The following is a 42597-nucleotide window of genomic DNA, read 5'->3' as shown; positions in this document are numbered from 1 at the left end:
GATCTCGGCGATCTACTCGATCGACGACCGTCCGATCAAGGGCGGCATCGCGAAGTTCCTGATCACGGGTCAGCGCGCGCAGTTCGCCGCGTTCAACCTGCACAACCTGCTGCGGGGCCGCAACATGGCGGTGCTCGGCGGCCAGTTCTCGATCTTCTCGACGCAGGCGCTGCGCGAGGTCATGAAGGGCAACCACCAGTCCACTCCGTGGGTCAAGGACTCCGAGGTCGAGGACTCGCTGCTGTCGCTCCAGATCAAGAGCGCGGGCTACCTCACCAAGATCAGCCCGTTCGCGCGCGCCGACGTCGGCGGGATGACCACGCTGCGGGCGCTCGACGCACAGCAGGTCAAGTGGACCTACGGCGCGATCGAACTGATGTGGCCCGGTCAGCGCGGCGACACCAAGGGGCAGCCGTTCCACCCCAACCTTCGGGTGCGGTGGCTCGAGAACTTCGGCATGCTGACGAACCTGTTCGTGCGCGCGGCGTTCGTGCTGCTGCTGGCGGGGTCGCTGTCGATCGGCGCGTTCGTCTTCTCGCCGTGGTGGCTGCTGCCTCCGGCCGTCGCGATCGCGCTGAACACGCGCATGGCGCTGACCATGGGCAACCGCAACGCGCGCGACATCCTCTTCGCCGTCACGCTCGTGCCCGCCGAGATCTACATGTGGCTGCGCCTGAGCTACTTCGCCCGGTCGTGGACGCGGTTCCTGTCGCGCAAGAAGGTCGACAACTGGGCCATGCAGGCCAAGGCGGAGCGCGGTGCCGGTATCGGCCACTGGACGCCGTTGATCGTCGTGGTCGCTGTGGTGATCGCCACGGCCGTGATCTGGTCGATGCTCGGCCCGATGGTGCAGTCCACCATCCTGTGGATCGGCTGGCCGATCGTGGGTGTCGTGACAGTGCTGCAGACGCTGTCCATGTTCTTCAAGCTCATCCGTCGACAGCACGGATACAAGGTCTGACCCGTACCCGAAACGGGTCGGAACTGGGGAAAGGCGCCGTGGGTCTGGGGACCTCGGCGTCGGGGGAGGAAAGCGGGGGTGACCGTCTGGGGAGGCGGCCACCCCCGGGGCCGCCGGTGAGGCGTCCGCTCGTGTGGGGCGGGCGGGCGCCTCTCGGCGCGGTGGCCCGTCAGGCCGATTCGGCCGTGAGGCGGTATCCGACGCCGCGCACGGTCTCGATGTACCGCGGGTTCGCGGCGCTCTCGCCCAGCTTGCGGCGCAGATTCGTCATGTGCGCCTCGACGGCGCGCTTGTCGGCATCTCCGACGTAGTAGCTCGTGACGTACGACTCGCCGCGGAGGACCAGCGTGAGGTCGGCCTTGCTGCGCACCCGGCGCTTGGACTCGAGCAGGGTCGCGAGCAGATCGAACTCGGTGCGCGTCAGCTCGAGCTCGTCGTCGCCGATGAGGGCGACGCGGTTCTCCGGATGCAGCCGCAGATCCCTGTGGCCGAGCCATCCGCCGTCGGCGTCGCCGTCGAACGCCGCGATCTCCGAGCCGGTCTGGCCCTCGGGGGCGAGCGAGACGGCTGCACCCTCGACGACGGGCACGAGCGGGGCCGCGGCGGCGGCGCGTGCCGCAGGGAAGGAAGGTCCCACGTCGCCCTGCGACGCCTGGGGCGGGGCGGCCGTCGCCGGTACGCCGCGTGACCGCCGCAGCAGCGCCTCGACACGCGCCCGCAGTTCGCGCGGCCGGAACGGCTTGAGCAGATAGTCGTCGGCGCCGGCGCCGAGCCCCGCGATCACGTCGGCCTCGTCGCTCAGGCCGGTCAGCATGATGATGAACGTGTCGGACTGTGCGCGGATGCGCTTGGCCGCCTCGATGCCGTCGATTCCCGGCATCGTGACGTCGATCGTCGTGAGCAGCGGCTTGTACGTGAGGACGGCGCGCACGCCGTCGATGCCGTTGCCCACCGAAACGGTCGAGAAGCCTGAGGACTCGAGCACCTCGGCGAGGATGTGGCGGATCTCGGGATCGTCCTCGATGATGACCGCGGTCTTCAACTCGTCGGCAGGGGTGCTCATGCGTTCTCTTTCAGGCGAAGGCCACGGCTGCGCCGATTGCCGACCCCAGCCGCGGCCCCCGACGCATGCGCAAAGTACTCCCGATGCTACACACCGGTACGAAACGACCGGACGGAATCAGCCCCCGACGGCGTCTTTCGTGAGCTCGATCGCCGCTTCCGGCCACCACTGCCCGGCCGGGGGGCCGCCGTTGCACTCGCCGTCGCTCTCGCCCGGCGGCTTCACCCACAGGTTGGTGTCGACGACGTCATCGCCGAGCGTACCGCCGGGTTCGCCGACGCGGCGTCCGGGCGGATTGCACCACTCGCCGTTCGAGCCTGCCCCGTTGCGCGAGGTGTCGATGATCGCGTGCATGCCGTCCAGCTCGGCGGCGACGTCGTGGGCGTACGCGACCTCGTCGGCGGTCGCCATGAAGTTCGACACGTTCGTGACGAACCCGCGGATGCCGCGGCCTCCCTCTGCCCGTGACGCCTGGTCGACCTCACCGATCAGTGCCGCCATCCGGTCGGCGGGCAGCCAGTCCGAGTGCCCGCCGTCGACGTAGATCCAGGTCCTGTCCGATGCGATCGCCCCCACCGCGTCCGAGAGCTGAGCGATACGCTCCGACTCGTTGCCGCACTCGGGGGCGAGAGCCAGGCTGTCGGGCTCCAGCAGCACGATCGGCGACGTGTCGGCGGCATCCCGCAGCGCATCCCCGATCGCCCGCGTCCAGTCGGAGTACCCGTCCGGGTCGAGACCGCCCGCCGAATGTCCCCCGCAGTCGCGGCCCGGCAGACCGTAGACGACCACCGCGACGCGTGCGGACTGCGCTCTCGCCTCAGCCGCGAGCCCTGCGATGCGGTCGCCGACCGCGTCGACCGGGTCGGCCTCGGGTGTCAGCCACACGGCGGTCGGCTGCGCACCGAGGTACCGGGCCGCCTCGAGCTCGGCGCTCCCGGCCGGGGCATCGGCGGCGGCGGCGCGCGCCTTCGAGCTCTCGGAAGCCACGACCTTGGTGCCGCGGGCAGGGGGATGCGGCCCCTGCGTGGCGCCCACGAGGATGACGGTCACCACGACGATCACGACGGCGAACCCGGCCACGGCCAGGAGCGTCAGGGTTCGGCGTGAGAGGGCCATGCAGCCGACTCTACGAGAGCGGCTCCGCCTCAGGCCGTGCGCGGCCGCGTGGCGCCCAGACGAGCCGGCGCCGTGCGGCGCGCCGGGCGCCCGCGTCCGCCGGTGCGCGCCGTCTGCGAGCCGATCAGCTCCAGCAGCGCGGCGGCCAGCGGGCTCGCGGACGAGGCCTCGGTCTCGAACGCGTCGGCGACGACCGTGGCGGCCCGCTCGAACTCATGCGCCGTGTCGAGGGCGGCCTGCCGGTCAGCGACCGCACGCGCCGCGGCGGCGTACTCGCCGCGCAGACGAGCGCGCTCGGCCTCGTCGACGCCGGCGCGGCGCGCGGTGCGCTCCAGCGCATCGGCGGCGCGCGACCGAACGGCGACGGCCAGGCGCAGCGCGCGCTCAGCCTCTTCGCGGGACGTCCGGCTCGCGCCGACCGCCTCGGCGAGGTCGGTGCGCACGTCGCTCACGGACGGCGGAGTGGATGCTGCCGACATGGGATCCTCCAGGTTCGATGTGACGAACACCTAGAGACGCGGCATCCACTTTTCGTACATGGAATCCACACCCCACGGAAAGGCGTTCGGCATAGGCTGGCAGCGACATGAAGGTCATCTCGTACAACCTGCGCAAGCATCGCGCGGCGGGGGAGCTCGTCCACCTCGTCGAGCGCTACGGAGCGGACGCCCTGTGCCTGCAAGAAGCCGACACCAGTGACATCCCCGACGAGATCGCAGGGCTGCGGCTCGCCGATTCCACGCAGCGCAACCGCCTCGGTCTCGCCGTGTACTACCGCGAGAACACCTATCGGGCGGTCGACGTCAGGGCCCTGGCGCTGAAGAAGTCGCTCCACGACCGCGTGCTGAAACCCGCCGAGGAACGCCTGCTCGGAGTGCGGCTGCACGACATCGACGAGAACCACGACGTGATCATCGCGTCGTTCCACGCCGCCCCGCTCACCGCCCTCAACTCGCTGCGGCGGCACCAGATCCGCACTGCGCTCGCCGAGCTGCAGCAGCTGGGCGACGGCGTGCCCGCCATCATGGTCGGCGACTACAACTACCCGGTCTTCAAAGAGCGGCTGGGCCAGCACGTCCGCGATCAGGGATACGAGCTGAACCTTAGCGACTCCCGCACCTACACGCGCTACCGCTTCTTCCGCGGGCACTACGACTTCGCCACCTCGGTGGGCTTCGAGATCGACCGCGTCCGCACCCTGCCGCAGGGACTCAGCGACCACCTTCCGATCCTCGTGACCGCGCGCCCGGCCCCGGGCGTCCAGCGGACCGTGGAGATCGCCGAGGCCGAGACGGGTGCCGCATAGGCGCCGGCGTGGTGGTGGTCCGGTTCAGCCCGCGATGATCGAGGGGTCGGGGTCCGACCACTTCTCGACGCCCTGCACGACCCAGAACGCGAAGAACAGGGCGAGCGCCGCGGTCTCGACGATGAGGACGACCGGGATGCCGGAGGCATCCGTCTGCGGCAGCAGCACCGCGTACGCCACGAGCAGCACGATGAGTCCCGCCGCGATCACGCCGTAGAGAACCCGGAACACCGGCGACGGCGCCGGTCCCCGCCGCGGGAACGCATTGCGCACCGCGGCCGCCGCGAACAGCCCGAAGAAGGCTGTGGTCGCCACGACGTGCGCGTGCTGCAGGAACGCATCGCGCGCGAGGGCCCAGGTCAGCGTGACCGCGGCGAGCACGACCACCGCGATCAGGAGCGACGGCCACACCCGGGCGAGCGACACCTGCCTCAGCGCCGCCAGCACGAGGGCGACGAGCACGACCAGCCCGCCGAGCGCGAGGTAGACGAACACTCCGTTCGCGGCATCCGCCTCGAACTGCGGCGGAAAGCAGCGAGCCGTCCCGGAGCACTCGACCGCGATGCCCGGCACGGATCCCGGCGCGATCGTCGTCGGCACGAACGCGATCAGCGGCGCGAAGAGGGCCGCTGCGTCGAACAGCGCGCGCTCGACACCGCGCCCCGACAGGGCGAAGAGAGCCAGGGATGCCGCAACCAGCGCACCCACGAACACGTTCCGTGCGGGGGTGTAGAAGTAGTCGCTGATCGAGGTGAGCCAGCCGTACGCGGTCGCCGCCTGGGCGACCGCGAGCAGGATCGCCACGACCGTGCCGGCGACGCCGATGCGCAGGTACCGGTAAGTGCGTTCCAGGGAGGTGGTGCGGCTCGGTGCAGTCACGCCCGTCACGATATCCGGCGTAGACTCACGGGTGCATTGCGCGGCACCGGCGCGGCGCCCCACTGAGGGAAAGGCCGTCATATGTCCGCTTCTCGGAGGCTGGTGACGACCATCCCGCTGCTTGCGGTCTATGGGGTCGTGCTCGCACTCATCGCCTTCTGGCCGGTCCCGGTCGACCGAGGGGCGACGGGCATGCTGCGTGGCCTCGCGAGGTTCGTGCCGGTGCTCACGTACGACCGCGTCGAGTTCGGTGCCAACGTGTTGCTCTTCGTGCCGCTCGGTGTCCTGCTCGCGGTGGCGATGCCCCGGCGGAGGGTGTTCCTCGTGCCGTTCGCCCTCTTGTTGAGCGGAGCGATCGAAGCCGGGCAGGCGATCTTCCTGGACGAGCGCACGGCGACGTTCCGAGACATCGTCGCGAACACCATCGGGGCCACCATCGGACTCGTGATCGTCCTGGTCGCCGAGCGGGTCTCGTCAGGCGCCGTAGTAGTAGCGGACCGAACTCCGCGAGCCGATGACGGCGAGGGCGTAGAAGGCGAGAGGTAGGCAGACGGCCACAACCAGGGTGGCGAGGGCGATGGTCATACAGGCACGCAGCAAGGGGATCACGTTCGGGGAGGTGACGCGGGGCCCCTCAAGCCTAAGAGCCGGGCACCTCCGGTTCCACGGCATCTTGTCCCCTCTTCGGGGGACAAAGCGCCGTGCTCGGGTGGGGCGGCCCCGCAGAGAAGTCGCGGTGATCTCTCAAGAACCGCCCGCTAGCATGGCACCGTGCAACCCGAAGATGCGCCGGCAGGCCGCGAGAACTCGCCGCGTCGTCGTGCCCGTGAGGCCACGGCTCAGGCGGAGGGCCCGCTGGTGGCATCCGACCGGCCGCGAGACCCGGGAGAACCGGCGCCCGCCCCGGGCCCGCCGCGACGCCGGAAGCGCCGCGTGTGGCCGTGGGTCGTGCTCGGCATCATCGTGCTGCTGCTGATCGTGGGTGCGATCGCCGGCGTGCTGGCGATGCAGTTCTTCGCCGAGGCGAAGGTCGCACGGTCGGCGCTGGAGAAGGCGAAGACCGGGATCTCGTCTCTGAACGCGCAGTTGGGGTCGGACGATCCGGCCAAGCTGCAGGCGACCGCTGACGACATCACCGCCAACGTCAAGCTCGCCGCCGACACGGTCGACGGTCCGCTCTGGGACTTCGCTGCCCGCGTCCCCTTCGTCGGTCAGAACGTCGACGCCGTGCAGCGGGTGACGCGGGCGGTCGACGTGCTCGTCGTGCGGGCGCTCCCGCCCGGGATGCAGTTCATGTCGACGGTCGACCTCGACAAGCTCACCGTCGAGGGCGGGGGCATTAACCTCGAGCCCTTCCGTCAGGTGCAGGGTTCGATCCCCGAGATCGCGGGGGCCTTCGCCGACGCCGAGGCTCTCGTTGCGCCGATCGACCGCACGTCGCTGCTGCCCGAGGTGGCCGAGCCCATCGCCGACATCCTCGACGTCATCGACGATGCCGCACCGGCGCTCGCCGTCGCGGACAAGTACCTGCCGACCCTGCTCGACATCGCGGGGTCCGGCGGGACCAAGACGTACCTCCTGGTGTTCCAGAACAACGCCGAGATACGGGCCACCGGCGGCAACCCCGCCTCGACGATGATCGTCACCATGACGGACGGGAAGCTCGGCTATGCGGACCAGGCGACGTCCGCGACGTTCTACGAGGCGGGCACGCAGGGCAACGAGTACATCTCGCTGCCGCCCGAGACCACCGGGCTCTACCTGCCGACACTGACGCGGCACAACCAGGACTACAACTTCACGCCCGACTTCCCGACGACGGCACAGCTCTTCCAGGCGATCTTCGCCGACACCACGGGGGCCCACTTCGACGGCGTGATCTCGATCGACCCCGTTGTGCTCGCCAACATGCTGGCGGTGGCGGGTCCCCTGACGCTCAACACAGGGCAGCAGCTGACCGCTGAGAACGCCGTGAAGGTGCTGCTGAGCGACTCGTACGAGATCTACCCCAACGGTGCGGAATCGGATGCCTTCTTCACCGACACCGCCAAGCGGGTCTTCGACCACCTCACGACGTCGTCGTGGGACCCGCTCAAGATGCTCGACGCACTGAAGCTGTCGGCGCAGGAGCAGCGGGTCTATCTCTCGTTCACTGACCCCGCAGCGCAGGCACTCGCGACCGAATTCGGCGTCGACGGAGCGCTCCAGGCCGACAACAGCGCTCGGACGCAGATCGGCATGTACCTCAACGACTCGTCGGTCGGCAAGCTCGAATACCACCTCACGTCGGCCGTCTCGGCGACGTGTGATGCCGGCGCGCGCACGGTCACCACGACGATGACGCTCCACAACGGCATCACCGACGACATCAAGAGTGAATACACGCTGGGCTTGCGCAACGGCAGCTACGGCATTCCGAACACGACGATGATGCTCGACGTGCTGTATTTCGCCCCTCCCGGTGCGCAGATCACTTCGACCACCCCGTCGCGCGGCGAGGTGAGGAACTGGGAGCGCACCGGCACCGAGAAGAACAACACCGCGGTGAGTCACACCGTGTTCGTGCCGAAGGACAAGACCGTCACCGTCTCGTACACCGTCGCGCTGCCCCAGGGTGATCTCGGTCCACTCGATCTGCGGTTCACGCCGACGGCGAATGCCACGCCGGTCACCATCGATTCGAGCTGCGACGCGCTGTTCCCCCCGACCGCTGATGGTCAGGCGGCCTCCGCGGCTTCACACGGCTGAGGCGCCCTCCGCGCGACGCTACAGTGAGTGCGTGCCTCGCAACCTGACGGTAGCCGCACTGGGGGACGTCGTGCGGATCGATCTCTCACGACTCACGGAGGACGACGCTCGCGCGGTGGAGGAGGCCTGGCGCGATGCGCTCGCTCCTGACGTCGACGCGGCGGGATCCGACCGCCCTTCCGTGACGGCGCTCACAGATGTCTCCCGCGAGGTGATGCTCTCGGATCTGTCGCAACGGGTGACGCTCGCTGCCATCGAGAATGCCCGCGGACGGCTGTGGATGCTCCACGCCGCCGGTGTGGCCCTCGATGACGGGCGCGTCGTCGTGCTCGTAGGCCCCTCGGGCCGTGGCAAGACGACGGCGTCGCGCGTGCTGGGCCGTCACTACGGGTACGTCTCGGACGAGACCATCGCGATCGGGCCTGGTGGCAGCATCCGTCCCTATCGCAAGCCTCTCTCGGTGATCGAACGGCAGGACGCCCCCAAGACGCAGCTCGCGCCGAGCGGGTTGTCGCTCAGGTCGCTCCCCGACGTCCCGCTGCGGCTTGCCGCGATCGTCCTGCTCGACCGCCGACCGGATGCCGTCGACGATGCGATCGTCGAGCCGGTCGACCTCGGCGACGGGCTCAGCGAGATCGTCGCCCAGACGAGCTATCTTCCTGCGCTGCCCGAGCCACTGCGCACCATTGCTGCACACATCGCCGCGGTGGGCGGCATCCGACGCGTGATCTATCGAGAAGCAGACTCGCTGGTGCCGCTGATCCCCGCCATCGCCGACGCGGCCGCACCCGAGCCGGCACCTCGCGAGGCCGCGACCGCGGATCGGCGGTCGACGAGCCTTCGCGGCGGGGTGTACACGCGTACAGCGAGCGACGACGCGATCGACCTCGAGGATCCCGAGCGCATAGCGCTGCTCCACGTCGACGCCGAAGGGCAGGGTACGGTCCGGGTCATCGCCGGCATCGCGCCGGCGCTCTGGCGTGCCGCCGGCGCGTCCACGATCGAACAGTTGACGGATGCCGCGGTGCAGGCATACGGGGCACCCGAGTCCGGCGACGCCGCCGCCGCCGTCGCCGCCGCGGCCGGCGACCTGGTCGTCGAGGGGGTGCTGTCATTCGCCGAAGATCCTCGATGGGGGATCTCGGATGCCGTCGCCTGGGTCGACAGCGGTGACCGCGCCATGGTGCTCGATCTGAAGGATGCGAGGGGAGTCCCTGAGGCGCTGGAAGGGTCGGCGGCGCTCATCTGGTTTGCCGTGGCCGAAGGCGGCGCTGATGGAACCGGCCTGACCGCGGGTGGGATCGTGGCGCAGGTCGCGGCCGAGGCCGGGGTCGACGCCGGGACGGTCGAGCCCGACGTGCTCGCGTTCCTCGGCGAGCTGCTCGACCGCGGCTGGGTGGCCCCGCGGGTCCTCGGCAGCTGAGCTCGTCGACGTGCTTCGGGCGCACCTGCGCGGGCCCGTGCCTCAGAGGCCTGTCCAGCGGTTCACGGGCCAGAGGATGACAGCCGCTTTGCCGATGATCCCGGCGTCGGTGGCCCAGCGCCAGCAATCTTCGGCCGCAGTCGCGCTGCGGCACCGAGCGGCGGAGTCCGACGACTCGGTGCGGTTGTCGCCGAGCACCAGGTAGGACCCTTCAGGCACGGTGACCTCGTCGAAGCACCTCGGCGACCGCGCCGGCGTGGTGCAGTCCATCACCCCGGGCTGGAAGGGGAAGTCGTTGGACACGTAGGGCTCATCGAGGGGTTCGCCGTCGACGAGGACGGCACCGTCATCGGAGCAGCACTTCACCGTCTGGCCGGGCGCGCCGATGACGCGCTTGACCAGTGTGTGAGGGCCGGACGGGCCGAACCCGCTGACCTCCCCCAGCCACCGCAGGGCCGCTTTCAGAGGATTCTCCGCCGCGACGGTCTCTTGGTCCCACGCTGCGTCGGCGTCGAAGACCACGACGTCGCCGGTGGCTGGTTCGGAGCCGACGTACGCGAGCCGGTTGACGAGAATGCGGTCGCCGGGCTGGAGGGTGTTCTCCATGGAGCCGGACGGCACCCAGTACGGTTTCGCGACGAAGGTCAGCAGCATGCCGAAGACCACGAATGCCGCGATGAGGTGGAACCATGTGCTGCCGGTGATCCGTCTCCACCACGCGCGTGAGGGCGGGGTGGCAGACGGAGCAGGTGGCGTCACAGGAACACCCTATGCGTGGGAGACGATCCTTTGTTCCGAGGTCGCGGTGTACTCGCCGGTGTACTGGTAGCCGTAATAGCCGGCCTGGCCACCCGTGCGCGGGACCTTGTTGAGAACCACGCCGAGAGGTCGTGCGCGCGCCCTGCCGAGATTCTCGAGCGATCTGCTCATCATGTCGAAGGTCGTCTTGCCCGCGGAGACGACGAGCACGGCTCCGTCGGCGTTGTTGGCGAGCACCGCCGCGTCGGTCACAGGCAGCACCGGCGGCGAGTCGATGATGACGAACGCCTGCTTCGACAACTGCTCGATGAGCTCGCGCATCTTGCGGGAGCCCAGCACCTCGCTCGGATTCGGAGGCGTGCGGCCTGCGGCGAGGACGACGAGGTTTCGCGTGGCATCCGCGATCTGCGCCACGTCCGCGACAGTCGCCCTGCCCGTCAGCACGTCCGTCAGTCCAGCGCCCTCGGGGAGGTTGAACAGCGATGCCACCATCGGTCGACGCAGGTCGGCGTCGATGAGCACCACCTGCTCGCCCGACGCGGCGATGCTGAGAGCGAGGTTGGCGGCGATCGTGGACTTGCCGTCACCGGGGATCGGGCTGGTCACCACGATCGCGCGAGGCGGGTCGTCGATGTCGATGAAGCGCAGGTTCGTCCGGAGCTCCCGCGTCGCCTCGGCGAGCGGGCTCGACGCCTCGGCCCGGCCGCTGAACGTGAGCACCTTGCGGTGACCCGAGAGCTCTCTGACGGCCGGAAGCGTGCCGATCACCGACACCCCCGACGCCCGTTCGATGTCGCGCGGATGCCGGACACGCAGGTCGAGGACGTGCCGCAGCACCGCATAGCCGATGCCGAGCGCGAAGCCGACGAGAGCGCCGACCGCCAGGGCGAGCTTGGTGTTCGGCGACGACGGCGCCGTCGGAAGGCGTGCCGAGTCCCCGGGCACGACGGTGACTGCGGCCTGACCCTCGCTCGTCTCGAGCTGCCGGATCTCAGAGATCATGCCTCGCAGCCACGACTCGGCGAGGTCGCGCGCTTCGGGTGGGGATGCCGCGTCCGCCGCGACCTTGATCACGACCGTGTCGGCGGGATTGGTGACATCCACCCTGCCGACCAATGACTCTGGAGCCGTCGCGAGACCGAGGTCGTCGATGGCGTACTCCGCGACGGACCGCCAGGCGCCGATCTCGAGATACGACTTCACGACGCTCTGCGCCAGCTGGTCGCCGATCAGCCGTTCACCCGCGTCGCTCGCGCCGTTGGCGGCGTTGACGATCCCGGTGGTCGTCGCCGTGTAGACGCGCGGCTGAGTGAGGATCCATCCCCACGCGGCCACGACGCCGATGAGCGTGAGCATCAGGATGCCCAGCCAGTGCACCCGGACGATCCGAAGGTAATCCCGTAGTTCCATGAAAGCGGGTCTCTCGAGAACGCTGCGCCGTGGCTCAGATCGAGATGGCGGCGCCGTTGAGGAACGTGCCGCTTCGCTCGCCGACCGTGAACCCGGACGCCGAGCCGCCGGCCGTCAGGTGATACGTGTTCTTCCCCTGATTGCCGACCGTCACCGTGAAGACGAAGAAGCCGGTCGCGCCGGGGTCGATGGTCTGTGCGGCCGGCGAGGCCGATACGACGACAGCCGGGGAGTCGGTGGTCGACAGCGATGCGGTGAAGCTCCCGGCAACAGTCCCCGTATTCGTGATCGCGACGGTGACCGAATAGGCGTTGTGGCTGCTGCCCCTGGGTTTGGTCGGGGTATCGGCCGTGATCGATGCCACGACGGCCGTCTTCGTCGTCGGCGTCGGCACCGACGCCGACGCGGCAGGCACGGCGGCGGTCAGAGCGATCGCGGGCGCGGCCCACGCACCGGCTTTCACGAGCTGCCGCCGGCTCAAGCCTCCCGCAGCAACAGCGTTGCCGGCGTGCGCGCGCACAGAATCATCCGTCATCGGAGCCCCCAGGTCTCGTCGATGTGTCCCGGTCCCCACCGGGTTGACGGCACCCACCGCCGTCAGGTGATCGCGATATCCCCAAAGCGACCGAGCTCGACGCTAACAGCGCGGGTCGAGTCGAAATCTTCAAACCGACGGATCTGCCGGTCAGACGTCATGACACGTCGCGAATTGGAGTGGCCACGACGTATTTTGACTTTGCGCAGAGGAATTCATATTGCCTGGCGGTTTCGCACACATTGCGAGTTACGATGGGCTGAGATCGATGGCCTCACCCGACGGCCGCGGCATGTGGGATGCCTGAGGTCGGAGGCCCGAATGATGCTTCGGCATCGCTGGGAAGAAAGTGTCTGAAGAACTTTCGCGTCCGTGGGAGACGCAAACGATTGACGCCCGATTCGCAGGGTCCGAGCGGATCGGCGCACCCGTGATGGAACCGGTCGCCGCGGGTCATGTCGTCATCGACGCCAACTCCGCCGGCTTCACCGTCACCAATGAGTCGCCGACAGACCACTCCGTGCTCATCACTTTGATGGCCCGAGCGCGGGCCACGGATGCTGAGAACGCCCGCATCCGGCTCTTCACCCTGACGTCGCCGGCGTCGCACGCAGGCGTTCTGCGCGTCGCCGATGTCATGGACGATTCGGCCTATGCGCGGCTCTGGCTCGACGACGTCGAGGCGCACGAGCACCCGCGAGGGGGCACGACCGCCACACGCTCCGGCGCGGTCGTCGTGCCGATGCCCTCCGGTGCGTCGTTCCAGCTGACGCACGACCCCGCCGCGCTGCGCGAGGGCGTCGTGGTCGCGGCTGTGGCCGCCATAGGTGACGGGCTCGACGGCACGCTGTTGCCGGTCGATCGCGGGGCGGCGGCATCCATCGGCGAACGGCCCGACCCGCCCGCGTGAGATCACCGGTAGCGCGTGATCGCGCGCACGGCCTGTGGTACGGAACGGATGCCGCGTCCCCACCGTGCCAGCCGGCCGCGGAGGCGCCCGGGCACGGTGTCGGTGGTCTCGGGTCGTGACAGCAGCAGGTGCTCGCGGGTCGGCCAGACGGCTCGCCGCACGACGGCGACGCGCTCGCGTCCGTCGCCGCGACGGAAGGCATCGATCCAGAAGTATGCCCCGTGAGAGCCCGACGCCACGCGCCGGCGCCAACGGACGACTTCTTCGGCCGACCGCTCTGCATCGCTGACCGCGACTTGGACGCCGAGACGCGTGAGGACGTCCTCGAGAGTCGCGGCGCACCCCGTACGCTTCGCGAGCTCAGCCAGTCGCGCACGCTCGGGGCCGTCCAGCTCGATCTGCAGCAGCTCGTCGAGCTCGCGCCTGTGGCGTGGCTCGAGTGCTTTGCCTCGCAGCGAGTGGAGGGCGAGGATGAGCGCCGATCCCAGCCGGTCGGGAACATCGCACAGCCGATGGGCGAACGGCATCTGCACGCGATCGGCCCACAGCGCCTCGAAGACCTCCGCCGGGGGAGCGAGGAAGCCGGGATAGAAGGAATGCACGTCGAGGTCGCACGGCCATCCGTCCCGGATGAAGGTGCGCGAGTGCACGCTCGTGCGCGACGTGATGAAGTCCACCGGACGCTCGTGCCAGCCGGCGGCGACCAACGCGGCGCACAGCGTCGAGAAGCCCGGCGGGTCGACAAGCACATCCACATCCGAGGACGTCCGCTGTGAGCGCAGACCCTGTCGATGGAGTGCCGGCCCTTTCAAGAACAGGATCCTGACGGCGCTATCGCCGGCGAGCCGCTGTACGAAGGCGTGGCCCAATTCGACCGCTTCCCCCAGGCGAAGATCGACGGGCGGGATCACGGGTCCACCATAGTGCACCCCCTCGCAACCGCTGGGGACGGTCGCGAGGGGGCTCTGCTCCCCCCGATCCCGCGGAGATGCTGGGGACATCTCGTGCGGGAAGCCCGCTGCACCTCACGCGGCCGGAGGGCATGCCGCATCGGTGGATCGATCAGAGGATGCCGGCGCCTACCGGAACGGAGATCGTCGACGTCGCGACATAGCTCGTCCCGCCGATGACGAAGGTCGCCGTGACAGGGAAGGTGGCGAGCGCACTGATCGCGACACCCGTGCTGTTGCCGGCGAGGCCGAAGACGATCGGGATGTTCAGTGTGCCGTCGGAGGCGATGGTGAGCGTGATGGTGCGGCTGAACGTCGTCGCCGGGAAGCCGAACTGTCCAACGACGGGGGCGCTCTGGTACGTCGTGGTGCGCTCTCCGGACGTGCTGAGCACGCCATCGAACGAGTACACGCCGAAGCCGCGCGCACGCCCGACCGGGATGTTGATGCCGGCGGGACGACCGACCGCCACGGTCACGACCGTGGTGACGGCGGACAGAGCTCCAGGACCGTTGTCCACCGTCAGTTGTGTGGGGACGGTGACGAGCGCCGTCGCGGTGAGCGTGCCGCCACCGTCGAGAAGGTTGAGCGTGAGCAGCGCCGTCTGCGAGGCCGTGAACGCCAATGCGGCGTTGTTGACCGAGGCCGCTGCGTGCGGCAGGGCAGCGGTGGCTGCGATGACCGGGACCGACCAGGCGGCGGTCTTGATCACGGTGCGGCGGCTGACAGGCTTGGGCGACAAGCCGTCTGTACGAAGGTCGAGGTCGGTCATCGCGTCTCCTTGGCGAGGTCGGCCGAAAGGTGGTTTTGCCATGACTCTGGCGAACCATCGTGCGGCGTGACGCACTGGTGGCGCGAAACGAAAAAGAGCCGTCGCGATGTGATTTCGCGTGTCGCGATTCGCTCGGGGTGCGACGTCAGAGAGAGCGTGCGGCGTGCGGTGTCGGCGCACCGATGGCGTGGAGGCCCCGACGCATGGCCGCTGCGTTCGTGAACCCGGCGTGCGTCGCGATCTGCGACGTGGTCAGGGCGTCGTACTGAGGATCGCGCAGGAGCGAGAGGGCCAGTTCGGCGCGCAGGTTGCGCAGCTCCGCCGCGGGTGAGGTGCCCTCTTTCGCGAAGAGCCGCTGCAGGTGGCGGGTCGACACGTGCAGGTCGCGTGCGAGCTCCTGGAGCCCGTAGTCGGGATCCGCACGGTTCAGCAGCATGAGCATGCGGGCGCGGTGCATCGGGCGCACCGCATGAGATCCCGCGGCGTCCGTCTCTCGATGCTCAAGGAGCACGCCGTAAGCCATCTCGACGAGCAGCCTCTCGACGACGTAATCCGACACGCGGGTCTGGACCTCGGGGCGATGCACCAGAGATTCCGCGAACCCGTGAAGGCCCGCGGCGAGTGCAGTCCGCGGCAGCGCGACCGGATGCTGGGCCGGGGGCACACTCGTGTCGATGACGGAGTCGGTGTCGAGCCAGACCACGGTTGCGAGCGCGTCCGGCGTCCACCGGAGGAGCGCGTTGTGGTTGTTGTGCAGCAGCACGCCGGTCCGCCGTGCGGGCTGGGTCTCACCCAGCGCGAGCCCGCCTTCTGAGGCGAACATGACCGCGGTCAGTGGGCGGTCAGCACGCTGCGCGGTCCATCGCCACGCGGGGGTGCGCACGCGGTGAGCGCTGACAACAGCGGTCCGATACTCCTGCATGCTGACCAGCCCGTGGCCAGTGGCGTCGGGGCCAAGATGCGCAACCAGTGCGCCTCGCAATGCTCCGTTAGGCATATTGTCCGATCACGTCAGATGATGTGGTCGGCCGCAGCTTCATCGCGAGCAGCCTCATGGAATTCTAATGTACGCCGGTCACACCGTCCATCATGTGACGCATTGTCCCGTAAATGCAGGAAATGCGCCGTGGTGCGACGACGTCGCGACAGGTTCTGCCATGACCACCGGTCTCACACTTTGCGGAAACACAAGACACCTAATTTATGTGCACTGCGGGTTTCCAGATCGGAGGGGGTGCCCGATGGGCCGACGAACACGCGCGCGCCATCGTCGCTACGAGGACGCAAAGGAGCCGTTCCTGTTGCGCGAGTTCGGAGGAGCGCCGGTGTGGATGCTCATCGGCGCGATCGTGCTGATCGCCGGTGTGGGAATCTTCGCCCTCTACCACATGATGTGAGCGGGCACCGGGGCGTGGGTTCCGGCGCCGCGCGCCGGGACCCCACACCCCGGATCGTCAGGGGCGGCCCATGCCGTAATAGGACCAGCCCGCGGCTCGCCAGGCGCTGGCGTCGAGGCAGTTGCGGCCGTCGATCACGATGCGTCCTTCGGTGAGGTCGGATGCGTGCTCCGGCGACAGCTCACGGCGGTACTCGTCCCACTCGGTCACCACGATGACGGCATCCGCCCCGCGCAGAGCCTCGTCACGGTCCTCGACATAGTTCAGCTGAGGATGAATCCGTCGAGCGTTCTCGATCGCCGCCGGATCGGTGATCGTGACCCACGCACCGAGACCGTGCAGACGCACGGCGACATCGAGGGCGGGGGAGTCGCGGATGTCGTCACTGTGAGGCTTGAATGCGGCGCCGAGAACGGTGACGTTCCTCTTGAAGACGGAGCCGCCGAGGGCCTCTACCACGAGTTCGACTGCGCGGTCACGCCGACGAAGATTGATGGCGTCGACCTCTCGCAGGAATGCGACGGACTCGCCCCTGCCGAGCTCTTCGGCTCTGGCGGAGAATGCGCGGATGTCCTTGGGCAGACAACCGCCACCGAAGCCGATTCCCGCCCCGAGGAAGCGACGGCCGATGCGCGCGTCGTGGCCGATCGCGTCGGCGAGCTGCGTGACGTCTGCGCCGGTCACCTCGGCGATCTCGGCCATCGCATTGATGAAGGAGATCTTGGTCGCGAGGAACGCGTTCGCGGCAACCTTGACGAGCTCGGCGGTGGGACGGTCGGTGACGATGAAAGGAGTGTTCTTGGCGACCGACAAGTGGTACACCTCGCGCAGAATGTCCGCCGCGCGTTCGCCTTCGGGGCCCTCGGGCACGCCGGCGACGAGGCGGTCAGGGTCGATGGTGTCTTGAACGGCCCATCCCTCCCGCAGGAACTCGGGATTCCAGACGAGCGTGGCGCCGGTCTCTTCGATGCGAGGCGCCAGCCCGGCGCTGGTTCCGACGGGCACGGTCGACTTGCCGGCGACGATATCGCCCGCGGTCAGATACGGAAGAAGACCGTCGACTGCCGCATTCACGTACGTGAGGTCTGCGGCGTAGCCGCCCGCCTGCTGTGGCGTGCCGACGCCGATGAAGTGGACCTTCGCGCCTGCGGCGGCGGACATGTCGGTCGTGAACGTGAGCTTGCCCGACTCGATGCCTGCGGTGAGGATCTCCTGCAGCCCGGGTTCGAAGAAGGGTGCCTCGCCCTTCGAGAGAGAGTCGATCTTGCGGGAGTCGACATCGATGCCGACGACTTCGTGGCCGATCGACGCCATGGCCGCGGCATGCACCGCACCCAGGTAGCCGCAGCCGATCACAGACATGCGCATGGAAGCTCCTTGATTCGCGTCAGGACATCCCACGCCGACGGGCCCTTGGCGGCGAAGATCAATGCACCTTTCTTACCAGAGACGGCCCTAACGTTTTCGTGCCAATTTGGCGCCAAAACGCGACACTCTCGATCGTGTGATCGCGCGTGGTAGCGTGCGGGGCCTCGGGAGCGGGCAGCGGCACCCCAATGCGCGCGGTTACTGTCAGTTTGGGCAATCGACGAGCGGTACGTAGTGCGCCACCCTACGCCGGGCGAGGACCCACGACCCGCAATGCGAAACATGCTCGACTCACCGACCATCTAGGCTCTGCCGCGTGCGAGCACGTCAGGCTGTGAGTGTAGACCCCACGTCGCGATTTCGGACGGATATCCAGGGGCTCCGCGCGATCGCGGTCGGGGCTGTTGTGCTTTACCACGCCGGCGTACCTTTCTTGCCCGGCGGTTACGTCGGTGTTGACATCTTCTTCGTCATCTCTGGATTCTTGATCACAAGCCACCTACTGAGCGGGATCCAGCGGCAGGGAAGGATCCACTTCGCGAGCTTCTACGCCAAGCGCGCTCGACGCATCCTGCCCGCCTCATTCGTCGTCCTCGCACTGTCGGTGGTCGCGGCGCTGATCTGGTATCCGCCGCTCCTTATGAAGCAGGTCTGGATGGGCGCGATCGCGACAGCGCTATATGTCCCGAACTACCTCTTCGCCGCTGAGGGAACGAACTACCTGTCCGAATCGACCCCGTCACTGTTCCAGCATTACTGGTCGCTCGGAGTAGAGGAGCAGTTCTATCTACTGTGGCCCCTGCTCCTCGCGATCGGCTTCGTTCTTGTCAGACGACCTAAGGCGCTGTTCGGGCTCATCGTGTTGATCGTCGGCGCATCGTTTCTCGCTTGCGTAGTCCTCACGTTCCGAGCGCAACCGTGGGCCTTCTTCGCCCTTCCAACCCGTGCGTGGGAGCTCGGTGTCGGTGGCTTGGCGGCATTCCTGCTCACGTACCGACCGGAGTTCGTCGGTGGAGCCACCGCTGCGGTCATCGGGTGGCTCGGCCTCGCGGGGATCATCGGGTCAACGGTGGTGTTCTCGGGTACCACGCAGTTCCCGGGCTACTGGGCTGCTATTCCGGTGCTGTCGACCGCGGCGGTGATCATTGCGGGAGACAGCGCCTCAAAATACTCGCCACACGCGGCGCTGTCGGTACGTCCCATGTTGTGGGTGGGACTCATCTCGTATTCGTTGTACCTCGTCCATTGGCCGCTCCTCCAAGTGCCTCAAGCGGCGGTGGGTTTCGAGAACCCTCTCCCGTTGTGGGCCACGCTCGCCCTCGGAGCTGCGAGCGTGCCGGTCGCCTGGCTCATGTATCGCTTCATAGAGGAGCCAGGGCGCAAAGGAAGGTGGCTTGCCTCGGCTCGGCCCCGTCGTTCGTTGCTCGCGGCCGCCGGCGCCTCTCTCGCAGTGATCGTCATCGCTACGGGAAGCTACGCGTACTCGAACAGCCGACCGTTGAATTCCGGTGAGTCCGCACCCGAGACGTTGGTGGCCACCCCGCCGGAAGTTACGAACTATGTTCCGACGAACATGCATCCCACGCTGCGTGGTGTGGCGGGTGACCAACCCGTGATCTACGCGGACGGTTGCCACCTCGACTTCGCCGACACGAGGCTTGACGACTGCGTCTACGGAGATCCGAGCGCGCCACGAATCGTTCTGTTCGGCGACTCGCATGCGGCCCAATGGTTTCCTGCCCTGCGTGCGTACGCTGAGGCCAACGGTTACAGCCTTGAGAGTCGGACAAAGAGTTCGTGCCCGTCGGTTTCGGCCCCGATCCTTCGCAACCAGGTGCCGTACACGGAGTGCACGAGCTGGCGCGATGCCGTGATCGATCGCATCAACAGTGAGCGCCCCGTACTGGTCGTTCTCGCCAACTACGGGGTCGCCCCCTTGGCCGACCCCGGAGACGACTACGCCGCCGCATGGGGAGCAGCGCTGGGTGCCACGATCGATGCCATCCACACGAGGACGGTGGTTCTCGCGGACACGCCCGATCTGAGGAGCACCCCTTCCGTCTGTCTTTCCGCCAACCTGGACTATGCCGAGGAGTGCGGTCTCCCGCGCGACGAGGCGCTCGACAACCCGGCGCGCGCCGTCGAGAAAGCGACCGCGGCCGAGCACAAGACGCCGTACATCGACCTGACGGACTACATTTGCTCGCCCGACGCCTGCGATCCGATTCTCGGTAACACGCTGGTGTACCGAGACGCACATCACCTCACTGCGACCTACAGTGCGGAACTCTCGACGGAGTTGGGTTCCCGACTCGTTAGCTATCTCGGCGGCAGTTGATCGCCATTGAAGCCGGCGCGGGCCAACGCTGCATGGCTCACAATATGGGAAGCGAGAGGGGACCACCCTTGGATAGAAACGCGGGAATCGATCTTGTGCGCAGTGTCGGCGTGCTTGCGATAGTTGCCGGACATGTGTGGCTTGACGAACCCGCCCACAGCCTTCTCTTTGCGTGGCATGTCCCCGTATTCTTCTTTCTTTCAGGCTACTTGTGGAAGCGCCGGACCATACGAGCGGAGTTGGCGGCGCGATCGCGGACCCTCCTCAAGCCGTACGCGTTTTGGTTCGTGCTTCTCTTGGCCGTCTTCATTGCTGTTCGCGTCGCCCAAAGGCCTTTGACGCTCGGTGCGGTCGCCGGTCCCATTTATGGCGGCATTTACGCGACCCAGCCCTTCTCGACGTTTTGGTTCGTGTTCTCCCTTTTTGCGGCCGCCCTGTTGTGGCAGCTGCTCAACGGTTCGCCACGCTGGATTCGAGCTACCGTTCTCGTGCTCGCCGTGGCGTGTACGGTATTCGCCGGCCCGGAGTTGGCTCGCACCCCCTTGGCCATCGGGACCTCCCTACCTGCACTCGTGTTCGTCGCAGCCGGAACATGGGCGCGGGAGTTTGAAACCCGGCATCAAGTCAGACCCTGGCTTGCGGCCATCGCCCTGCTCGTCGCGGGTTCCTTGGTTGTCACACATGTATCCGCGCCGGTCGACATCAAGGCGGGGGTGTGGGGGACGCCCCTGCTGAGCGCAATCGTCGGAGTCACCATTTCTTGGAGCGCGGTCGTGCTCGCAATGGCGCTCTGCAGACGAGCGTCCCTGCCGGTCTCTGCGCTTATTACCGGATTCGCGTTGTGCGGGTTCACCATCATCCTCGCGCACCCTGCGGTGCTGTGGCTCTGCAAGGGGTCCGGAATTCCTCTGCCAGCGGTCTTTGGCTTGGCTGTCATAGTCCCAGCGGCGATCTCGCTTGCCGCGCAGCGCACGGCAGCCTCGCAATGGGTAACCGGAGTTCCTCGGAGACGAGCCTCGCCAGACATGCCAGTAACAGGGAGCCGCAGCGGGGCAGCGAGCTGACGAGAGTGGATCGCCATGGAGGGCCCTTCGACGATGTGGGGCCGAGCCGGCTGACGGGGGCCGGGGCAATTCCCGTTTGCGATTTTCGCCCACCCGCTGACATGCGGCGACAGAAGCACTCTGATCCTCGCGTGGGCGGGTACCGTGAGGACGCAACCTCGCTACTTGCAACTAGTCACACCGCGTTGCGCGGACCGCGAGGAAGGGCGAGAAAAATGCGTTCGGCGAAGTTCGGCGCCCTAGCGACACTGCTGGTCATGTCGCTGGCGACAGCAAGCATCGGGGCTGCAGACACGGCCATTGCATCCCCTACGGGCCCAACAGTCTCCGATGTAACCGCAACTCACCCCAGGATACTGGCGACGACCAGTAGATGGAGTGCTCTATCGAGTCAGGTCGAGTCTGATCCTGTTTCATCGTCGCTCAGCGCGTCTGCGATCGACGCGGCGGACGACGCACTTACGGCGCCGACTGTCACCTACGACAAGCCGGATGGGGTCAGACTGCTCGACGTAAGCCGGACGGTTCTGGATCGTACCTATTCTCTCGCATACGCGTGGCGCGCCACACAGGACACGAAGTACGCAGAGCGGCTGTGGGTGGACCTGGCGGCTGCGGCTGCCTTCCCAGACTGGAATCCCAGTCATTTTCTGGACACGGCCGAGATGACACATGCATTCGCGATCGCGTACGACTGGGGGTATTCCTACTGGAGTTCTTCCCGGCGCGCGGTGCTGCGAGATGCGATCGTCCGCCTCGGGCTAACGCCTGGCGCGGCAGCCTACGCCTCCGCGGGAGCAAGTTGGCCGACGGACGTCGACAACGTGAACCTCGTGAACAACTCAGGGATGTTGCTCGGTGCTTTGGCGATCGCCGGAGACTCGACATCGGCCCTCCCGGCCGCGGTGCTAGACGCCGCTTACGCAAGTCTCCAAAACGGTCTCGGGGCCTACCATCCAGACGGCGGGTTCCCGGAGGGGCCAACCTATTGGGAGTATGCCACGCGCTACCTTGTGACACTGGCCAGCGCTCTCTCTTCAAGTACCGGATCAACGTGGGGTCTGGCCGAGACGCCCGGAATCGCAGAGACCGCTAGGTTCATGCAGGCGCTCACAGGGCCGAGCGGCAGTACGTTCGGGTTCGCCGATAGTGCGCTGCGGCCACAGCCCGGCGCGGCATACGCTGGTCTTGGCCGCTTGCTCGGCGACGGATCACTCACGGCATTGGCCGCCGATTCTGGCTCGTCCGCTTGGCCTGTTCAGCAATTGATTTGGCGCGATGCGGCAGAGGCTTTAGCAGCCCCACCGGTTGCGCCGGTGGACGCACAGTTTGATGTCGGGATCACCACGATGCGTGGTAACCCGAGCGACTCGCAGTCGTCGTTCGCCGGCTTCCGAAGTGCCAGCGAACCAACAGGGCCGCACCAACACATCGATGGGGGCGACTTCAATTTTCAGGCACTTGGCCAGGAGTGGGCTGCGGATCTCGGTCTGGAGCCAGCTACCTATGACTTGCTAGACCCAGCACGCCCCGACAATCGATGGAAGTACTACCGAATGGCATCTGAGGGGCACAACACCCTCACCGCTTCACCATTCTCGGGTGACCACGCTCTTGCGGCTGGAACGTCGCTCATCCGGTCGGGTGCGGATCCCGAGTCGGCCTTCGCGGTTTCCAACTTGACGCCGATGTTCGCGTCCGTCACTGATTGGCGTCGTGGCGTGCAGCTTTTCGATAGTCGTACACAACTGCTTGTCCAGGATGAAATTGCGGTCCCATCTCCCACCGAGTTCATGTGGTCGATGCACACCTCTGCCGACGTATCGCTCTCGGCGGATCGGCGTTCAGCGACGCTCTACCTGAACGGGCAGCGGCTCCTTGCCCGAATCGTCTCAACCGACACGGCGGAGTTCACTCTGATGGCCGCGGAACCCTTACCGACTTCGCCGCACCTTGACGACGAACCAAATACCGGCGTGCGCAAGTTGGCCGCATTCTTTACCGTAAGCGGTGTGAGCACCTTCGCGGTGCAGCTTACGCCGCTCGCAGCTGGTGCGGCTCCTGCCGCGGTTTCCGCGCTGACGCCACTCTCTCAGTGGCGATCCGATTCGGCTCCCAGCGTGCTCGCGGGCGTCACACTCAACGGCGTCGCCCTGCCGAGCTTCGCGCCGGCGACGACGGACTATCGGATGCCAACGACAGCCTCCGCAATGCCGGTGGTGGCTGCCACGGCGACTGGCGGATCGGTAGTGGTGCAGCAGGCAACGAGTACGACTCGCGTTGCGAAAGTAACTGCGACACAGCCTGGGCGCGATGCAACGACGTACACCATATCGTTCCCGTTGTCGTCAGTTGGTACGTCAACCCTTGTCGCTTCGTCCGTCGCGTCCGGATGGGCTTCCGCAACAGTTGACGGGAAGAGCGGGACATATTGGGGGGCGACATCGGGATCCTACATTCGCTGGGAACTTGCAGAACCCACAGACCTGCGGTCTATCAGGCTCTCATGGCGCGCCCCTCTCCCGGCTGTCTCATTCCGGGTTGAGACCTCAGTCGACCGTCAGACGTGGACCAAAAGATTCGAGGGCAATTCGGGGAGTAAGGCGGTGCAGGTGCTCTCCCTCGGTAGCGTCGGCAACGTAAAGCATGTCCGATTGACGCTTCTAACGTCGGGCCAGTTGGCAGAGGCGGAGTTCTTCAACTACAACGTCGCCACCGAGACCTACACTCCGCCTCCCACGACCGCCCCGGCAAAGGCTACGATCGCGGCGCCCACGCGGCTCGACGTGGGAGAGGTGTCTCCCGCGGGACTCAAAGTGACCAGTGGAGCGGGGACGGTGGTCCAGCCCGATCTGGTGCGGTGGGTATCGAGCGATCCCGACCGGGCATCCGTTTCGACGGATGGTATGGTCACGGCGCAGGCCGGCGGGGAGGCTCGCATTGGCGCAATGGCCTGGACTAACGGGGTTGCCTTGACGGCATCTTCGGAACTGTCCGTCGTGGACTCGACGCGAGTCAGAATCTACGCAAGCGCGGATTCGTATGTGCAGAGTTCTACTCCGTCGACGAACTTCGGGACCCAATATGGGATGCTCGCCAAGCCGCCGTGGAACGGCACTCCTGATCGGGTTGCGTACGTGCGGTTCGATCTGTCGTCGCTCGCTGGTCAGACGGTCACCGCCGCAGTTCTCACTGCCCAAAGTTCGTTCAGCGAGGCAACACCTGATGTCGTGCGAATGGATGCGCACATCGCGACCGAGTCTTGGGCCGAATCCACGATTACATACTCGAACAGGCCGCTGCTGGGCAGAACTGTCGGCAGCTTTCTCGCGAACCGAACGAGCCAGTTCACTTCGGCAGATATAAGCCAGTACGTGGCCTCATTCGCGGAGGATGGAGCGGGCGAACTCACCCTTGGCCTCACTCAGGACGACGTGGGTGCGGCAGCCCGTTTGGTCACCATCGCCACGAAGGAATCCGGAAGCCCGGCATACATCGATGTAACACTGGCGCCGCAAGCCCTCGAGCTCGACCGGGCGGATGCGACTGCGGGCGCGGCGGCGGCCGCAATCGACGACGATGTGGCAACGTACTGGGATTCGAATGGGGGCACAGCGAACATTCGTCTTGTACAACGTTCGGCTTCCTACGTGGGTTCGCTTGTCATTGTTTGGCGGGGCACCGCGGATGGAGTTCCTTTCAGGGTCGAATCGTCTGAGGACGGGCTCAGTTGGGTGCCGCGATTCACGGGTGCCCGCTTGGGTACCGTGGCCGAGCAGCGCGTAGCACTAGGGGCGGCGCGCGCATCCAAGTACATACGCCTGACCTTCGATGCGCGCGCAGTTATCGCCGAGCTGGACCTGTTCGGCTACGACATCACCGCGCCGGCGGCGGTCCTGCCGCCGCGTTTGTTGAAGTCGGTGTCGGTGGCTGGGGTGCCGTCGCAACTCGAGCTGGGCGACACAGCGGACGCGGTGGTGTCGGCGCGGGACAGCTTGGGTGACGTTCTTGGTGGGGTGACGACGTCGTTCTCTTCGTCGAATCAAGCCGTCGCGACCGTGTCGTCGACCGGCCGGATCACAGCGAAGGCAGTGGGCGCTGCAACCATCAGCGTCACGACTTCGGCAAACGGGCTGACGGCGTCGACCTCTGTGCCGGTGACGGTGGTGGACTCGACGCGGGTTCGCATATATGCGACGGCGGATTCGTATGTGCAGAGTTCTACTCCGACGACGAACTTCGGGACACAGTACGGGATGCTTGTGAAACCGACCTGGAACGGGACCGCGGATCGGATCGCTTATCTCCGATTCGATCTGTCGTCACTTTCCGGAATGACCGTCACGTCAGCTGTGCTGAACGCTGAGAGCGTGTTCAGCGAGGGGACGACCCCGGACGTGGTGCGGGTGGATGCGCATGTCGCGACGGGGCCGTGGGCGGAGTCGACGCTCAACTATTCGAACAAGCCGGCGTTGGGTGCAACAGTGGCCAGCTTCCCGTCGACCCGCGTCAAGCAATACGGGGCCGCTGACATCACCAGCTATCTTGCCTCGTATGCTGCTGATGGTGCTGGGCAACTCACGTTGGGGTTGACGCAGGACGATGCCGGTGCCAACGCGCGGCTGGTGACGGTCTCAAGTCGTGAGTCCGGCCGGCCCGCATACATTGACATCACGATCGCACCCGCGCCGGCGGCAGGTCAATGAGCCGACGACGAGTCGGGAGTCGTGAGTCAAGACCGGCGCGCGATTCGGCCGACGAGCGAGGCGATAGCTGTGAGATCTGAGCGGCGGACGAGGTAGAAGTGGCGTGCCTTGATGCCGAATCGTTGACGAATTTGGAAGACGTTGAAGTTGCTCGAGATCAGGTTCCCGACGAGAGTTGCCAGAGCAGCTCCCAACGCACCCAATAGGGGGACGGCGACCAAGACCACGATGATGTTGATGGCGCACGCGATCACGAGTGAGTAACTGCGCAACTGAGGGTAGCCTCTGGCGCTTAGGCCCGACCCCGCAATGGATCCGGGCACCCCGACGACGACGGCGAACAACAGGACCAACATCGTGGGTATAGCGGCAGCGAAGTCATGGCCGAAGAGGATGGGCACCCAGAAAAAGGAACTAGCGCCCAGCCCGACGGCGATACCAAAGCAGACCAGAAACGACACCCGAGCCGCGCGAGTCAGCGCCTCGTCCGCCGTCGACCGTGCATCGGACGCGAACATCACTTCCCGGACAGCGGTGTTCACGACCAACGGGAGTTCGCTGATTGTTACCGCCACCACATAGAGTCCGAGTTCGTAAGTACTGCTCAGCGGAACCATCAGAACCTGATCCACTCGCATGAGTAGCACACCCGCGACGGAACCTATCCATACTCGCGCGCCGTAGCCGACAATCGCTCGATACTTTGTTGTGGCGTCCACCTGGCCGCGCTCGAGCTTCTTCCGAACCACGAAGTAGACCAGCCCGCCCACGACCGGCGCGAGCACGATACTCAGCGTCGCGGTCAGCACGTTCAGGTTGCCGGTGACGACCAGGGCCAAGATCGCGCCGAGACGAAGCAGCGGACCTAGAGCGCGCTCGAGTGCAATGGCAGTCCACATTCCCAGACCCGCAGCCACACCTCTCAAGAGTCCCACGAGGATGGTCGGGATAATTGCAAGTGCTGCAAGGCTGATAAGTGCCGATAGATCCGCTTGGGCACCAGCGAGGTACGGCGCGGCAACGAGGGCGATCAACGTTGCGATCGCGCCAGTCGCCAGCAGCAAGAGAAGTGCGCGACGGCGCACAGCCCTCATAGCGCGTTCGTCTCGGGCAATGAAGTAGGTCGCCGCCTCAGGAATACCTATTGTCGCGAGTGTCGAGACGAGCAGGAATGGCGCTGTAGCAGCGGCGACCTCGCCTCGTCCATCCACTCCGAGGGAATGCGCCAGGATAGGGGCGCTGGCTAAACCCGCCAGCGGGCCGACGACGTTTCCAAGTATGTTCTTGATGACGCCGCTTGAGAGCCCACTAGTAGTTGCCATCATTGCTCCTTGAGGAGAAGATCGGGCGTTCGCTTCCTCAGACGGGAATCCGCGGCGAGGCCCGCGACGGAGGAGACGCCGATGAAGAACCATGCCATCAGCCCGAACGCGCTCGTACTCAGAAAAGAGCTGTACGCGAAGCCCCAGACGATACCGATTGACCCCGGCAGAAGGTAGGTGACACCTGCCGAGCGGCCCAGCAGTACTGCCCAGACTTGCAGCGCAAGCAGAGTGACGACGAACACGGTTCCGTAATCGATCGCGGTTGCGAGATAAGCGTTCTCGAAACTCGACGAAAGATTCTCAAGGCTATAGCCGTAGGAGAAGCCGGGGCCGTTTCCCGTAAGCAAGTTGTCGGTGACGAGCTGAATTCCAACGCCGAAAGCGCCTTCCCTCGCATCGCTCGACGCCGTGCCGCGGTCGCCGAACCGATCCAGGAGCTCAGTGGCTAGCGTGCTCGTCATGAAGAGAATCGTCGTAGCACCAAGGACCGCGGCGATGAAAATACCCGTAACGGCGTTTCGGCTGTGCGTGATCAAAACCCACGCGAGAACTGCGACCGCGGCGACAATGCCTACCCGCGATCCGGACACAAAGACTCCGCCAGCAATAACGATAGAAACGATGACCGCTAGTGGTGTCCGCCGTACGGCCGCGACCAAGGGGAGTGCCATCGTCAAGAAGGCGGCAAGATCGAGTGGGCTGTCCAAGGTCCCGATAGAACGATTCAGAGCGGATGACCACCAGTAAAAGGTGGCGTAGTACTGCTCGAAGAGCAGCACCGATCCAGTCGCCTTCTGGAGCATGGCCAGGATTGCTTCGAATGTCGCCAGAAAGAGGACAAAGCTGGTCAGCTGTCGCCAAACGTGCTTGCCGACTCGAGAGACGGAGACCGTCACGGCAAAGAATGCCGCGATCGGTGCTGCATACTGCAGCAGGAACGATGACGGACTTCCCCAGACGAGCGTGATCAGAATCGTGGACACCACCACCCAGGTCACGAGTAGGACCGCGAAGGTGTGGCGACTGGTGCGACCGAGGGGTGGGGCCGTCGTTGAAAGCAAAGTCACCACAGTGCCTGCGAGGAACAACCACACTGATGGATGGAGGGTGGAGAATACGCCTGCCGAGGACAGCCATTCCCGCGTCGCGACCTTGGGAAGAATGACCATGGCTGCGGCCGCAACTGAAAGCCATACTGCCGGGCGGTGGCGGAAGACGATGGCAAGCAGGAGTGACGCGGCCACAATTGTCAGGAGGAGGGTCATATTGCGCCAGTCGTCGTCACTCAGCCGATCGCGCGGCCTGCCGAAGCATGCTGAGCGACTTTGGGTCGTACGTGTGGCCTATCTGTTGGTCGTTGGCGTTCCGGGCAGTGTTCGTTCGATGAAGGGCGACTTCCTGGGTCGACGCAATTTCAGGGAATTTAACGGGCCGACGCCGGATCTGCCGGACAAGTCGACCATGAATGACGGCTTGGTAATGGAGCCAGACGTCGTCCGCTTTGGGGGTTACGTCGATAAAACGTTCGCCAGCGTGCTGCAACTCGGCGAGGAACTCCGGCGGATAAAGCACTCCAGAGACGCCCGTCGCAAAGTTCAAGGCGGAAGGCTCAGTGCCCGACACTGGAGGCCACGAGTTGTAGGGAGCTAGCTTTGCCGGAGACTCCAACACCACCCGATGCGCTCGATAGCAAACGATCGCGTGTGGTGTCCGAGAGGCGGCCCGTTGGAGTCTTTCGAGCCAGGTGCGCGGATAGAGCGAGTCGTCGTCCGCCGTCACGAGAGGCAGTTCGGTGTCGCGGTCAGAAACGACGTACGGGAAGTACTTCGTGTGTGGCCCGAATGCGGCCGGGCTCGGCAGGATCTCCAGACCGCGAGTTCGCAAACGCTTCAGATTCTCGGGAAGGTCACCATCGGACACATCGGGATCTGTCCAGACGATAAGGCGCGCGGGGCGCGAGCTACCCCTTCCGATCGACTCGATGGTCAGGTGGACGCTCTGCAGCCGCTGACCGTAGCTTGTGAGGCTCACGACGACGGGATTGCGGGGGTCAACAAGCGGTCGCCGCGAATGCTCGGAAGAGTGTCTCAGCGATGGCGTTCGAACAGCGGCAACTACCCGCCGTGTCTCCTTCGCGGCTCTCCGTGTCAGCCGGCCTAACTGATCCCTGCTCACGCGGCCCGCCTCCCGAGCAGCGCGGCGGCCTGCGTCGCCGCTCGGCTCACCGACGCGTCTATCGTCAGAGCTGCCGCATTCTGACTGACGTGATCCGAGACCCTGCGGCGCAATTCGTCGTCGTCGATGAGCGCCCGAGCGGCCGAGGCCCATGCAAGAGGGTCGGAGTTGTTCAACACGCAGAGATTGCTGAGGAGGGGGTCGGTGAACAGCAGCGGCGCCGCGCCGTAATCGCTCGAGAGTATTACCGGGAGACCGGCGGCGGCAGCTTCTACCGCGCTACGACCGAATGCTTCACGCGACGAGGTACCGAGGTAAATGGAGGCGTCGTTCCACAGCGACTCGGCCGGCGCCCACCCGGCCCACTCCAGGCCTGCTATGTCCTTCGCCCTCAGGTTCGCCGACAGGGGGCCCTCTCCATAAATGCGACCGCGATGACCAGTGCGCTCCACGACCTCGAGGAAGAGCTCAGGTCGCTTGTCGATGTCGATGCGCCCCGCCCACACCAGGGGGAGGGCGCCATTCTCACCCCAGGACAGTCGATGGATCGCTGCGATTCCGGCGGGAACGATGAGAGCACGACGGGCAGACGCGAACTCGGATGCGAGCACCGGGGTAGTCGCCCAGACCTCGTCGGCTCGGCGAAGCGCCCTGGTCTCTAGCGCCATCAGACCAAGTCGGCGCAGGTTCGACTGCTCACCGGATGCCGGCCAGGGCTTTCCTCGGACCCAGGCAACCCATGCGGTGTCGCGTCGATGTCGCGACTTAGTCATCGCGATGTCGCTCTGCGAAATGAGGGTGATAACGACGTCCGCATCCTGAACTTCGGCCGAGGAGTCGATGACGGTGGCGATGTCGCGCAGGCTGGATGGTCCGTGTCGATCAAAGGTGAACTCATTCACGCCGGGCGTCTCTACCGGTGCGCCAGGTGCGTCGGGTCGCATTCCCAGCAGCGCCGACCAATCAAGGCCCTGCGCGGATGCAGATCTGATCAAGTCATGGGCAGAGCGATAGACACCGCTCCGGGCCATGAGTGGAATCGCGACAAGAACCACGCGAGGCGAGCTCATGCCCTCGCACCCACCAGGCGTAGCCGACCGAGTATGTAGTCTGCCTTGCCCTCCCACCGAACCTCACTCGGCAGCGTCGATACGTGCCGAGGTACGCGTTGGCCTTCGCGTGCGCGCTCCGAGATCCATGGCACATGGAGGGTCGGCTCAGCGACGGTGACCGCGTCCAAACCCCTGCTGCGTGCGCCCGCGACCGGTGTCGTCAGCACAGGCAGTCCCGCCGCACGGTACTCGTAGGTCTTGATGACGTCGCCGCCGACCTCGCCCTGCCCGACACGGTGCGGAACCCATCCGACATCGAAGCTTTGAAGGAGGGCCGGTACGTCTTCGTAGAAGACATCGCCGAGCATCCGGATGTTCGGCTCGGCTTCCATCGGTTTCTTGTACTCGCTATCGAGCACGGGGCCCGCGAATACAAAGTTGACGCTTGGGAGCTGCCGTGCGGAGTCCAGGATGAGGTCGAGATCGAGCCGCTTCCCGATCTTGCCTACGTAGCCCACAGTGAGAGGTCCACTTGCGGTTGAGGCCGGATTGAATCGCTCGGGGTCGCAACCATTGGGCAGGAAGACGACATCTTCCCGACCAAAACGACGTGCAAGTTCGACAGTTCCCTCCGCGTTCGCCGTCACCACGGAAGCATGGGCGAACAGTTTCTCGTAGGCGCGGATGACCTCGGCGCGTACTCCCTCGAATGCGTAGTGGATGGTCCAGTCATCAAGCAGGTCGAAAGCGACCGGGACGCCGGACGACACGATGGTGGGCCATGCGGAGGACAAGGAAAGGAATGGGTTCCAGGTGATCACCGGAGTGGTCAAGTCGGGAACTGCATGGTGATAGGCGTTGACTGAATCCAGCCACCAACGCTGGCGATCGCCGAACGACGGTAGTTTCCAGATGAACGTCGAAGCCGCGACTGTGTTCTTCGCCACGCTGCTCGGCGAGTACCTGCGGACCGGGGCGAGCACCCGGGGCTCGGGCCGGGATGCGACGAGCACTGGACCCTGCGACTCAAGCTTCTTGCCGAACCACTCGATGAGGTGGCCGTCACGTGTCCGATAGCCCTCGTTGGAGAGCTTGTGCTGGCCGTGCATCGGGAACGCCACCAAGGCGGGAATGGTGCTCAAGTCTGCTGCCCTCTGAGTCGGCGAATGGATGATCTAGGGAGGCGCGTCAGACGCGCGTTCCAGCATCGACCGGGTGGGTCGACTGCTCGGTCGGTTGAGGAACGACGAGGAGGGTACGAAGTGATTCATCGTATCGGCCACACACCATCGCCCACGTGTACTCGGCCTCGGCGCGGGCGCGCGACAGCTTAGCTGCGTCGCTTTGGCGCGTCTTCGATCCGAGCATCTCCAGCATGGCCTGCGCGATCGCCGTCGGATCAGGGGAGGTGAAGGCGCCTTCGCCGCCGAGCACCTCTCGGTTGTACACCGTGTCGCGCGCCACGATAGGCGCTCCGGCGGCCATCGCCTGCACAAGCGCCGGGTTGGTGCCACCGACGCTGTGTCCGTGAAAGTATGCCCCCGCGTGTTGCCAGAGGGAAAAGAGTCGCTTGTCGTCGGCAACGTGACCGAACCATGCGACGTTATCGTTCGCGTCGGCGAGGTCGCGTACGGCGTCGTCTAGTTCGCCGCCGTACCCCGTCGAGCCGACGAATATCACCTTGTGTGTTCTCGAGATCTCTCGGGCGGCCTCGATGAACTCGGGAACGGTGTTCTCCGGGACGAAGCGTGCGACGATCAGCGCGTACTCACCGGACTCGTACCCCGCCTCCACAGGGAGATCTGCGACGGGGTCGCCGCCGTAAGGAATAAAGACTCCGTCGCGGCCGAACTCGCTTCTCCAGAAACGTGCGATCTCTCGGGCGTCATAGACGAGCTCGTCGCCGTAGCGCGCCGTGAGTGCAGCCCCCCGCTTGAACACCGACCGGGCGAGCAGTCCCCACTTCGCGCGAACCCACTCGATTCCGTCGACATTCACCAAGGTGGGAATGCCAGCGCGCCTAAGGCGACGGAGGAAGAAGCCGTTGGCAACGTTCATGACCAGCGCGACATCCGCGCCGCGCTTGATGGCGTCGCGGGAGGCGGTGAAGCCGTAGCTCAACGTGCTCAGCGATCTCTTCTCCAGGCCGCGGGTGTAGACGACGTTCACACGCGGGTCCCGGTCGGGATCGTTCGTACGGACGGCGCCCTCGCGCGAGTAGACGGTGACAGTCCAGCCGTGCTCGACCAGGTACGGTGCCAGTTTACGAACCGCGGTCTCGAAACCCCCGTAGTAGCTGGGGTATCCACGCGTGCCGATGATCGCGACGTGGGGCATGAGTCTCTCCGGTCTCGAAGGGGTGAAATCAGGCGGCGGTCGATCCGGGGGCGAGCACGGCCTTGCCTGTCTTGAGGAGGATCACCAGGTCGCCGAGCAGGGTCCAGTTCTCGACGTACGAGAGGTCGAGGCGCACCGAGTCTTCCCACGAGAGCGTGGAACGACCACCGACCTGCCATGCCCCGGTAATGCCAGGCTTGGCGAGGAACCGGCGGTGCACATGATCGGCGTACTGCTCGACCTCGCTGGGGAGCGGCGGGCGCGGACCGACGAGCGACATCGACCCTCCGATGACATTGAAGAGCTGGGGCAGCTCGTCCAGGCTGTACTTGCGCATGAACCGACCGACGGGCGTGATGCGAGGGTCGTTCGCCATCTTGAAGAGCACCTCGTTGCCGGCGTCGCGCTGCTGCGCGGCCAGTTCCGGCAAGAGCTCCTCGGCGTTCTGCACCATCGAGCGGAACTTCAGCATCGTGAATTCTCGGCCCCTCAGCCCGATGCGGGTCTGGCGGAAGAAGACCGGACCTTCGCTCGTGAGGCGGACCGACATGGCGAGGAACGCGAGGAGGGGGCTCAGGAGGATGACACCCAGCACGCTCGCCGTGAGATCCGTCGCGCGCTTGAGGAACAGCTGCCCCTTGCTGAACCGCGGCGTCTCCACATGGATGAGCGGAAGGCCTGAAACCGGACGAGTGTGGATGCGGGGTCCGGCGATGTCGACGATGCTGGGCGCGAGTACCAGGTGCTGCCGCCCCGCTTCGAGGCCCCACGAGATCTGCTTGACCTTGAACGGAGGCAGCTCGTCGGTGCTGGTGACGACGACCGTGTCGGCGCGAACGGCCGCCATGGCGCCCGAGACGTCGTTGACGTTGCCCATGATCGGGATGTCTGACCCGGCGATCGTCGCGGCGACGCGCCCGGTCGGGACGCAGGCGCCAACCACGTGGTAGCCCGCGCGCGGCGCGCGCTGAAGCTCGTGCGCGATCTCGGCGACGGAGGACTCCGACCCGACCAGGAGGACACGCGCCGCGAACTCGCCGCGCACGCGCTGAGCGAGAAGCCAGCGGCGCCACAGATAGCGCTCGGCCATCAGCAGGAGGATGCCTGCGGGCAGAGCGATCAGGAGATACCCCCGGGCGACGTCGAGCTGAAGAAGGAACGAAGCGATGATGACGACGCTGAAGACGACGAAGCTCGAGTTGGCGACGCGGACGTACTCGGTCGAGCCGGTTCCGACCACGCGCGAACTGCGCGAGTCGGCCATGCCGAGACCGACGATCCACAGGGTGGTGAGGATGGCCGAGAAGAGCCAGTACGAGACGTCGTTCAGGCGGTGGTCCGCGCGGATGGACACATCGACGTTTCCGGTGCCGAACCAGATCAGCTGCGTCGTGTACACGACAGCGACGAGAACGAGCAGGTCGCTGATCCACAGCCGACGCGCGTAGCGCGTAGCCCAGGCCCGTTGCGTGCGATGTCCTTCGCCGGCCCGTGTCCCCGTGCGAGGAGTCTCGGCGGTGTCAGCGATTGCCTGCTGCGACGGACGAACCGGCTCCATCACGGTCCCGCGCGAACGCGCGAGCGAGAGGGACGATTCGACGTTCACATCCACTGTCACGGAAGCCCCCTTTGTAGTGCGAAACCGGCGCTGGAGACCTCACTCGGGCGCGGTGTAGCAGGGCGCCTGATGAGGTCGCCTGCGAACCCTCCCTTGTGTTCAGGAGGCTACTTGGCGGGGGTCGCCGACGTCAGCGAGAGTCCGGGGCTTGGCGCGATACGGCACGGCTGCCGTCGCGATCTGGCCCTGCTGTCCGCCGAACGGTGGACAAGGCGCTGGAGGCCGACCAACACGCGACACGAACGCGTAACACGCGGTTCATCGGCGCCGGCTGTTGGTCACCCGGGACGGCGGCTCAGCGCTCGGCTGCCTTCATGAGGAATTCGCCCACGGCAGCGGCCGCGGGAACGAGTTGAGACGCGGACTGCTCGTAGACGGCGTCCGATTGGCGGTAGGGGTCGATCACATCGAGGTCGTCCGGGGAGGGGAGCGGCTCCACGACACCACGCAGGGCTGACGCGAGCCCGACCGCGGCGCGGAGAGCGTCGGTGGCATCCGGCGTTCCCGCGACTTCGCCGGCCAGTTCGTCGTCGCTGATCCCCGCTGCGATATTCGCCAGCTCGCGGATGGTGAAGGTCTTCCGCGTCGCGGCGGGAGTCAGTTCGACCAGGGCCCTGCGGTGCTCCCTCGACATGGCGAGCACCAGATCGGCGTTCCGGACGAGGTCGACCGTCACCTGTCGGCCGACGTGGTCGGCAGCATCTGTCACGCCCAGCCGGCCGGCGAGGGCGAGCGCGGGCGCAGGCATCCCGACGCCGACGAGCGCGCTCACGCCCGCGCTCTCCACAGTGGCGTCCAGGGGACGGAGGTGCGCGCGCAGCAGCTGCTCGGCGAGTGGGCTGCGGCAGATGTTGCCTGTGCAGACGGTGAGGATCCGGAAGGTCATCTCACGCTTCCGCCGCGCGGGGCGTGCGAACCTCGCCGGCTGACTGGCTCTTCTCGCGGATGTCGTGAGTGGCGCTGTACGCGTAGCTGCCGTAGCCATAGCTGTCGGGACCCTTGGTGGGCAGCATCGTGACGATGATTCCCAGCAGCCGGCTGCCGATGCCGTCGAGCGCCTTCACCGCGCTCTCGAGCTGCGGCTTCTTGGTCGCACCCGAGGCGGCGACCAGGATTGCGCCGCTCGTGTATTTGGAGACGACGGCGGCGTCGGTGACGAGCAGCAGCGGCGGCGCGTCGATGAGCACGTAGTCGAAGGCCTCGGTGAGCGTGTGCAGTGTCTTCTGCATCGCCTGGCTGCCGAGCAGCTCAGAGGGGTTCGGAGGAATCCGGCCCGCCGGCAGCACGAAGAGCCTGCCGCGACCCCAGCGTTGCAGGACGTCCCGCAGCTCGGCGTTGCCGATGAGCACATCGGTGAGCCCGACGCCGCCCTCGATGCCCATGTACTCCGCCACGCGTGGCAGACGCAGGTCGCCGTCGACGAGTGCCACGCGAGCGCCCGCCTCGGCGAGGGCGATGGCGAGGTTGGCCGCCGTCGTCGACTTTCCCTCGCTGGGTCCCGCGCTCGAGATCACGAACGAGCGCGAGCCGCCGTCGTGATCGACGTCGACGAACTGCAGATTCGTTCGGAGTGTGCGGAACGACTCCGCCCGCGGGTTCATCGGGTCGGCGTGCACGATGAGCGGACGCTTCTTGCTCTCGGGGTCGAAGGCGATGCCGCCGAGCACGGGTTTGTCGGTGACCTGCTCGATGTCGTGGGTCGAGTGGATGCGCGTATCCAGCACGGTGCGCAACACGGCGAAGCCGATACCCGCAGCGAGGCCGAGCAGCAGGCCCAGAGTGACGTTCAGCGGAGTGTTCGGGCTCGACGCCGAGGTCGGCACCAGCGCTGGCTGAATCGTCTTGATGCTCACGAGGCTGGGGGTGTCGCCCTCGGGCTTCTCGAGCTCATTCACGACAACATCGGCGAAATTCGCGCCAACTGAGTTGGCGATGGCAGCGGCCTGCTCGGGGTCCTCGTCGGTGACCGTCGCCGAGATGATGACGGTGTTGGCAGGGACGGATGCCGTCACCTCGCGCCGGAGCTCGGCCGACGTCATGTCGAGGTCGAGATCGTCGATGACGCGGTCGAGGACGACCGCGCTGTCGACCACGTCGACGAACGAGGTGACAGCCTGCCGCGCGTAGGTCGTGCCTTGCGCCAGCTCGCCTACGACGCCGCTGTCGGAGGCACGAACGGAGACGTACAGCTGCGTCGTGGCCTCGTAAGTAGGGGTCTTCAGAAGCGACCAGCCGAAGCCCACGGCGGCACCCAGGACGGTCAACGAGAGGATGAGCACCCAGTTGCGGTGCAGGATTCGTACGTAGTCGCGCAGTTCCAAAGTCTCGTCCCTTTCAGCGCGTTCACTGTGCTGCGACCACCAGGACCGCGCACGGGGTGAGCGCGCGCGGCTCGCTGGGGCGATTGTAGCCTTGCCGTGCCGTCGGCCGACACGCGCAACACATTCCTCCGGCCGGTCCCGTCGAACCAAGGAGGCTCCGTGAACACGCTCGACGATCTCTTCGACGACGCCGAGGGGCGTCCGCAATCCGCGTCGTCGGTCGACGCCCGTGACGTCGAGCGACTCCGCAGCTTGGTCGGCGCAGCATCACCAGCGGCGGGCAGCCGGGGCGGAGGTTCGGCATCCGAGCAGCGCCTCCTGTCCGACATCGTCGGCGAGGCCTCTGCGAGTTCGGCAGCGCCAGGTGCCGCGGAGACCGGACGGGCCGATGCCGGCTCGCCGGCGGGGGTCACCAAGGTGAAGACGCAGCGTCGGACTGCCGGCGATTGGGTCAGCGTCGGAGTGGCCGTGACCGCCGTGGGGGCGGTCCTGGCCGTGGGTGCGCTGGCGATCGTCCAGCGCACCACCGCCGACGATGTCTCACAGGCGACGCGAAGCCTCCGCGAGCAGGAGGCGGAGCTCCGCAACCGGATCACGACGCTGGAGACTTCGTTGAGCCTGTACGGGTCCGCCGTCACGGACGCGACTGCGGTCGCCGAGTCGGCCGAGCCGGCCCTCGCCGCGCTGGAGGGCAAGAGCGACGAGGCCGCCAGAGCGACCGCGGTGCAGGCGGTTGCGGGCTTCCGCGAAGCCCTCGCCGCACTCGACGTGCCCGCGGACGCGACGACGTATGCGCGCGGCACCGCCACGCCGACCGATCTCGCCGCCGCCGCCGCCCGGCTCGACGAAGTGCGCGCGCGGGCGCTCGAGGTCGACGGGGCGATCGATGACACCCGCGAGGCGCGGTCGGCTGTGGCCGCCACCCAGTCCGGGCTGCTGGCTGCGCTCGCAGCGTTCGGGGCCACCGTGCCCGCGTCCGGCGGCATGATCGCGGAAGAGAACCCCTATGCCTCCGATGCCTATCGTGCGGCCGTCCTGGCGACCGCGGACGACATCGTCGCCGCTCAGCGTCGGGGAGAGAGCGGGGCTGCGCAGATGACGGCGTACGGGCAGGCCGTGGATGCCTTGCGCATCGAGAACCAGCGCGTCATGGACGCACGTACGCCGGTGCGCCAGAACGCGGGCGGATGGGCGCCGCCGCGGACGACCACCCCCGTGCCGACAGAGGAGTCCACGCCTGAGGTGCCGCCCGCAGACACCGGTACCGAGCCGGGGACGGATCCGCTCACGCCGGACCCCGGCCCCACCTCGTCCTCGCCCACTCCGTGAGAACGGGCCGACAGGCGCTGTGCGCGCCGGCCCGGGCGTGCCTCTTCGCTCAGAGGGTCGGTGCGAGATCCTTGATCCATGCGCCGAGCGCCGGTCCGAGATCCTCGCGATCGAGGGCGAGCTGGATGCTGGACTTGAGGTAGTCGAGACGGTCGCCGGTGTCGTATCGACGGCCACCGAACACCACGCCCAGCACCGGGCCGGCGATCTGCTCGTCGCCGGCGAGCTGTTCGAGCGCGTCGGTCAGCTGGATCTCGCCGCCCTTGCCAGGCTCGGTGCGCTCGAGCACCTCGAAGATCTCGGGCTTGAGCACGTAGCGGCCGATGATGGCGAGGTTGCTCGGTGCCTCGTCGGCAGAGGGCTTCTCGACGAGGGCCTTGATCTTCACGACGTCGACGTCGTCGGTCGCTTCGACATCGGCGCAGCCGTAGAGGTGGATCTGACTGGGGTCGACCTCCATGAGGGCGACGACGGTCGCAGACTGGCCCTGCGAGACCTCGATCATGCGGGTGAGGAGCGGGTCGCGGGCGTCGATGAGGTCATCGCCGAGCAGCACCGCGAACGTCTCGTTCCCGACATGCTTCTGTGCGCGCAGGACGGCGTGACCGAGTCCCTTCGGGTCGCCCTGACGCACGAAGTGGACGTCGGCGAGGGAGCTGGCCTCCATCACGCGTTCGAGCTTGGTGAGATCACCCTTCTTCTCGAGGGTGTCCTCCAGTTCGGTGACGCGATCGAAGTGATTGGCGAGCGCGTTCTTGTTGCGTCCGATGATCACCAGGACGTCATCGATACCCGCCGCGACGGCTTCCTCGACGACGTATTGGATGGCCGGCTTGTCTACGACAGGGAGCATCTCTTTCGGCAGGGCCTTGGTCGCCGGGAGAAAACGGGTTCCCAGACCGGCGGCGGGGATGACGGCTTTGATCGATGGTGTGCCCATGCGAGGGAGATTAGGGGCCTCTCATGAAGTGCGCGTTACGGGAGAAGTCGTTCCCGCGCCACTCGCGCGGCTGTCGGGGCTTGGACCCCGGCGGGAACGTCGCGAATTGGATGGCGCGTGTCGCAAAACGGGATAGCCTAGCGCTGTTCCGCCGTGACACAGGAAGGCGCGCGACGTTGGTCCGCAAGCCCGAAGCCGGCAGCTCCAGCCGCGATGACGGCATCCCCCCGGACGATGCCGACGGTCGTTCGCGCGCGCTGGCCGACTTCTTCGGCACGACCTCCGTCTCAACGGCGCCCGTGGTGCAGCAGCAGGAGGATGGCGACCGACAGGACCGCCTGGCCTCGTTCTTCGAGGAGCCCGCGAGCCGCCAGCCGGGCCCGCGCCGCACCTCTGCCGTCGCGCCGACTTCCACGCCTGCGGAGGTCGGCGTCGCGCCGCGCAAGAAGGAGAAGAGCGCGCGGGCCGTGAAAGTCGTCGGAGCAGGCAGCCCGCTTCAGGGGCACTTCGCGTCGACTCCGCGCGGAGTTCGCGCGTGGCGCAAAGGAGTGTGGTGGGCGATCGGGAGCTCGGTCGTGCTGGTCGGGGCCTTGGTCGGCGCGGCCGCGTACGTTGCGCAGATCACCGCGGCGCAGGAAGCCGAACTGGCGGCTGCGATCGCGGACGTCGAGGAGGCGGCGGACGATGCAGGCCCGCCCGTCTCGGCGATGGATGCTGCATACGCGGACTACGAGACGAAGGCCGCTGCTGCCCGCGGTGCGGCTGAGAGCGCCGGAGCCGCCCTCAGTGCCGTCGGCGGTATGGCTGATCAGCCCACCCTCGACGCGGCGACGTCCGCCCAGGGGGCGCTCGTCGCGCTGCTCGACAGTGCCGTGCTCCCTGAGCATCCAGAGGAGTACTCGCCGCCGCGCGCCGAGACGATCGACGACGTGACGGAGGCCAAGGCGGCGGTCGCCCAGGCGCACCGGTACGTGACCGCCGTCGAGGATGCGACGGCGCAGGTCATCGCGGCTACCGCAGCGTTGGCGCAGCAGGCGACGGTGCTCGCTGATGCGCAGCGCGCGCTCGGCGCCAGCCTGCCGGCCACGGCGGAGTCCATCAATGAGCAGAACCCGCGCGCGCTGGAGTCGTTCCGCGACGCCGTGACGAACGCGGCGGCGGCCGTCGGTGCGGCGCAGGCGGCGGGTGGCAGCGGCGACGCGGAACTGCAGGCGTACGCGGCAGCCGTGGCCGCCCTGCGTGCCGACCAGCTGCGTGCGGAAGAAGCCGCGTCGCGACGAGTACCGCCGGCGAACCCGGCGCCGGCGCCTCAGCCGACCCCGGAGCCGGCTCCGACGCCCACCCCGGAGCCGACGACGGAGCCCGTCGTGCCCCCGACGCCGTGAGCCGCGGGCATGTGCCCGCCTGCCGGGAGCGGGCGCGCGAGTTTGGTCAGCGCGCCCTTATGTCGTAGAGTTGACGTTTGGTGTCCGGCTCAGCTGACCCGGCATCGCGAACGTGAGCCCTCCACTGGCGTGTTCGCCTCTCATCGAGAGGAGAACCACCCCGGAGTGGGATTCACGAACCTCTCCGTTCGAATCAAGAAAGCAGCACTACTGTGACGCGCACTTACACCCCCAAGGCTGGCGAAGCCCAGCGCGAGTGGCTGGTCATCGACGCAACCGACGTCGTCCTCGGCCGCCTCGCCTCGCACGCCGCCGCGCTCCTGCGTGGCAAGCACAAGCCGACCTTCGCCCCCCACATCGACCAGGGCGACTTCGTCATCATCATCAACGCCGACAAGGTCGCGCTGACGGGCCAGAAGCTCGAGCAGAAGAAGGCCTACCGCCACTCCGGCTACCCGGGCGGGCTCAAGTCGGTCACCTACTCGGAGCTCCTCGAGAAGAACCCCGTGCGCGCCGTCGAGAAGGCCGTCCGCGGCATGCTCCCGAAGAACTCGCTCGGCGCTGCTCAGCTGTCGAAGCTGAAGGTGTACCGCGGTGCCGAGCACCCGCACGCCGCGCAGAAGCCCACCGCGTACGTTTTCGACCAGGTCGCCCAGTAAGCGCCGCACAGAACAGGACACACTGATGGCGAACATCGAAGAGAACCCCACGAGCTACTCCACCGAGTCCCAGGTCGACGAGACCGTCGTCGCCGCCGAGCGCCCTGTGCTCTCGGTCTCGGGCGCGGCTGTCGGCCGCCGCAAGCAGGCCATCGCCCGCGTGCGCGTCATCCCGGGCTCGGGCACCATCACGGTCAACGGCCGTGCGTTCGAGGACTACTTCCCGAACAAGCTCCACCAGCAGCTCATCACCGACCCCTTCACGGTGCTCAACCTCACGGGTGCGTACGACGTCATCGTCCGCATCTCGGGTGGTGGCCCCTCGGGCCAGGCCGGCGCGCTGCGCCTCGGCATCGCCCGTGCGCTGAACGAGATCGACGTCGAGAACAACCGCCCGACCCTCAAGAAGGCCGGCTTCCTCTCGCGCGACGCCCGCGTCATCGAGCGCAAGAAGGCTGGTCTCAAGAAGGCCCGCAAGGCGCCGCAGTACTCGAAGCGCTGATCGGCTTCATCTCCGCATGCCGATCTTTGGCACGGATGGGGTGAGGGGGCTGGCCAACGGCCCCCTCACCGCCGATCTCGCACTGTCCCTGGCCCAGGCGACCGCCGTCGTCCTGGGCCAGGGCCGTTCCGCCGAGGCCCGCAAGGCCGCCGGCAAGCGCCTGACCGCCGTCGTCGCACGCGACCCGCGCATCTCGGGACACTTCCTGAGCGCCGCGGTCGAGGCCGGACTGGCTTCGTCGGGCGTCGACGTCTATGACGCCGGCACCCTGCCGACGCCCGCCACGGCGTTCCTGATCGCCGACATCGACGCCGACTTCGGCGTCATGATCTCGGCCTCGCACAACCCGGCACCCGACAACGGCATCAAGATCTTCGCCCGCGGCGGCGTGAAGCTCCCCGACCTCGTCGAGGAGCGCATCGAGGCCGCCATGGCAGGGCCGAAGCTGCTGCCGACCGGGGCCGACGTCGGCCGGATCAGCCGGTTCTCCGACGCCGAGGATCGCTACGTCGTCCACCTGCTCGGCTCGCTGCCGCACAGGCTGGACGGGCTGCACGTGGTGCTCGACTGTGCGCACGGCGCGGCATCCGGAGTCTCGCCAGAGACGTTCCGCGACGCCGGCGCGCGGGTGACGGTCATCGGCGCCGACCCCGACGGACTCAACATCAACGACGGCGTGGGCTCGACGCACCTCGAGGTGCTCGCCAAGGCCGTCGTCGAGCACGGCGCCGACGTGGGCATCGCGCACGACGGCGACGCCGACCGGTGCCTCGCCATCGACGCAAACGGCAACGTCGTCGACGGCGACCAGATCATGGCGATCCTGGCTGTGTCGATGAAGTCGCGCGGTCGCCTGAAGGACGACACGCTCGTCGCCACCGTCATGAGCAACCTCGGCCTGCACCGTGCGATGGCCGAGCACGGCATCCACGTCGAGACGACGTCCGTCGGCGACCGCTACGTCCTCGAGCGCATGAACGAGGGCGGCTTCTCGCTCGGCGGCGAGCAGTCGGGTCACGTCATCATGAGCGATTTCGCGACGACCGGCGACGGCGTGCTCACCGGCCTGCACCTGGTGGCCGAGATGGCCCGCACCGGCAAGTCGCTGGCCGAGCTCGCGTCGATCATGACCGTGTACCCCCAGGTGCTCGTCAACGTGAAGGGCGTGGACCGCACGCTGGCCGGCACCGACGAAGTCGTGCAGGACGCCGTCGCCCGCGCCACTGCGGCGCTCGGCATGTCGGGCCGC

General features: G+C 66.8%; 36 protein-coding genes. 15 read left to right on the top strand and 21 right to left on the bottom strand.

Annotation, left to right across the window (positions count from 1 at the left end; all coding sequences use genetic code 11):
* Positions 1-961 (top strand): glycosyltransferase (locus tag ACTHNQ_RS02825; protein ID WP_440330909.1); only part of this gene is annotated, 961 nt, incomplete at its 5' end.
* Between the two features lie 169 nt (positions 962-1130).
* Here ACTHNQ_RS02825 and ACTHNQ_RS02820 read toward each other — a convergent pair.
* From ACTHNQ_RS02820 to ACTHNQ_RS02810, 3 genes are all read right to left on the bottom strand, one after another.
* Positions 1131-2024 (bottom strand): response regulator transcription factor, encoded by an 894-nt coding sequence (locus tag ACTHNQ_RS02820; RefSeq protein WP_440330908.1) that lies wholly within the window; start codon positions 2022-2024, stop codon positions 1131-1133.
* A 117-nt stretch (positions 2025-2141) separates the two neighbouring features.
* Complete coding sequence (locus ACTHNQ_RS02815; protein WP_440330907.1) at positions 2142-3140, bottom strand: glycoside hydrolase family 6 protein; 999 nt, start codon at positions 3138-3140, stop codon at positions 2142-2144.
* A 29-nt stretch (positions 3141-3169) separates the two neighbouring features.
* On the bottom strand, positions 3170-3619 hold the full coding sequence (locus ACTHNQ_RS02810; protein WP_440330906.1) for a hypothetical protein: 450 nt from the start codon (positions 3617-3619) through the stop codon (positions 3170-3172).
* Positions 3620-3726: 107 nt separating this feature from the next.
* Between ACTHNQ_RS02810 and ACTHNQ_RS02805 the strand changes: the two genes are divergently transcribed.
* Positions 3727-4446 (top strand): endonuclease/exonuclease/phosphatase family protein, encoded by a 720-nt coding sequence (locus ACTHNQ_RS02805; protein ID WP_440330905.1) that lies wholly within the window; start codon positions 3727-3729, stop codon positions 4444-4446.
* Between the two features lie 24 nt (positions 4447-4470).
* On the opposite strand, the gene ACTHNQ_RS02800 is transcribed toward ACTHNQ_RS02805, so the two are convergent.
* Positions 4471-5325 (bottom strand): hypothetical protein, encoded by an 855-nt coding sequence (locus tag ACTHNQ_RS02800; RefSeq protein WP_440330904.1) that lies wholly within the window; start codon positions 5323-5325, stop codon positions 4471-4473.
* A gap of 102 nt (positions 5326-5427) precedes the next feature.
* Between ACTHNQ_RS02800 and ACTHNQ_RS02795 the strand changes: the two genes are divergently transcribed.
* The 3 genes from ACTHNQ_RS02795 to ACTHNQ_RS02785 all read left to right on the top strand — a co-directional run bounded on the left by ACTHNQ_RS02795 (position 5428) and on the right by ACTHNQ_RS02785 (position 9496).
* Positions 5428-5871 (top strand): VanZ family protein, encoded by a 444-nt coding sequence (locus ACTHNQ_RS02795; RefSeq protein ID WP_440330903.1) that lies wholly within the window; start codon positions 5428-5430, stop codon positions 5869-5871.
* Between the two features lie 225 nt (positions 5872-6096).
* Positions 6097-8073, top strand: coding sequence for a DUF4012 domain-containing protein (locus ACTHNQ_RS02790; protein WP_440330902.1), 1977 nt, complete (start codon positions 6097-6099; stop codon positions 8071-8073).
* Between the two features lie 31 nt (positions 8074-8104).
* Entirely contained in the window at positions 8105-9496 is a 1392-nt protein-coding gene (locus tag ACTHNQ_RS02785) for a PqqD family peptide modification chaperone (RefSeq protein WP_440330901.1), read from the top strand.
* Between the two features lie 42 nt (positions 9497-9538).
* Here ACTHNQ_RS02785 and lepB read toward each other — a convergent pair whose 3' ends face one another.
* Genes lepB through ACTHNQ_RS02770 form a run of 3 tightly spaced genes read right to left on the bottom strand, consistent with a single transcriptional unit; the run spans position 9539 to position 12200 of the window.
* A complete protein-coding gene (lepB, locus tag ACTHNQ_RS02780; RefSeq protein ID WP_440330900.1) occupies positions 9539-10255 on the bottom strand; it encodes a signal peptidase I in 717 nt (238 codons plus the stop codon).
* Between the two features lie 9 nt (positions 10256-10264).
* Positions 10265-11665 (bottom strand): polysaccharide biosynthesis tyrosine autokinase, encoded by a 1401-nt coding sequence (locus tag ACTHNQ_RS02775; protein ID WP_440330899.1) that lies wholly within the window; start codon positions 11663-11665, stop codon positions 10265-10267.
* 34 nt (positions 11666-11699) lie between these two features.
* On the bottom strand, positions 11700-12200 hold the full coding sequence (locus tag ACTHNQ_RS02770) for a hypothetical protein (protein WP_440330898.1): 501 nt from the start codon (positions 12198-12200) through the stop codon (positions 11700-11702).
* A 433-nt stretch (positions 12201-12633) separates the two neighbouring features.
* On the opposite strand from ACTHNQ_RS02770, the gene ACTHNQ_RS02765 reads away from it, so the two are divergent.
* Positions 12634-13110 carry a hypothetical protein gene (locus ACTHNQ_RS02765; protein ID WP_440330897.1) on the top strand — a complete coding sequence of 159 codons (477 nt, stop codon included), beginning with the start codon at positions 12634-12636 and terminating at the stop codon, positions 13108-13110.
* 2 nt (positions 13111-13112) lie between these two features.
* Here the strand turns inward: ACTHNQ_RS02765 and ACTHNQ_RS02760 are convergent, their stop codons facing one another.
* The 3 genes from ACTHNQ_RS02760 to ACTHNQ_RS02750 form a co-directional block, all read right to left on the bottom strand.
* Positions 13113-14111: a nucleotidyltransferase family protein gene (locus tag ACTHNQ_RS02760; protein ID WP_440330896.1), complete on the bottom strand. Its 999-nt coding sequence runs from the start codon at positions 14109-14111 to the stop codon at positions 13113-13115.
* A 61-nt stretch (positions 14112-14172) separates the two neighbouring features.
* Positions 14173-14832 (bottom strand): hypothetical protein, encoded by a 660-nt coding sequence (locus ACTHNQ_RS02755; protein WP_440330895.1) that lies wholly within the window; start codon positions 14830-14832, stop codon positions 14173-14175.
* A 145-nt stretch (positions 14833-14977) separates the two neighbouring features.
* Positions 14978-15655 carry a helix-turn-helix domain-containing protein gene (locus ACTHNQ_RS02750; RefSeq protein ID WP_440330894.1) on the bottom strand — a complete coding sequence of 226 codons (678 nt, stop codon included), beginning with the start codon at positions 15653-15655 and terminating at the stop codon, positions 14978-14980.
* 418 nt (positions 15656-16073) lie between these two features.
* Between ACTHNQ_RS02750 and ACTHNQ_RS02745 the strand changes: the two genes are divergently transcribed.
* Positions 16074-16229, top strand: a complete 156-nt coding sequence (locus ACTHNQ_RS02745) for a hypothetical protein (protein ID WP_440330893.1) — start codon at positions 16074-16076, stop codon at positions 16227-16229.
* Between the two features lie 57 nt (positions 16230-16286).
* Here ACTHNQ_RS02745 and ACTHNQ_RS02740 read toward each other — a convergent pair whose 3' ends face one another.
* Positions 16287-17597 carry a UDP-glucose dehydrogenase family protein gene (locus tag ACTHNQ_RS02740; protein WP_440330892.1) on the bottom strand — a complete coding sequence of 437 codons (1311 nt, stop codon included), beginning with the start codon at positions 17595-17597 and terminating at the stop codon, positions 16287-16289.
* A gap of 316 nt (positions 17598-17913) precedes the next feature.
* Between ACTHNQ_RS02740 and ACTHNQ_RS02735 the strand changes: the two genes are divergently transcribed.
* The 3 genes from ACTHNQ_RS02735 to ACTHNQ_RS02725 all read left to right on the top strand — a co-directional run bounded on the left by ACTHNQ_RS02735 (position 17914) and on the right by ACTHNQ_RS02725 (position 25705).
* Positions 17914-19935, top strand: a complete 2022-nt coding sequence (locus tag ACTHNQ_RS02735) for an acyltransferase family protein (RefSeq protein ID WP_440330891.1) — start codon at positions 17914-17916, stop codon at positions 19933-19935.
* Positions 19936-20003: 68 nt separating this feature from the next.
* The gene (locus ACTHNQ_RS02730) at positions 20004-20999 is read left to right on the top strand and encodes an acyltransferase family protein (RefSeq protein WP_440330890.1); all 996 of its coding nucleotides are present in this window, start codon (positions 20004-20006) and stop codon (positions 20997-20999) included.
* 257 nt (positions 21000-21256) lie between these two features.
* Positions 21257-25705: a CBM96 family carbohydrate-binding protein gene (locus ACTHNQ_RS02725; RefSeq protein ID WP_440330889.1), complete on the top strand. Its 4449-nt coding sequence runs from the start codon at positions 21257-21259 to the stop codon at positions 25703-25705.
* A 26-nt stretch (positions 25706-25731) separates the two neighbouring features.
* On the opposite strand, the gene ACTHNQ_RS02720 is transcribed toward ACTHNQ_RS02725, so the two are convergent.
* From ACTHNQ_RS02720 to ACTHNQ_RS02680, 9 genes are all read right to left on the bottom strand, one after another.
* Positions 25732-27027 (bottom strand): oligosaccharide flippase family protein, encoded by a 1296-nt coding sequence (locus ACTHNQ_RS02720; RefSeq protein WP_440330888.1) that lies wholly within the window; start codon positions 27025-27027, stop codon positions 25732-25734.
* Positions 27027-28295: an O-antigen ligase family protein gene (locus ACTHNQ_RS02715; protein ID WP_440330887.1), complete on the bottom strand. Its 1269-nt coding sequence runs from the start codon at positions 28293-28295 to the stop codon at positions 27027-27029. Before ACTHNQ_RS02715 ends, ACTHNQ_RS02720 begins: the two co-directional genes overlap by 1 nt.
* Positions 28296-28311: 16 nt before the next feature.
* Positions 28312-29061 (bottom strand): hypothetical protein, encoded by a 750-nt coding sequence (locus ACTHNQ_RS02710; RefSeq protein WP_440330886.1) that lies wholly within the window; start codon positions 29059-29061, stop codon positions 28312-28314.
* 140 nt (positions 29062-29201) lie between these two features.
* Positions 29202-30107 (bottom strand): glycosyltransferase family 4 protein, encoded by a 906-nt coding sequence (locus ACTHNQ_RS02705; RefSeq protein WP_440330885.1) that lies wholly within the window; start codon positions 30105-30107, stop codon positions 29202-29204.
* A 164-nt stretch (positions 30108-30271) separates the two neighbouring features.
* Positions 30272-31399, bottom strand: coding sequence for a glycosyltransferase (locus tag ACTHNQ_RS02700; protein ID WP_440330884.1), 1128 nt, complete (start codon positions 31397-31399; stop codon positions 30272-30274).
* A gap of 46 nt (positions 31400-31445) precedes the next feature.
* Entirely contained in the window at positions 31446-32594 is a 1149-nt protein-coding gene (locus ACTHNQ_RS02695) for a DUF1972 domain-containing protein (protein WP_440330883.1), read from the bottom strand.
* Between the two features lie 28 nt (positions 32595-32622).
* Positions 32623-34152, bottom strand: coding sequence for a sugar transferase (locus ACTHNQ_RS02690; protein WP_440330910.1), 1530 nt, complete (start codon positions 34150-34152; stop codon positions 32623-32625).
* A 355-nt stretch (positions 34153-34507) separates the two neighbouring features.
* A complete protein-coding gene (locus tag ACTHNQ_RS02685; protein WP_440330882.1) occupies positions 34508-35098 on the bottom strand; it encodes an arsenate reductase/protein-tyrosine-phosphatase family protein in 591 nt (196 codons plus the stop codon).
* Position 35099: 1 nt separating this feature from the next.
* Entirely contained in the window at positions 35100-36533 is a 1434-nt protein-coding gene (locus ACTHNQ_RS02680; RefSeq protein ID WP_440330881.1) for a polysaccharide biosynthesis tyrosine autokinase, read from the bottom strand.
* Between the two features lie 159 nt (positions 36534-36692).
* Here ACTHNQ_RS02680 and ACTHNQ_RS02675 point away from each other — a divergent pair, with 159 nt between their 5' ends.
* Positions 36693-37862 (top strand): hypothetical protein, encoded by a 1170-nt coding sequence (locus ACTHNQ_RS02675; protein ID WP_440330880.1) that lies wholly within the window; start codon positions 36693-36695, stop codon positions 37860-37862.
* A gap of 49 nt (positions 37863-37911) precedes the next feature.
* On the opposite strand, the gene galU is transcribed toward ACTHNQ_RS02675, so the two are convergent.
* On the bottom strand, positions 37912-38802 hold the full coding sequence (galU, locus tag ACTHNQ_RS02670) for a UTP--glucose-1-phosphate uridylyltransferase GalU (protein ID WP_440330879.1): 891 nt from the start codon (positions 38800-38802) through the stop codon (positions 37912-37914).
* A 176-nt stretch (positions 38803-38978) separates the two neighbouring features.
* Here galU and ACTHNQ_RS02665 point away from each other — a divergent pair, with 176 nt between their 5' ends.
* The 4 genes from ACTHNQ_RS02665 to glmM form a co-directional block, all read left to right on the top strand.
* Positions 38979-40187: a hypothetical protein gene (locus ACTHNQ_RS02665; RefSeq protein WP_440330878.1), complete on the top strand. Its 1209-nt coding sequence runs from the start codon at positions 38979-38981 to the stop codon at positions 40185-40187.
* Between the two features lie 212 nt (positions 40188-40399).
* The gene (gene rplM / locus ACTHNQ_RS02660) at positions 40400-40846 is read left to right on the top strand and encodes a 50S ribosomal protein L13 (protein ID WP_440330877.1); all 447 of its coding nucleotides are present in this window, start codon (positions 40400-40402) and stop codon (positions 40844-40846) included.
* Positions 40847-40871: 25 nt separating this feature from the next.
* Entirely contained in the window at positions 40872-41348 is a 477-nt protein-coding gene (rpsI, locus tag ACTHNQ_RS02655) for a 30S ribosomal protein S9 (RefSeq protein WP_018171487.1), read from the top strand.
* A gap of 16 nt (positions 41349-41364) precedes the next feature.
* On the top strand, positions 41365-42597 hold a 1233-nt coding region (gene glmM, locus ACTHNQ_RS02650), incomplete at its 3' end, for a phosphoglucosamine mutase (RefSeq protein WP_440330876.1).

Source organism: Microbacterium sp., assembly GCF_051953575.1.
Taxonomy (GTDB): domain Bacteria; phylum Actinomycetota; class Actinomycetes; order Actinomycetales; family Microbacteriaceae; genus Microbacterium.
This window is presented reverse-complemented; position numbering and strand designations above follow the sequence as displayed.

Coding starts and splice junctions, on each gene's coding strand:
- galU (WP_440330879.1), bottom strand. CDS start 38,802: ATGGGCACACCATCGATCAAAGCCGTCATCCCCGCCGCCGGTCTGGGA.
- ACTHNQ_RS02740 (WP_440330892.1), bottom strand. CDS start 17,597: ATGCGCATGTCTGTGATCGGCTGCGGCTACCTGGGTGCGGTGCATGCC.
- ACTHNQ_RS02685 (WP_440330882.1), bottom strand. CDS start 35,098: ATGACCTTCCGGATCCTCACCGTCTGCACAGGCAACATCTGCCGCAGC.
- ACTHNQ_RS02715 (WP_440330887.1), bottom strand. CDS start 28,295: ATGACCCTCCTCCTGACAATTGTGGCCGCGTCACTCCTGCTTGCCATC.
- ACTHNQ_RS02720 (WP_440330888.1), bottom strand. CDS start 27,027: ATGGCAACTACTAGTGGGCTCTCAAGCGGCGTCATCAAGAACATACTT.
- ACTHNQ_RS02725 (WP_440330889.1), top strand. CDS start 21,257: ATGTCGCTGGCGACAGCAAGCATCGGGGCTGCAGACACGGCCATTGCA.
- ACTHNQ_RS02745 (WP_440330893.1), top strand. CDS start 16,074: ATGGGCCGACGAACACGCGCGCGCCATCGTCGCTACGAGGACGCAAAG.
- ACTHNQ_RS02820 (WP_440330908.1), bottom strand. CDS start 2,024: ATGAGCACCCCTGCCGACGAGTTGAAGACCGCGGTCATCATCGAGGAC.
- ACTHNQ_RS02755 (WP_440330895.1), bottom strand. CDS start 14,832: ATGACCGACCTCGACCTTCGTACAGACGGCTTGTCGCCCAAGCCTGTC.
- ACTHNQ_RS02775 (WP_440330899.1), bottom strand. CDS start 11,665: ATGGAACTACGGGATTACCTTCGGATCGTCCGGGTGCACTGGCTGGGC.
- rpsI (WP_018171487.1), top strand. CDS start 40,872: ATGGCGAACATCGAAGAGAACCCCACGAGCTACTCCACCGAGTCCCAG.
- ACTHNQ_RS02815 (WP_440330907.1), bottom strand. CDS start 3,140: ATGGCCCTCTCACGCCGAACCCTGACGCTCCTGGCCGTGGCCGGGTTC.
- ACTHNQ_RS02765 (WP_440330897.1), top strand. CDS start 12,634: ATGGAACCGGTCGCCGCGGGTCATGTCGTCATCGACGCCAACTCCGCC.
- ACTHNQ_RS02810 (WP_440330906.1), bottom strand. CDS start 3,619: ATGTCGGCAGCATCCACTCCGCCGTCCGTGAGCGACGTGCGCACCGAC.
- ACTHNQ_RS02695 (WP_440330883.1), bottom strand. CDS start 32,594: ATGCCCCACGTCGCGATCATCGGCACGCGTGGATACCCCAGCTACTAC.
- ACTHNQ_RS02805 (WP_440330905.1), top strand. CDS start 3,727: ATGAAGGTCATCTCGTACAACCTGCGCAAGCATCGCGCGGCGGGGGAG.
- ACTHNQ_RS02770 (WP_440330898.1), bottom strand. CDS start 12,200: ATGACGGATGATTCTGTGCGCGCGCACGCCGGCAACGCTGTTGCTGCG.
- ACTHNQ_RS02750 (WP_440330894.1), bottom strand. CDS start 15,655: ATGTTCGCCTCAGAAGGCGGGCTCGCGCTGGGTGAGACCCAGCCCGCA.
- ACTHNQ_RS02690 (WP_440330910.1), bottom strand. CDS start 34,152: ATGGAGCCGGTTCGTCCGTCGCAGCAGGCAATCGCTGACACCGCCGAG.
- ACTHNQ_RS02760 (WP_440330896.1), bottom strand. CDS start 14,111: ATGTCCCCAGCATCTCCGCGGGATCGGGGGGAGCAGAGCCCCCTCGCG.